The 56,764-nt window shown below is 36.6% G+C and carries 52 protein-coding genes and 1 pseudogene; 39 read left to right on the top strand and 14 right to left on the bottom strand.

The features are described from left to right. The first annotated feature begins 167 nt into the window (after positions 1–167). The 12 genes from HMPREF2846_RS09850 (at position 168) to cobA (ending at position 11,208) form a co-directional block, all read left to right on the top strand. A complete protein-coding gene (locus HMPREF2846_RS09850; protein WP_002479744.1) occupies positions 168–1,286 on the top strand; it encodes an NAD(P)/FAD-dependent oxidoreductase in 1,119 nt (372 codons plus the stop codon). Further along, complete coding sequence (locus HMPREF2846_RS09845; RefSeq protein ID WP_070626545.1) at positions 1,280–2,611, top strand: nucleoside recognition domain-containing protein; 1,332 nt, start codon at positions 1,280–1,282, stop codon at positions 2,609–2,611. The genes HMPREF2846_RS09850 and HMPREF2846_RS09845 overlap by 7 nt, the downstream gene beginning before the upstream one ends. 31 nt (positions 2,612–2,642) lie before the next feature. After that, positions 2,643–3,545, top strand: coding sequence for a CobW family GTP-binding protein (locus tag HMPREF2846_RS09840; RefSeq protein ID WP_070626544.1), 903 nt, complete (start codon positions 2,643–2,645; stop codon positions 3,543–3,545). 170 nt (positions 3,546–3,715) lie between these two features. After that, positions 3,716–4,231, top strand: a complete 516-nt coding sequence (locus tag HMPREF2846_RS09835; RefSeq protein WP_002479741.1) for a YceI family protein — start codon at positions 3,716–3,718, stop codon at positions 4,229–4,231. 144 nt (positions 4,232–4,375) lie between these two features. Then, on the top strand, positions 4,376–4,846 hold the full coding sequence (locus HMPREF2846_RS09830) for an SRPBCC family protein (protein WP_060803604.1): 471 nt from the start codon (positions 4,376–4,378) through the stop codon (positions 4,844–4,846). Between the two features lie 90 nt (positions 4,847–4,936). After that, a complete protein-coding gene (locus tag HMPREF2846_RS09825; RefSeq protein ID WP_023015069.1) occupies positions 4,937–5,128 on the top strand; it encodes a hypothetical protein in 192 nt (63 codons plus the stop codon). 216 nt (positions 5,129–5,344) lie between these two features. Next, entirely contained in the window at positions 5,345–6,175 is an 831-nt protein-coding gene (locus HMPREF2846_RS09820; protein WP_002479738.1) for a formate/nitrite transporter family protein, read from the top strand. A gap of 190 nt (positions 6,176–6,365) precedes the next feature. Continuing rightward, complete coding sequence (locus HMPREF2846_RS09815) at positions 6,366–7,082, top strand: sirohydrochlorin chelatase (protein ID WP_023015068.1); 717 nt, start codon at positions 6,366–6,368, stop codon at positions 7,080–7,082. Position 7,083: 1 nt separating this feature from the next. Continuing rightward, complete coding sequence (locus HMPREF2846_RS09810; protein ID WP_070626543.1) at positions 7,084–7,539, top strand: precorrin-2 dehydrogenase/sirohydrochlorin ferrochelatase family protein; 456 nt, start codon at positions 7,084–7,086, stop codon at positions 7,537–7,539. Between the two features lie 2 nt (positions 7,540–7,541). Beyond that, entirely contained in the window at positions 7,542–9,947 is a 2,406-nt protein-coding gene (gene nirB / locus HMPREF2846_RS09805; RefSeq protein WP_002479735.1) for a nitrite reductase large subunit NirB, read from the top strand. 2 nt (positions 9,948–9,949) lie between these two features. Beyond that, positions 9,950–10,264 carry a nitrite reductase small subunit NirD gene (gene nirD / locus HMPREF2846_RS09800; protein ID WP_002479734.1) on the top strand — a complete coding sequence of 105 codons (315 nt, stop codon included), beginning with the start codon at positions 9,950–9,952 and terminating at the stop codon, positions 10,262–10,264. Next, positions 10,255–11,208 carry a uroporphyrinogen-III C-methyltransferase gene (cobA, locus tag HMPREF2846_RS09795; protein ID WP_070626542.1) on the top strand — a complete coding sequence of 318 codons (954 nt, stop codon included), beginning with the start codon at positions 10,255–10,257 and terminating at the stop codon, positions 11,206–11,208. The genes nirD and cobA overlap by 10 nt, the downstream gene beginning before the upstream one ends. A gap of 63 nt (positions 11,209–11,271) precedes the next feature. Here cobA and HMPREF2846_RS09790 read toward each other — a convergent pair whose 3' ends face one another. After that, positions 11,272–11,637, bottom strand: a complete 366-nt coding sequence (locus HMPREF2846_RS09790) for a winged helix-turn-helix transcriptional regulator (RefSeq protein ID WP_060803606.1) — start codon at positions 11,635–11,637, stop codon at positions 11,272–11,274. A gap of 144 nt (positions 11,638–11,781) precedes the next feature. Here HMPREF2846_RS09790 and HMPREF2846_RS09785 point away from each other — a divergent pair, with 144 nt between their 5' ends. The 10 genes from HMPREF2846_RS09785 to HMPREF2846_RS09740 all read left to right on the top strand — a co-directional run bounded on the left by HMPREF2846_RS09785 (position 11,782) and on the right by HMPREF2846_RS09740 (position 24,183). Then, positions 11,782–12,963, top strand: a complete 1,182-nt coding sequence (locus HMPREF2846_RS09785) for an MFS transporter (RefSeq protein ID WP_070626541.1) — start codon at positions 11,782–11,784, stop codon at positions 12,961–12,963. A 17-nt stretch (positions 12,964–12,980) separates the two neighbouring features. Continuing rightward, positions 12,981–13,820 carry an aldo/keto reductase gene (locus HMPREF2846_RS09780; protein ID WP_070626540.1) on the top strand — a complete coding sequence of 280 codons (840 nt, stop codon included), beginning with the start codon at positions 12,981–12,983 and terminating at the stop codon, positions 13,818–13,820. 217 nt (positions 13,821–14,037) lie between these two features. Next, positions 14,038–17,712 carry a nitrate reductase subunit alpha gene (locus tag HMPREF2846_RS09775; protein ID WP_002479732.1) on the top strand — a complete coding sequence of 1,225 codons (3,675 nt, stop codon included), beginning with the start codon at positions 14,038–14,040 and terminating at the stop codon, positions 17,710–17,712. Next, positions 17,702–19,270 (top strand): nitrate reductase subunit beta, encoded by a 1,569-nt coding sequence (narH, locus tag HMPREF2846_RS09770; RefSeq protein WP_002479731.1) that lies wholly within the window; start codon positions 17,702–17,704, stop codon positions 19,268–19,270. The genes HMPREF2846_RS09775 and narH overlap by 11 nt, the downstream gene beginning before the upstream one ends. Next, the gene (locus HMPREF2846_RS09765; RefSeq protein WP_023015066.1) at positions 19,263–19,838 is read left to right on the top strand and encodes a nitrate reductase molybdenum cofactor assembly chaperone; all 576 of its coding nucleotides are present in this window, start codon (positions 19,263–19,265) and stop codon (positions 19,836–19,838) included. The genes narH and HMPREF2846_RS09765 overlap by 8 nt, the downstream gene beginning before the upstream one ends. Continuing rightward, positions 19,831–20,517, top strand: coding sequence for a respiratory nitrate reductase subunit gamma (narI, locus tag HMPREF2846_RS09760; protein ID WP_070626539.1), 687 nt, complete (start codon positions 19,831–19,833; stop codon positions 20,515–20,517). Before HMPREF2846_RS09765 ends, narI begins: the two co-directional genes overlap by 8 nt. 11 nt (positions 20,518–20,528) lie before the next feature. Next, positions 20,529–20,984, top strand: coding sequence for a nitrate respiration regulation accessory nitrate sensor NreA (gene nreA / locus HMPREF2846_RS09755; RefSeq protein WP_002479728.1), 456 nt, complete (start codon positions 20,529–20,531; stop codon positions 20,982–20,984). Continuing rightward, positions 20,971–22,020 carry a nitrate respiration regulation sensor histidine kinase NreB gene (gene nreB / locus HMPREF2846_RS09750; protein ID WP_002479727.1) on the top strand — a complete coding sequence of 350 codons (1,050 nt, stop codon included), beginning with the start codon at positions 20,971–20,973 and terminating at the stop codon, positions 22,018–22,020. Before nreA ends, nreB begins: the two co-directional genes overlap by 14 nt. Before the next feature lie 11 nt (positions 22,021–22,031). Next, positions 22,032–22,685, top strand: coding sequence for a nitrate respiration regulation response regulator NreC (nreC, locus tag HMPREF2846_RS09745; protein WP_070626538.1), 654 nt, complete (start codon positions 22,032–22,034; stop codon positions 22,683–22,685). A 331-nt stretch (positions 22,686–23,016) separates the two neighbouring features. Beyond that, positions 23,017–24,183, top strand: a complete 1,167-nt coding sequence (locus HMPREF2846_RS09740; protein WP_070626537.1) for a nitrate/nitrite transporter — start codon at positions 23,017–23,019, stop codon at positions 24,181–24,183. A gap of 136 nt (positions 24,184–24,319) precedes the next feature. On the opposite strand, the gene HMPREF2846_RS09735 is transcribed toward HMPREF2846_RS09740, so the two are convergent. After that, positions 24,320–25,519: an FtsW/RodA/SpoVE family cell cycle protein gene (locus HMPREF2846_RS09735; RefSeq protein ID WP_060803609.1), complete on the bottom strand. Its 1,200-nt coding sequence runs from the start codon at positions 25,517–25,519 to the stop codon at positions 24,320–24,322. A gap of 225 nt (positions 25,520–25,744) precedes the next feature. After that, a complete protein-coding gene (locus HMPREF2846_RS09730; protein WP_002479723.1) occupies positions 25,745–26,914 on the bottom strand; it encodes a hydroxymethylglutaryl-CoA synthase in 1,170 nt (389 codons plus the stop codon). A 111-nt stretch (positions 26,915–27,025) separates the two neighbouring features. Here HMPREF2846_RS09730 and HMPREF2846_RS09725 point away from each other — a divergent pair, with 111 nt between their 5' ends. Continuing rightward, a complete protein-coding gene (locus tag HMPREF2846_RS09725) occupies positions 27,026–28,177 on the top strand; it encodes a thiolase family protein (protein ID WP_002479722.1) in 1,152 nt (383 codons plus the stop codon). A gap of 5 nt (positions 28,178–28,182) precedes the next feature. Further along, positions 28,183–29,460: a hydroxymethylglutaryl-CoA reductase, degradative gene (locus HMPREF2846_RS09720; RefSeq protein ID WP_070626536.1), complete on the top strand. Its 1,278-nt coding sequence runs from the start codon at positions 28,183–28,185 to the stop codon at positions 29,458–29,460. Between the two features lie 123 nt (positions 29,461–29,583). Here the strand turns inward: HMPREF2846_RS09720 and HMPREF2846_RS09715 are convergent, their stop codons facing one another. After that, complete coding sequence (locus tag HMPREF2846_RS09715) at positions 29,584–29,988, bottom strand: Hsp20/alpha crystallin family protein (protein ID WP_002479720.1); 405 nt, start codon at positions 29,986–29,988, stop codon at positions 29,584–29,586. Positions 29,989–30,138: 150 nt separating this feature from the next. Beyond that, complete coding sequence (locus HMPREF2846_RS09710; protein ID WP_070626535.1) at positions 30,139–30,576, bottom strand: MarR family winged helix-turn-helix transcriptional regulator; 438 nt, start codon at positions 30,574–30,576, stop codon at positions 30,139–30,141. Between the two features lie 168 nt (positions 30,577–30,744). Here HMPREF2846_RS09710 and HMPREF2846_RS09705 point away from each other — a divergent pair, with 168 nt between their 5' ends. From HMPREF2846_RS09705 to HMPREF2846_RS09690, 4 genes are all read left to right on the top strand, one after another. Next, positions 30,745–31,371: a nitroreductase family protein gene (locus HMPREF2846_RS09705; RefSeq protein ID WP_023015062.1), complete on the top strand. Its 627-nt coding sequence runs from the start codon at positions 30,745–30,747 to the stop codon at positions 31,369–31,371. Between the two features lie 125 nt (positions 31,372–31,496). Continuing rightward, the gene (locus HMPREF2846_RS09700; protein ID WP_002479717.1) at positions 31,497–31,853 is read left to right on the top strand and encodes a DUF3139 domain-containing protein; all 357 of its coding nucleotides are present in this window, start codon (positions 31,497–31,499) and stop codon (positions 31,851–31,853) included. Between the two features lie 199 nt (positions 31,854–32,052). Then, a complete protein-coding gene (locus HMPREF2846_RS09695) occupies positions 32,053–32,955 on the top strand; it encodes an EamA family transporter (RefSeq protein ID WP_002479716.1) in 903 nt (300 codons plus the stop codon). 172 nt (positions 32,956–33,127) lie between these two features. Beyond that, positions 33,128–34,405 (top strand): cation:dicarboxylate symporter family transporter, encoded by a 1,278-nt coding sequence (locus HMPREF2846_RS09690; RefSeq protein WP_023015060.1) that lies wholly within the window; start codon positions 33,128–33,130, stop codon positions 34,403–34,405. Between the two features lie 118 nt (positions 34,406–34,523). On the opposite strand, the gene HMPREF2846_RS09685 is transcribed toward HMPREF2846_RS09690, so the two are convergent. Beyond that, positions 34,524–34,862, bottom strand: coding sequence for a DUF4889 domain-containing protein (locus HMPREF2846_RS09685; protein WP_002479714.1), 339 nt, complete (start codon positions 34,860–34,862; stop codon positions 34,524–34,526). Positions 34,863–34,986: 124 nt separating this feature from the next. Between HMPREF2846_RS09685 and HMPREF2846_RS09680 the strand changes: the two genes are divergently transcribed. Then, positions 34,987–35,550, top strand: a complete 564-nt coding sequence (locus tag HMPREF2846_RS09680) for an LOG family protein (RefSeq protein WP_002479713.1) — start codon at positions 34,987–34,989, stop codon at positions 35,548–35,550. Positions 35,551–35,619: 69 nt separating this feature from the next. Here the strand turns inward: HMPREF2846_RS09680 and HMPREF2846_RS09675 are convergent, their stop codons facing one another. Next, complete coding sequence (locus HMPREF2846_RS09675; protein WP_002479712.1) at positions 35,620–36,555, bottom strand: magnesium transporter CorA family protein; 936 nt, start codon at positions 36,553–36,555, stop codon at positions 35,620–35,622. 163 nt (positions 36,556–36,718) lie between these two features. Here HMPREF2846_RS09675 and HMPREF2846_RS09670 point away from each other — a divergent pair, with 163 nt between their 5' ends. The 3 genes and pseudogenes from HMPREF2846_RS09670 (at position 36,719) to HMPREF2846_RS09660 (ending at position 38,886) form a co-directional block, all read left to right on the top strand. After that, positions 36,719–37,165 carry a MarR family winged helix-turn-helix transcriptional regulator gene (locus tag HMPREF2846_RS09670; protein ID WP_002479711.1) on the top strand — a complete coding sequence of 149 codons (447 nt, stop codon included), beginning with the start codon at positions 36,719–36,721 and terminating at the stop codon, positions 37,163–37,165. Between the two features lie 93 nt (positions 37,166–37,258). Continuing rightward, complete coding sequence (locus HMPREF2846_RS09665) at positions 37,259–37,699, top strand: DUF2871 domain-containing protein (protein ID WP_002479710.1); 441 nt, start codon at positions 37,259–37,261, stop codon at positions 37,697–37,699. Between the two features lie 156 nt (positions 37,700–37,855). Then, a pseudogene (locus HMPREF2846_RS09660) lies at positions 37,856–38,886 on the top strand (NAD(P)/FAD-dependent oxidoreductase). A 57-nt stretch (positions 38,887–38,943) separates the two neighbouring features. Here the strand turns inward: HMPREF2846_RS09660 and HMPREF2846_RS09655 are convergent. Together HMPREF2846_RS09655 and HMPREF2846_RS09650 are read right to left on the bottom strand one after the other, a co-directional pair. Then, positions 38,944–40,302 (bottom strand): glucose transporter GlcP, encoded by a 1,359-nt coding sequence (locus HMPREF2846_RS09655; RefSeq protein ID WP_002479708.1) that lies wholly within the window; start codon positions 40,300–40,302, stop codon positions 38,944–38,946. A 173-nt stretch (positions 40,303–40,475) separates the two neighbouring features. Then, positions 40,476–41,468, bottom strand: coding sequence for an acrylyl-CoA reductase family protein (locus HMPREF2846_RS09650; protein ID WP_070626534.1), 993 nt, complete (start codon positions 41,466–41,468; stop codon positions 40,476–40,478). 218 nt (positions 41,469–41,686) lie between these two features. On the opposite strand from HMPREF2846_RS09650, the gene HMPREF2846_RS09645 reads away from it, so the two are divergent. After that, entirely contained in the window at positions 41,687–42,445 is a 759-nt protein-coding gene (locus HMPREF2846_RS09645; RefSeq protein ID WP_070626533.1) for a hypothetical protein, read from the top strand. 93 nt (positions 42,446–42,538) lie between these two features. Here the strand turns inward: HMPREF2846_RS09645 and HMPREF2846_RS09640 are convergent, their stop codons facing one another. Next, entirely contained in the window at positions 42,539–44,257 is a 1,719-nt protein-coding gene (locus HMPREF2846_RS09640; RefSeq protein ID WP_070626532.1) for a CDP-glycerol glycerophosphotransferase family protein, read from the bottom strand. Positions 44,258–44,584: 327 nt separating this feature from the next. On the opposite strand from HMPREF2846_RS09640, the gene HMPREF2846_RS09635 reads away from it, so the two are divergent. Further along, positions 44,585–46,186: an L-lactate permease gene (locus HMPREF2846_RS09635; RefSeq protein WP_070626531.1), complete on the top strand. Its 1,602-nt coding sequence runs from the start codon at positions 44,585–44,587 to the stop codon at positions 46,184–46,186. 75 nt (positions 46,187–46,261) lie between these two features. Here the strand turns inward: HMPREF2846_RS09635 and HMPREF2846_RS09630 are convergent, their stop codons facing one another. Then, a complete protein-coding gene (locus HMPREF2846_RS09630; RefSeq protein ID WP_002479703.1) occupies positions 46,262–47,419 on the bottom strand; it encodes a glycosyltransferase in 1,158 nt (385 codons plus the stop codon). Positions 47,420–47,756: 337 nt separating this feature from the next. Between HMPREF2846_RS09630 and mqo the strand changes: the two genes are divergently transcribed. Further along, on the top strand, positions 47,757–49,244 hold the full coding sequence (mqo, locus tag HMPREF2846_RS09625) for a malate dehydrogenase (quinone) (protein ID WP_002479702.1): 1,488 nt from the start codon (positions 47,757–47,759) through the stop codon (positions 49,242–49,244). A gap of 58 nt (positions 49,245–49,302) precedes the next feature. Here the strand turns inward: mqo and HMPREF2846_RS09620 are convergent, their stop codons facing one another. Both HMPREF2846_RS09620 and HMPREF2846_RS09615 read right to left on the bottom strand, forming a co-directional pair. Continuing rightward, positions 49,303–50,712: a sensor histidine kinase gene (locus HMPREF2846_RS09620; RefSeq protein ID WP_070626530.1), complete on the bottom strand. Its 1,410-nt coding sequence runs from the start codon at positions 50,710–50,712 to the stop codon at positions 49,303–49,305. After that, on the bottom strand, positions 50,705–51,379 hold the full coding sequence (locus HMPREF2846_RS09615) for a response regulator transcription factor (RefSeq protein ID WP_002479700.1): 675 nt from the start codon (positions 51,377–51,379) through the stop codon (positions 50,705–50,707). The genes HMPREF2846_RS09620 and HMPREF2846_RS09615 overlap by 8 nt, the downstream gene beginning before the upstream one ends. Positions 51,380–51,534: 155 nt before the next feature. Between HMPREF2846_RS09615 and HMPREF2846_RS09610 the strand changes: the two genes are divergently transcribed. Both HMPREF2846_RS09610 and HMPREF2846_RS09605 read left to right on the top strand, forming a co-directional pair. Then, positions 51,535–52,593, top strand: coding sequence for an ABC transporter permease (locus HMPREF2846_RS09610; RefSeq protein ID WP_023015052.1), 1,059 nt, complete (start codon positions 51,535–51,537; stop codon positions 52,591–52,593). After that, positions 52,593–53,282: an ABC transporter ATP-binding protein gene (locus HMPREF2846_RS09605; RefSeq protein ID WP_070626529.1), complete on the top strand. Its 690-nt coding sequence runs from the start codon at positions 52,593–52,595 to the stop codon at positions 53,280–53,282. Before HMPREF2846_RS09610 ends, HMPREF2846_RS09605 begins: the two co-directional genes overlap by 1 nt. Before the next feature lie 159 nt (positions 53,283–53,441). Here HMPREF2846_RS09605 and HMPREF2846_RS09600 read toward each other — a convergent pair whose 3' ends face one another. Continuing rightward, the gene (locus HMPREF2846_RS09600; RefSeq protein WP_256274657.1) at positions 53,442–54,188 is read right to left on the bottom strand and encodes a YdcF family protein; all 747 of its coding nucleotides are present in this window, start codon (positions 54,186–54,188) and stop codon (positions 53,442–53,444) included. Positions 54,189–54,598: 410 nt separating this feature from the next. On the opposite strand from HMPREF2846_RS09600, the gene HMPREF2846_RS09595 reads away from it, so the two are divergent. After that, entirely contained in the window at positions 54,599–55,057 is a 459-nt protein-coding gene (locus tag HMPREF2846_RS09595; protein ID WP_002479696.1) for a MarR family transcriptional regulator TcaR, read from the top strand. Positions 55,058–55,373: 316 nt separating this feature from the next. Continuing rightward, a complete protein-coding gene (locus HMPREF2846_RS09590) occupies positions 55,374–56,717 on the top strand; it encodes a TcaA second domain-containing protein (protein ID WP_002479695.1) in 1,344 nt (447 codons plus the stop codon). The last annotated feature ends 47 nt before the right edge of the window (positions 56,718–56,764 follow it).

The following is a 56,764-nucleotide window of genomic DNA, read 5'->3' as shown; positions in this document are numbered from 1 at the left end:
TATCACCAGTCCTAAATAGTATAGAGCCCTTTTTTATATTTAATCTGATTTCCTATTCTTGTCTTTAGTATGTGTAAGTGATAAAATACTTTGATATAAAACGTAACGATTACGATTTAAGTTTATATAGAGATTGATAGAGAGATAAGGAAAGGAAGTAATAAATAATGCAACATTACCGTGTAGCAATTATAGGTGCAGGTGCAGCAGGTGTCGGCATGGCAATTGCGTTCCAACAAATAGGTTTAGATGATAATGATATGATTGTGATTGATAAAGGTAAGGTCGGACAATCTTTCTTAAATTGGCCGAAGTCTACAAGAACAATTACCCCTTCATTCACAACAAATGGTTTTGGTATGCCGGACATTAATGCCGTGTCTACTGAAACTTCTCCAGCATATACATTTAATGAAGAACACGTTTCAGGTGAAACGTACGCAGATTACTTACAAACAGTAGCCCAACACTATGAACTTCCGATACAAGAAGATACTGCCGTTGAAAAAGTTGAGTTTGTCGACGGACATTATGAAATTGAAACAAATCAAGGTTTAATCACAAGTGAATATATCTTTGTAGCGACAGGAGATTTCTCATTTGCGCGTAAACCATTTAAGTATGGTCAGCATTATAGCGAAGTAGAAGACTTTACGAAAATGCCGGGTGATGAATATATCATTATCGGCGGTAATGAAAGTGCCTTTGATGCGGCGATTTGTATGGCTGAACAAGGAAAGCAAGTTTCTATCTATACGCATTCAACAGGTTTAGAAGATGAACATGCTGATCCAAGTATTCGTTTATCACCATATACGCATCAACGCTTACGTAAAGCAGTCCAACAGGGCGCTATGATTGAATTGAATGTGGGTTACACTGCATCTAAAATTTCATTTTCTGATGTAGACCGTAAATATGTGATCCAGTTTAATAATGGTAAGCAAGCAACATCAAAAAATGAACCGATTTTAGCAACTGGTTTTGATGCGACAACGAATCCATTAGTCCAACAACTATTCAGTACACAAGATGGTGACATTGAGTTAACAGATAATGATGAATCAACACGCTATCCAAATGTCTTCTTAATCGGCCCAACTGTACGTCATGCGGATGCGATTTTATGTTATATCTATAAATTCCGTGCACGTTTTGCGGTACTTGCGACAACAGTGTTAGAAAGAGAAGCATTAGAAATTAATGAGGAAGCGGTTGAAGTTTATAAAAACAATAATATGTATTTAGATGACTACAGCTGCTGTGAAGTGGACTGCTCATGCTAGAAGTTAAATTCAACTTAGCAAACGGGCAAACCACTGATATACCAGATGGCACACATCAGTTGAAGTTAATCGGTTTTAAACATTTAACAACTGCGCAGCAATTTTTGCTGCGCCAGTTTATTACGAAGGAACATATTCACGCTTCACCATATCAAGCGGTCGTTTCAGACAATACACAAACACAATACGATATACAGAAATTAAAAGCGTATGTAGAAGCTAGTCGTCAACATCATCCAAAGTTCCATGATACTTTATTAGGTTGGTTAATTATCTTCCTTATGTTTGCTTTACCGATTTATTTGGCGTATCACTTTTCGGATTGGCTTCAAAATCAATATGTTTCCCATTGGATAGAAATGATGACCACGCATGCGCACACATCATTTCAATGGTTGAACCAAGTATTGTACGGTGATTACGGTGTTTTGTCATTAGGTATTTATTCCTTAGTATGGGCATTGCCTGTGGTCGTAATGATTGGAATTTCCACTGCGGTGATTGATCAAACACAATTAAAACAGTTTGTGGTGTGGTCGATTGAACCCACGATGCGTAAAGTAGGGTTGGATGGTCAAGATATAATTCCGGTTTTAGAAGGTTTTGGTTGTAATGCAACAGCTATTACACAAGCAAATAGTCAATGTAGCGCTTGTACTAAAACAAGCTGTATGAGTATTATCAGTTTTGGTTCATCGTGCAGTTATCAAATTGGTGCGACACTATCTATCTTCAGCGCTGCCCAACATTCATGGTTGTTTGCACCTTATTTATTGCTCGTCTTTGCAGGGGGTATTCTGCATAATAAATTATGGTATCGTAAACAAAATAGTTTTCATGTAACACCACCGGTGTATCGCAATCAATTGAAGTGGCCGAGTCTAAAACCCTTGCTGAAACAAATTTGGGGTACGATTGAGATGTTCCTGATGCAGGCATTACCAATCTTTATTGGTATCTGTATTGTTGTGAGCTTATTAGCTTTGACACCAATTTTAACGGTGATTTCTACAATCTTCACGCCATTACTTTACTTACTTCATATTCCAGATAGTATGGCACCAGGGATCTTATTCTCAATGATACGAAAAGACGGTATGTTGTTATTTAATTTCGGTAATGGTGCAGTTTTACAATCATTATCACCAGCCAGTTTATTGGTTTTAGTTTTCTTCAGTTCTACATTTTCATCATGTATGGTGACTGTTTCAATGATGGCGAAACATTTAGGTTTAAAACAAGGCGGAGCGATTATTGGTAAACAAATGATCACATCAATCGTTTTAACATTAGCCATTGCTTTATTAGCAGGTGTTTTAATTTAATTTCTATCTTTAAATGGAAAGAGGCAATTACATGGATATTATTATTATTGGCGGATTTCTAGGCGGCGGTAAGACAACCACTTTAAATCATTTAATTAAAGCTGCACTTCAACAAGAGTTGCAACCTGCTGTGATTATGAATGATTTCGGTCAAGCCAGTGTCGACAGTCAACTGGTTGAAGGTTCAGTACCGATGGACGAAATTATTGAAGGTTGTATCTGTTGTGCGATGAAAGCAGATGTATCAAAACAATTACATCAGATTTATTTAGATTATCAGCCAGATGTAGTTTTTGTGGAATGTAGCGGTATTGCGCATACACAGTCAGTGATAGATGCCTGTTTGACGCCTGTGCTTGCACCTATTTCTACTATCCGCAGTGTGATCGGTGTAGTAGATGCGACATTATATCAACGTGTTGAAAGTTATCCAGGCGATATGCAAAAGCTGTATTATGATCAATTGTCGTATTGCTCACATCTCTTTATCAACAAAATCGATCGATGTGAGCCTGAAGATATTGCCCCTATACTTTCTGATTTAACGATTCTTAATCAAGATGCAGAAATATCTGTCGGCAGTTTTGGTCAATTTGAAACGAGCACAGTCTTTTCTAATGAAGTACAAGTTAAAGCAGAAACTATACCTCAAGCTTGTGACTTAGGTCATGCACATTCTGGTATCGGTCATCGTTATTTTGCGTTTAAACATTCGGTTAAACTTGAAGATTTAGTTAAATGGTTTGAAACTTTACCTCAATCGACATATCGCGCAAAAGGCTTTATACAACTTGCAGAACATCCTCAATTACAATTAGTAGAATATGCTGAAGGTCAATTGGAAATAGAACCGATAGATTTACAAAATCAGACAGAACAATATCTTGTAGTTATCGGCAATCAATTAGATAAAATCAAAGTGCCACAGTTTTAAAACGTCACGCTATTCACATCGAATAGCGTGTTTTTTTATTTTAAAGTTAAGGATATCTTAATAGAAATCGGGTAGGCGAAAAATAGAACGAAAATATTTAGACAAAACTGTTGATATATTAAATATATGTGGTATACTAAGTATACAAATAAAAATTGGAGGTTTGTTTTATGACTAAATTTACTTTTGACGCAGCACATTCATCTGTAGCTTTCCAAGTGAAACACTTAATGGTTTCTAAAGTGAAAGGTGCATTCGATCAATTTAATGTAGAACTATCAGGTGATTTAAACGATTTCAGCACACTTAAAGGTGAAGCAACAATCGATGTAAAATCAATCAACACTAACCAAGAAGACAGAGACAACCACTTACGCACAAATGATTTCTTCGCAGCGGATGAGCACCCAGAAATCAAATTCGTAATCAAAGAAGCTTCTGAAGACAAAGTAACAGGAGACTTAACAATCAAAGGCGAAACACATGAAGAAACTTTCGATGTTGACTTTGAAGGCGTAAGTAAAAACCCATTAAACGATACTAACGTAGCTGGATTCACAGTTTCAGGTAAAGTTGACCGTGAAAAATACGGTATGACATTCAACCAAACATTAGAAACTGGCGGCGTATTAATCGGTAAAGACGTTAAATTCGAAGCTGACGTAGAATTTATCGTAGAAGACTAATCTTTTCCTACTCACTGGAATATGGCGGAATGCTGTATTCCAGTTTTTTTATGCGCATTTTTTGCTTTTGAAATGGTATGATATGCCTGTTATTTGGGAAAAGATTATCAAGACATTCAAATCAACGTTAAAGGAAGTGTAAATGTGACAGTCACAAGAGAAGGTAATGAAATTATCGGCAAGCGTACATTTGATGCGCCGATACAACAGGTATTCAATGCTTATACTACAAAAGAAAAATTTGAACAATGGTTCTTTCCTAAAGGCGGAGAGATACAAGTCTTTGAATTTAATCCAAAAGCAGGTGGAAAGAATTTCTTTAAAATAACGATGCCAGACGCTCAAAGTTATACTGTACAACACTATGAAATGATAGAAGCTCCACACAAAATTATTTATCGTGATTATTTCGCAGATGAAAAAGGTCATGTGGATACAAAGATGCATGGTATGCGTGTGGAAATCTATTTAACATCACAAGGAACTCATCAGACAGAAGTACGTTCTGTGTCAGTGATGCCTTCAGAAGAAGCAGCGAAACAACTGATGGAAATGGGTGTCGAACAAGGTATGGAGAGTACATTGGATCAGTTAGAAGAACTCCTGAAACAGTGATAGGGGATTCCCCGATTTCTGCGCTAAGCGATATTCAATCTCATTTGAAAGTGCTAAACTATAATTGTTAACACAAAAGAGGTGAGATGAATGAACGAGCGTTACGTAAAAGTTGTGATTCTTTACGTTATCAGTACATTACTTCCATCCTTAATTTTTCCATCAAAATGCGTTTCAAATAGCGGATTGAAATGGACATTAAGAACAATCGCAGGCTGTGGTATCTTCTCAGCTGGCTTAAAATGGATGGTTAAACGTAAAACACAAAAACAAGCTGAATAATTGATATGGAAATACTGGAGCGTTTTTGTTCCAGTATTTTTTCTTTTCTAATTTCCCATAATTTCAAAGAAACATTTACATAATTTTAAAATTGATTGGTCTGAACAGATTATTTAAATATTAGATATAGGAAAATTTAAATAAAGGGTAGGCATCGGCTTAAATTAATAATATACTAGATACATCTTGATTAGATTATGGGAGGGAAAGTTTTTTATGGTTATGCAAAATCATAAAACGGTTGAAGATACATATACTTCACGCGAAACGATGGATAGCGTAGTCAGTTCATCACAAATGAAATCAGTAATGTTAAGCAAAACCCCTGCACGTTACTTTTTAAAATCTATGATGTCAGGTTTCTTATTATCAATTGTGGCAGTATTTATGCTTGCGATGAAAACACAACACACTGGTTTAAATGAAGGAACAATCAACTTTATCGGAGCTGTTTCATTCAGTTTAGCCTTAGTATTAATTGTATTAACGAATTCAGAACTTTTGACGAGTAACTTTATGTATATGACTGCTGGTGCGTATTATAAATCAGTACCAATCGGTAAAATCTTATGGCTGTTTTTCGTATGTTTCTTAGGAAACATTGTCGGAGGCTTTGTGTTATTCGGTTTAATGAAATTCACAAGCGTTATGACTCCAGAAATGGTTAAAGCGTTGACAGGTATTGTTGATAAGAAAACAATCCTTGGCACTTGGGATGGTATTTTAGTGAAAGCCATCTTCGCAAACTTCTTTATCAATATTGGTATTTACGTATCTATGCAGTTTAAAGACGGCTTATCAAAAGGCTTCTTTATCGCATGTGGTGTTGTAGTCTTCGTATTCATGGGCTATGAACACGTTGTTTACAACGCTAACTTATTCTCAGGTATGATGTTTTACAATATCGGCGCATTAGCTTGGTTAGATGTCTTAAAAAATATTGTTTTCGCATTTATCGGAAACTATATCGGCGGCGGTATTTTCGTAGGTCTGCTTTATGCATTCTTTAACGGAAAACGTAATCACTACTTAGATCAACAAAAATAATAAAAGAATATGCAGCAGATGATGTAATGTTTTTTAATTTTTTATGTTTTCACATATAAATAGTTGAATACGTCAGGGAATCCCCTCAAGATAGAGCTAAGGGGATTCCCTATTTTTATATTAATTATGTGAATGCATTCACATTAATTCAAAATTTAAGGTACAATGCAATTAAAGGGGGGAAATGCATATGACACAAACCATTGTCGTTATGCATGGAATGAGACGTGGCAAACAAAATCAATTATTGATGGAGGAGCTTGACAGTGTTGCACAACAAATAGAAGGCACATTTGATGTTGCGTTTATCGAGAGTGATGAACTTTCATTACCTCAGGTAATACGTAAACATTTATGGGAGGGTGAAACTTCCTTTGTGATTGTGCCGCTTTTATTATTTTCTGGCAGACATTACTTACAAGATTTGCCTGAAGTGATGCGTCAGATGCAATTGATGTTTCCAAGTATTACGTATGAAATACGTCAGCCCCTTTGCGACCATCCAAGTTTAACTAAATGGATCAATCAACGTATCGAAGCATGGCCAGATGCACATACACCTGGTTCCGCAATTGTTTTGATTGGGCACGGCAGTCCGATTGTGACAGAGCCTGATGCCGAAATCGATGATATTGCGACACGAATCACTACAGATTTACCGGTCTACACCATGATGTTTTATGGGGATAAACAATTTGAGGGGTTACTCCCTGAAATGAAAGAGGATTATGACCAAATCTATGTGATTCCAATTTTCTTTTACGATGGTTTCTTGGTCAATAAGATTAAGAAAAAAATCGAGAAAATAAAAGGAGATTCCAATATTACAATCGCTTCAGCGTTGAATTTTGAACCGGAGTTAGATGAGATGTTAATTGATAGATTGAATCAGAAAGAGGCGGTTTGATATGTATCCTATACAACTGGATTTGTCAAAGAAACATGCAGTATTAGTCGGCGGAGGCAGAATCGGATACCGTAAGTTTAAACAACTGGCAAAAGCCAATTGCGGAGATGTTACAGTTATTTCCAAATCTTTTTTGCCAGAATTTTTTGAAGAGTCTTACCCCAATATGAAATTAATCACAAAAGACTATGCGAAGGAAGATATTGAAAACGCAGATGTCGTGATTATCGCAACAGACTCACCAGAAATCAATGATCAGATCAAGAAAGATACTAAACCGACACAGTTGGTTAACCATACAGGGGATAAAGAACGATCTGACTTTTTTAATATGAAGGAATTTGAGTTTGAAGATTTATCCATCAGTGTCCGTTCAAATGGCGGAGATTATAAAAAAGCGAAACATGTGGCACAAGCGATTCAACAATTTTTAGCTAAAGAATACGGGAGGGAATAAGGATGCCAAAAACTAAGTTAGTCATGATCGGTAACGGTATGGCCGGCGTCAGAACAATTGAAGAGATTTTAGAGAGAGACAAAGATAAATATGAAATCACAATTATAGGGAAAGAACCTTATCCAAACTATAACCGCATTATGTTATCAAACATTTTGCAAAAGAAAATGTCGGTTGATGAAACAATCATGAATCCTTACTCATGGTATGAGGAAAATAACATTTCACTTATTACAGGAGAACGTGCGACACGCGTTAATCGTGAACAAAAATTAGTGGAAACTGAATCAGGACAAGAGATTCCATATGATATTTGTATCTTTGCGACAGGTTCAAATGCGTTTGTCTTACCGATTCCAGGTCATGAATTGCCAAGTGTAATCGGATGGCGTACGATTGAAGACACAGAACGTATGATTGAAATTGCGCAAACGAAAAAAGAAGCAATCGTTATCGGTGGCGGCTTGCTTGGTTTGGAATGTGCAAGAGGTTTACTTGACCAAGGTATGAACGTTACTGTTGTTCACTTAGCTGAATGGTTAATGGAAATGCAGTTAGACCGTCAAGCAGGTGAAATGTTACGTGAAGACTTAGAAAAACAAGGCATGCGCTTTGAATTAGGTGCGAATACAAAAGAAATTCTAGGTGAAAACGACGTTGAAGGTATCCGTTTAGCAGACGGCAGAGAATTACCAGCTGACTTAGTTGTTATGGCTGTTGGTATTCGTCCATTCGTTCAAGAAGCGAAAGACTCTGGTCTAGATGTAGAACGCGGTATTGTTGTGGATGACTTCATGCGTACAAGTGATGAAAATATTTACGCAGTAGGTGAATGTGCGCAACATAACGGCAAAGTTTATGGTTTAGTCGCTCCTTTATATGAACAAGGTAAAGTATTAGCTGACTACTTAACTGACCGTGATACAGACGGCTATAAAGGTTCAACAACATTCACATCATTGAAAGTATCAGGCTGTGACTTATACAGTGCGGGTCAAATTCAAGAAGATGAAGAAGTTGAAGGTGTTGAAATCTACAACAGTCAAGATCATATCTATAAAAAAATCTTCTTAAAAGGTGAACGTGTTGTAGGTGCGGTATTATACGGTGATACAGATGATGGTACGCGTTTCTTCAATATGATGAAAAAACGTGAATCTATCGAAGACTACACATTAGTTTCATTATTAAGCAAAGCTGGCGAAGAAGAAGGTTTATCTGTTGCGGACATGGATAATGAAGAAACAATCTGTGGCTGTAATGGTGTAACTAAAGGTACAATCGTCAATGCGATTGTAGAAGATGGTTTAACATCTGTTGCGGAAGTGACTAAAGCTACAAAAGCAGGTAACTCTTGTGGTAAATGTAAACCGCAAATTGGTGAATTATTAGAACATACATTAGGCGGCGCGTTTGTCGCATCAAGACCTGCTGGTATTTGTGAGTGTACAGATTTAACACGTGATCAAATCGTGACACAAATCCGTGCTAAAGGCCTGAAAACATCTAAAGAAGTACGTAATGTGCTTGGATGGAAAACTGAAGGCGGTTGTCCTAAGTGTCGTCCAGCAGTCAACTACTACTTAAATATGATTTATCCAAATGAACACGAAGATGAAAAAGCATCTCGTTTCGCAAACGAACGTTACCACGCAAACATCCAAAATGACGGTACATTCTCAGTTATCCCACAAATGCGTGGTGGTGTGACTAACCCTGATCAATTAATCCGTTTAGGTGAAGTTGCGAAGAAATATGATGTACCTCTAGTTAAAGTAACAGGTTCACAACGTATTGGCTTATATGGTATTAAGAAAGAAGACTTACCGAAAGTATGGAAAGATTTAGGCATGCGTTCAGCATCAGCATACGCGAAGAAAACACGTTCTGTTAAGAGCTGTGTTGGTAAAGAATTCTGTCGTTTCGGTACACAATATACAACACGTCTTGGTATCCGCTTAGAGAAAACATTCGAATATATCGATACACCGCACAAATTCAAAATGGGTGTATCTGGTTGTCCAAGAAGCTGTGTAGAATCAGGCGTAAAAGACTTCGGTGTTATCGGTGTAGAAAATGGATTCCAAATCTATGTCGGCGGTAACGGCGGTACTGAAGTTGTGAAAGGTCAATTCTTAACTACAGTAGAAACTGAAGATGATGTAATCAAACTATGTGGCGCGTACATGCAGTATTACCGTGAAACAGGTATTTATACTGAACGTACAGCACCTTGGTTAGAAAGAATGGGCTTCGATGTGGTTAAAGAATATGTCTTAAACCCTGAAAACCAAGATGCATTATATGAACGTATCATGGAAGCAAAACGTGCAGTTGAACAAGAGCCATGGTCTGAAATTGTAAATGATCGCGAAGATCAAAAAATCTTTGAAGTAGAGAAGGTGTAAGTATGCATACGTTAGAAAAAATTAAAGTAGCGGCGTTAGATGACTTAACACCCTTAATCGGTAAAAAAGTCATTGTGAAAGATAAACAAATTGGATTGTTCTTAACAGAAGACGGTACAATTCATGCGATTAATAATGTGTGTCCGCATAAACAAGGACCATTATCTGAAGGGACAGTAGCAGGTCATACTGTATTCTGTCCGCTTCATGACTCTCAAATCGACCTAAAAACAGGTCTTGTCCAAGACCCTGATGAAGGTTGCGTTGAGGTCTATACAGTAGAAGTTGAAGATGGAGATGTGTATTTATGGCTGTAAGCACGACCGGGCACGTGTACTTGGTCGGTGCTGGGCCAGGGAATCCTAATTTATTGACACGTAAAGCAGAACATTTAATCCGTACTGCGGATATTGTCCTTTACGATCGATTAGTTAATCCCTTTATCTTGCAACTCGCACCTCCTGGTATTGAAATTGTCGATGTAGGTAAAAAGCCGTACAGCCGACATATTCAACAAGGTGAAATCAATGACATCATTGTAGATTCAGCATACAAACATCAAAGGGTCGTTCGTCTAAAGGGAGGCGACCCTGCGATTTTTGGGCGTGTACAAGAAGAAGTGGAAACTTTAAAAGCACATGATATTCCTTGTGAAATTGTTCCGGGGATAACGACAGCCAGTGCAGCATCAGCTGTTTTAGGTATTGGTTTAACAAGTCGTAACGTCTCTAAGAGTGTGACATTCACAACTGGAAGCTTTAAAGATTCAAAAGAAGAAGATATTGATATTGCTTCATTGATTGATGGCGGAACTTTAGCTATTTACATGGGTATCAAGCGTCTTCATAAGATTATTGAACAAATTTATCGACAAGTCGGCAAAGATTATCCGATTTGTGCCATTTTTAACGTTTCTTACGCGAATCAAGTGATTATTCGCGGACATCTGTCTACGATTGAAGAAGATGTACGAGATGCTGCACCTGAAGATGCACCAGGTATTTTACTAGTCGGAGATGCGATGGGCTTAACAGAAGGTGCCACATATATTGAGTCTGATCACTTGCCTGAGTATTTCGGTAAACAATGTATCGTTACAGGTGAGAGAGAAGCGGCTATTGAAAAAGCATTTGAAATTTATGATGCTGGCGGTTGGGCCATGATTGATCCGAATAGCGGAGACACTTATCATCAAAGTCAATTAGATTTAATCTATCGCTTTATGCAGATGGATGACATTACAGAAATTGTGAAAGCATAGAAAAATAATAGATAATCAAAAGGCAGTGTACTTTGACTTCAAAGTACACTGCCTTCTTTACGTTTAGAGCATTTTTTCTTTAGTTAATGTTTCAGTTGTTTCTGATTCTCTTTCTTGCATTTTATGAATATGGCCTTCTCCCCAGCTGCATAATGAAGTCAAGATATGATTTAAACTTGTACCATATTCAGAGAGTTCGTATTCCACTTTTGGCGGAACCTGTTGATAAACAATACGATTGATAATTTGATCATGTTCAAGTTCTCGTAATTGTTGTGTCAACATCTTTTGTGTGATTTGAGGAATGGCACGTTTAAGTTCAGAAGTGCGCATAGTTCCTTCATCTTTTAAATGACATAAGATAACTGGCTTCCATTTACCGCCGATCACATCAATCGTTGCTTCTACGCCGATATTATAGTCTTTCATATTCTACACGTCCTTTAATTGATAGGTACTTAAAAGTACCTATACTACTTTTAGGTATCTATAGCACATTAAAGTGCGTACTTCCTATTGTGAAACTTTGAAATTATAATAACACATATCATAAAAAAAGAAAGGATATTGAGTATGAAAAAGAATCGTTTTGCGATACTTGCTTTAGCTGTTTCTGCTTTTGCGATTGGTATGACAGAATTTATCAGCGTAGGCTTATTACCCCTGATTCAGCGAGAATATAATATTACGATTGCCATGGCAGGTTTAACTGTCTCGATGTATGCTATAGGTGTAACAATCGGTGCACCTATTTTAACGCCTTTAACGAACAAAATGAAAAGAAAACATTTACTGCTTGGAATTATGTTGATCTTTATTTTAGCGAACGGTACTGCCGCATTTTCTGTAACCTTCAGTATGTTATTGTCCATGCGTATATTATCTGCATTGATGCATGGTGTATTTATGAGTGTAGCCACTGCTATAGCGAGTGATTTAGTAACACCGGACAAACGTGCAAGTGCAATTGCGATGATGTTTACCGGTTTAACCGTTGCGACAATTACAGGTGTTCCATTTGGTACTTGGATTGGTCAGCAATTTGGTTGGCAAATGTCATTTATAGCAATTGCAGTGATTGGATTAATCAGTTTTATAGCAAATATGATTTTTGTACCTAGTGATTTAACAGAATACGATCAAGTACCTATGTCAGAGCAACTTAAAGTATTTAAAAATCCATCTTTATTATTGGTTTATATCATCACTGCATTAGGATATGGTGGAACGTTTGTTGTGTATACCTACCTTACAACATTATTAACAGAAAGCATGGGTTATGGAGAATCAGCAGTCGTTGTAATATTAATCTTTTACGGTGTGATGGTAGCGATTGGTAATACATTAGGCGGTAAGTTAACAAATCGCCAACCCGTACGTATGCTAATCGGTATTTTCATCATGCAAGCATTGATTTTGTTAATCGTCGGTGTGACTGCGCACCTGCATATTTTAGGATTGGTTTCAGTTTTATTAATGGGACTGTTCGCATTTATGAATGTTCCAGGTTTACAACTGATTGTTGTGTTGCTTGCTGAAAAAGATAATCCAGCTACTGTCAATTTCGCTTCTAGCATTAATATTTCAGCCTTTAACATTGGCATTACATTAGGATCTGTTATTGGCGGCTATGTTCTAGAACACTATTCTATTAGTGCAACACCTTATTTCGCATTCGTTATGGTTATATTCGCGAGTGTATTAATGTATGGCTTATATAAACAACCTAAAATTAATACAGCTTTTAATTCATAAATGAGAGGACAAATATTATGAAATATAAACATTTAAATGGAAATAACAACCCTATGCCTCAATTAGGTTTAGGTGTATTCAGAGTAGAAAATAACGATACAGTTAAAGATGCAGTTAAACATGCAATTATAAGTGGTTATAGAAGTATTGATACAGCGTGGATTTATGGAAATGAAGAAATGGTTGGCCGCGGGATTAAAGAAGGCATGGAAGCAGCAGGTATTTCACGAGACGAGTTATTCATCACATCTAAATTATGGTTGGATGACTTTGGACGCACACAAGTTGCAGCAGGCTATCAAAAATCATTAGATAATTTAGGTTTAGATTATCTGGATTTGTTTTTAATTCACTGGCCTGGTACTGATGAGTCATTAATGATAGAAACGTGGAAAGGTATGGAAGATTTATATCGAGCAGGTAAAGTGAACCATATCGGTGTTTCTAACTTTAATATTGAACATCTTGAAGCCTTAAAAGCTCAAACTACTATCAAACCGGAAATGAATCAAGTCGAATTCCATCCATATATGACACAAACATCACTTAGAAATTATTTGAAAGAAGAAGGTATACAGATGGAGTCTTGGTCACCTTTGATGAATGGAGATATATTAAAAGACGAAACAGTGAATGAGATTGCAAAAGCGCATAATAAATCTTCGGCACAAATCGTAATTCGATGGAATATTGAAAATGATGTAGTGGTCATCCCTAAATCTGTTACACCTTCACGTATTGAAGAAAATATTGATGTGTTTGATTTTTCATTAACGCCAGAAGAACTCAAAAGAATTTCGTCATTGAACGAAAATAAAAGAATCGGACCTGATCCTGCAGAATTTAACGGTAAATAACAATAATGGAAATTGAAGCGGCACTTCTTATTAGGAGGTGCTGCTTTTTTGTGTTGTTCAAAAAACATAGGGAATCCCCTCTAGGTTATAGGTGAATCCCTAATACATCTTACATAATAGAAATCGTACAATAAGAGTAAGTTGAAAAAATAGTAAACAGTATTTACGAAGTTAACAGCCTAGTGAGCAAAGTAATTGAGATGAGAGGATGTTAGAGATGGCAAAATTTGGATTAAACTTCTTTAAGCCGACTGAAAGATTTAATGGTAATTGGTCTGTTTTACAAGATAAAAGTAGAGAATGGGAAAAAATGTATCGTGAACGTTGGAGTCACGATAAAGTAGTCAGAACAACTCATGGGGTGAACTGTACAGGTTCATGTTCTTGGAAAGTATTCGTCAAAAACGGTGTCATTACTTGGGAGAACCAACAAATCGACTACCCAAGCTGCGGTCCAGACATGCCGGAATTCGAACCGCGTGGATGTCCTCGTGGTGCTTCATTCTCTTGGTATGAATACAGCCCGCTTCGCGTACGCTACCCATACATCAGAGGGAAATTATGGGAACTTTGGACAACAGCATTAGAAGAAAATGAAGGTAATATGATTAAAGCTTGGGCTTCTATCGTTGAAGACAAAGAAAAAGCAGATATTTATAAAAGTGCACGTGGTAAAGGTGGACACATCCGTGTCGCATGGAAAGATGTTTTACAACTGATTGCAGCACAACTTCTTTACACAATCAAAAAAGACGGTCCTGACCGTATCGCAGGCTTCACACCGATTCCAGCGATGTCAATGATCAGTTATGCATCAGGTGCACGTTTCATCAACCTATTAGGTGGAGAAATGTTAAGTTTCTATGATTGGTATGCCGATTTACCACCAGCGTCACCGCAAATCTGGGGTGAACAAACAGACGTACCTGAATCAAGTGACTGGTACAACTCAAGCTACATCATTATGTGGGGTTCAAACGTACCGTTAACACGTACACCAGATGCTCACTTTATGACAGAAGTTCGTTATAAAGGAACAAAAGTGGTTTCAGTTGCACCTGACTATGCTGAAAACGTGAAATTCGCTGACAACTGGTTAGCACCAAACCCTGGTTCAGACGCAGCGATTGCACAAGGTATGACACACGTTATCTTGCAAAAATATTACGTAGATGAACCTTCTGAAATGTTCGTTAACTACGCTAAACAATATACAGATATGCCATTCTTAATCATGTTCGATAAACATGAAGATGGCTTCAAAGCAGGTCGTTTCCTACGTGCGAGCGACTTAGGTATGGAATCTGAAAACAACGAATGGAAACCTGTTGTATTTGATAAAGAATCAAGTCAAATTATCGTACCTAACGGCACAATGGGTCAACGTTGGGAAGAAGGCAAGCAATGGAACTTGAAGCTTGAAAATGAAGACGGTTCTAAAATCGATCCAGCGTTAACAGTAGCTGACGATGAACATGAAATTAAAATTATGAAATTCCCTTACTTCGATAACGCTGGCAACAGCATTTTCGAACGTCCGATTGCAGCACGTAAAGTAACATTAGCAAACGGCGAAACAACATATGTGGCGACTGTTTTCGATTTAATGACAAGTCAATACGGTGTACGTCGTTTCGGACATGAATTAGAAGCAAAAGGTTATGACGATGCGGATACAGAATACACACCAGCATGGCAAGAAAAAGTAACAGGTGTGAAACAAAAAGTAGTCACTCAAGTTGCTGAAGAGTTTGCCCAAAACGCAATTGATACAGGTGGCCGCTCAATGATTATCATGGGTGCAGGTATCAACCACTGGTTCAACTCAGACACAATTTATCGTGCAGTCTTAAACTTAGTAATGCTGTGCGGTTGTCAAGGTGTAAACGGCGGCGGCTGGGCACACTATGTAGGACAAGAAAAATGTCGTCCGATTGAAGGCTGGAGCACAATTGCCTTCGCGAAAGACTGGCAAGGTCCGCCACGTTTACAAAATGGTACAAGCTGGTTCTACTTCACAACAGACCAATGGAAATATGAAGAGTCTGGTGTCGATAAATTAGCATCACCATTAGCAGAAAATATTAAACACCAACATCCAGCTGACTATAACGTCACAGCTGCACGTTTAGGATGGTTACCGTCTTATCCGCAGTTCGATACAAACAGCTTGAAGTTCGGTGAAGAAGCAAGAGATGCTGGAGAATTCAACAACGAAGCAATTTTAAAACGTGCTGTTGACTCTGTGAAAAATCGCGAAACGAAATTTGCGATTGAAGATCCGGATTTACGTAAGAACCATCCGAAATCATTATTTATCTGGCGTTCAAACTTATTATCAAGTTCAGCAAAAGGACAAGAGTACTTCATGAAACATATGTTAGGAACAAGTTCTGGATTACTTGCTGAAGCAAACGAAACAGATAAACCTGAAGAAATGATTTGGCGTGATGAAGTACAAGGTAAATTAGACTTGATTGTCGCATTAGATTTCCGTATGACTTCAACACCATTAAAAGCAGATATCGTCTTACCAGCTGCAACTTGGTATGAAAAACACGACTTATCATCAACAGATATGCACCCATTCGTTCACCCATTCAATCCAGCGATTGACCCATTATGGGAATCACGTTCAGACTGGGATATCTTCAAATCATTAAGTAAGACATTCTCTGATTTAGCGAAAGTGCATATGCCAGGTACATTCAAAGATGTGGTGACTTCACCATTAGCGCATGACTCTAAACAAGAGATTGCGACACCTTACGGTAAAGTTAAAGACTGGACAAAAGGCGAAGTTGAAGCGATTCCTGGTAAAACAATGCCTGGCTTCTCAGTTGTAGACCGTAACTATACAGAAATCTATGACAAATTCATTTCTGTCGGACCTTTACTAGAAAATGCGAAGTTAGGTGCGCACGGTGTCAGCTTCCCAGTTAAAAAACAATACGAAGAAGCTAAAGATATCGTTGGTACATGGAATGACGATACAGTGAAAAACGGCTTGCCACGTATTGATACAGCAAGACGTGCTGCAGATGTCATCTTAAATATTTCATCAGCAACAAACGGTGAATTATCTCAAGCGTCATATAAAGACTTAGAAGATAAAACAGGTATGCCTTTAACAGATATTTCTAGTGACCGCAGTGCTGAAAAGATTACATTCTTAAACATTACATCACAACCACGTGAAGTGATTCCGACTGCAGTATTCTCTGGTTCAAATAAAGGTAAGAAACGTTATTCACCATTCACAACAAACATTGAACGTTTAGTACCGTTCAGAACATTGACTGGACGTCAAAGTTACTATTTAGATCATGAAATCTTCCAGCAATTCGGTGAAAGCTTACCGGTTTATAAACCGACATTACCACCGATGGTCTTCGGTACAAAAGATAAGAAAGTCATCGGCGGTCAAGATAACTTAGTCTTAAGATATTTAACACCGCATGGTAAATGGAATATTCACTCAACATATCAAGATAACCAACACATGTTGACGTTATTCCGTGGTGGTCCGGTTGTTTGGATTTCTAAAGAAGATGCAGAAGCACACGATATTAACGATAACGATTGGTTAGAAGTATATAACCGTAACGGTGTTGTTACAGCAAGAGCCGTTACATCACACAGAATGCCGAAAGGAACAATGTTTATGTACCATGCACAAGATAAACATATCCAAACACCGGGTTCTGAAATTACAGGAATGCGCGGCGGTTCACATAATGCACCGACTCGTATTCACTTGAAACCTACGCAAGTAGTTGGGGGCTATGCCCAAATCAGCTATAGCTTTAACTATTATGGTCCAATTGGTAACCAAAGAGATGTTTATGTAGCAGTGAGAAAGATGAAGGAGGTAGATTGGCTTGAAGATTAAAGCACAAGTAGCCATGGTATTGAACTTAGACAAATGTATCGGGTGTCACACATGTAGTGTCACTTGTAAGAACACTTGGACAAACCGTCCGGGTGCAGAATATATTTGGTTTAATAACGTAGAAACAAAACCAGGTGTCGGTTATCCGAAACGCTGGGAAGACCAAGAGAAATATAAAGGTGGATGGACACTGAACAAGAAAGGCAAATTAGACCTTAAAGCGGGCAGCCGCTGGTCTAAGATTGCTTTTGGTAAAATCTTCTACAACCCAGATATGCCAGTCATTAAAGATTACTACGAGCCTTGGACTTACAACTACGAACATCTGACAACTGCAAAAGCAGGCAAACATTCTCCAGTTGCGACTGCACACTCAGTCATTTCTGGTGACAAAATGGATTTACATTGGGGTCCTAACTGGGAAGATGACTTAGCAGGCGGACACGTAACTGGGCCAGAAGATCCGAACATCCAACGTATTGAAGAAAAAATCCAATTCGACTTTGACCAAACATTCATGATGTATTTACCACGTTTATGTGAACACTGCTTAAACCCAAGCTGTGTAGCATCATGTCCATCAGGTGCAATGTACAAACGTGACGAAGATGGTATCGTGCTTGTTGACCAAGAAGCTTGTCGTGGATGGCGTTACTGTATGACAGGATGCCCATACAAAAAAGTTTACTTCAACTGGAAAACTAACAAAGCTGAAAAATGTACTTTCTGTTTCCCGCGTGTTGAAGCTGGTTTACCAACAGTATGTTCAGAAACTTGTACTGGCCGTATGCGTTATTTAGGTGTATTACTGTATGACGCTGACCGTGTACATGAAGTTGCATCAACTGAAAATGAACAAGATTTATACGAAAAACAATGTGATTTATTCTTAAATCCATATGATGAAGAAGTTATTGAACAAGCGTTAAAAGACGGCGTATCAATGGAATGGATCGAAGCTGCACAAAACTCACCAGTTTATAAATTGGCAATCGAGTACAAATTAGCTTTCCCATTACACCCTGAATACCGTACATTACCAATGGTTTGGTATTGCCCACCATTAAGCCCAATCATGAACTACTTCGAAGGTAAAGATTCAATCAAGAACCCAGATGCAATCTTCCCTGCAATTGAAGAAATGCGTTTACCGATTGAATACCTTGCAAGCTTATTGACTGCTGGTGATACAAAAGCAGTTAAAGAAGCATTACAACGTATGGCAATGATGAGAAGTTACATGCGTGCACAAGTGACAGGTAAAGACTTCGATTTAGATCGTTTAGACCGTCTTGGTTTAACAGAACGTCAAACTAAAGATATGTATCGTTTATTAGCGATTGCGAAATATGAAGATCGTTTCGTAATCCCAACATCTCACAAAGAACAATATATGGACACTTATGCTGCACAAGGCAGTCAAGGTTATGAATTCAGCGATAACACAATCGGCGGAAGCGGTTGTGACGGCTGTGGCGCACCAGTAGCAATGAAACCGGGACAAACTGGACAAGAAGCTTATAACGAAAGCTTCTATGGAGGGATTTTCCGTGATTAACCTGAATAACTTTTATAAATATCAAGAGTCAATCGGTTATTTTGCGCAACAATTGAACTTTCCAGAAAAGTTAACTTTCCATCCTAAGACATTTGAAGATGTTTTCGATAGTCACCATCCAGCATATGCTGAGATGGTGGAATATCGTGAACGTATTCTAAGTTATCCGTTGACTGAAATTAAACAACTGTATACAGATACATTTGATTTTAATAAAGAAGCACCGCTGTATATGACTTACAATAAATTTGATACGCAGAAAGAACGCGGACAAATGTTAGCGAAACTCAAAGTACTCTATGAAATGTTCGGACTCGATATGGTCGATAATGAACTTTCAGACTTCTTACCGTTAATGCTTGAATTCTTATACGCTGCACAATGGCAAAACGATAATCGTGCAGAAGGCAATATCGAATTCATTATTATGGTGATTGAAGATGGAACATTTGCGATGCTGAATCAATTAAGAGAAATGGATAGTCCGTATGCACCTTTAATTAAAGGCTTAAGAGAAACACTCAAATTATGTTTACAACCAAGTGAAGAGGTGACACCGCATGCTTAATCAATTTTTGTGGGTCATATACCCATATTTATGTATCGCCATTTTTATTCTCGGTCATATTGCTCGCTTTAGATATGACCAATTCTCTTGGACAGCAAAGTCCAGTGAATTTATTGAAAAGAAACGTTTGAAATGGGGCAGTTTATTATTCCACTTAGGGATTATCCCGGTAGCAATCGGACACTTTGTGGGTTTAGTAATCCCGCCATCATGGATCAGCGCAATTGGAGTCAGCCATGAGATGTACCATTTCGGGGCTGTATATATCGGTAGTATTTTTGGTATAATAACATTAATTGGAATGTTTTTATTAACGTCACGCCGTGTATCAGTTAAGAATATCAGACATCTTAGTTCTGCATCAGATATGGTTGTAAACTTTTTCTTGTTGATTCTTGTATTTATGGGGTGCTATGCAACGTTAGTAACAAATGCGGTTATGCCAGATTTTGATTATAGATCATCAATTTCTGTATGGTTCAGACAATTATTCACATTTGGACCAGATGCAAATTTAATGACAGATGTGCCATGGTCATTTAAACTTCATGTATTACTTGGTTTTGGTATCTTTGCGTTATGGCCATTCACAAGATTGGTTCATGTGTGGAGTGTACCATTGACTTATGCGAGCAGAAGTTACATTATTTACCGCAGAAACAAAGTCAAACATAGATAGGAGGAGACAATTTGAATAGTGTAGTTGCGACGGGTTACTTTAACTATCAAGCTGCTTTGGAAGAAATCAGAGAAGAAGAACAGTTTGATTTTGCGGCGATTGCTTTGCCTGAAGATGACTCACATAGTGCAGTCATCAAATGGAGACATGCGTCAGGCAATCTCAATAACCGCTATCAGCTGATTGTCTTGCGCCCTGGCAAGGGGTTGGCTGGTCTTGTTATCCGAACTGGCTCTAGAATGATTATCGATGATGTCAATACTGTGTTGAGTCCAAACGACAAGCTCAGTTATCCGATTGTTTTAAGTGAATCACTGACAGCAATGGTTGCCATTCCTTTATGGCATGATAATCGTGTGTATGGCGCATTGTTGCTAGGTCAACGTAATGGGCGTCCATTGCCTGAAGGCAGTGAAGAGATTCGCATTAATCACAGGTTAGGGAGTTTTAGAGATGAAATCAATTGATAACCGTGAAAAATTACAAGAATTATTGACCAAGTATTATTTAAATACCAATGAAAAAATGGTGTTTTTAAATAAGGAAGGTCAAGTGATCGCGTTGAATGAAGCGGCGGAAGAGGTCTTTTCTGAAGAAAATGACTATAGTCAAATGACGAATGCGATTTGCAGAAGATGCGAAGGCTATTCAAATGAGTTTGATATTATGTCATGTGAAAACTGTTTCTTAGAAGCGTTAGAAATCGGCAAAGGCAGCTTCCAAGTCTTTATGCGCACACGAGACAATAAAATTGAACCATACACTGCTTCATACGAAATCATCGATACAGCCAATGAAATCTATGCATTTACACTACACAATGTTTCTCCTCAGATTGAACGACAAGATAAACGTTATCAGCGTTTGATGATGCAAAAAACAATTTCAGCACAAGAAAATGAACGTAAGCGGATTTCCAGAGAATTACATGATGGTATTGTCCAAGAATTGATTAATGTAGACGTTGAATTACGTTTATTGAAGTATCAACAAGATAAAGATGAAATGGTTGATAATTCTAAGCGTATTGAAGGCATTATGTCACGTTTAATCGATGATGTCCGTAATTTATCTGTAGAGCTGCGCCCATCTTCATTAGATGACTTAGGACTAGACGCTGCTTTCCGCTCTTACTTTAAACAGTTCGAGAAGAACTATGGTGTGCATATTGCGTATCATACTGATTTTTCGGCACAACGTTTTGACAGTGAAATCGAAACGGTAGTTTATCGTGTGGTACAAGAAGCATTATTCAATGCGCTGAAATATGCACAAGTAGACACAGTTTACGTTTCCTTACACTTAGGAGAAGCGTCCATTATCGCTGAAGTGAGCGATCACGGTACAGGATTCAATATAGGTGATAAAGCAAAAGGAACCGGTCTAGGATTATTCGGTATGAATGAACGTGCTGAATTAGTCAACGGTTCGGTTAATATTGATTCACAGGTGGGACGTGGTACAATAGTGACGTTAGAAGTTCCAATAACTGATAAACGATAGGAGACTTGATGTTGAGAATTGTTATTGCAGATGATCACGCAGTGGTGAGAACGGGCTTCTCTATGATCTTGAATTTCCAAGAGGATATGGAAGTCGTAGATACTGCTGCTGAGGGTGTTGAAGCATACCAAAAAGTGATGCAGCATCGCCCTGACGTGTTAATTATGGATTTAAGCATGCCGCCAGGGGAGTCAGGTTTGATTGCGACAAGTAAAATTATGGAAAGTTTTCCTGAAACAAAAATACTTATTTTAACGATGTATGATGATGATGAATATCTGTTCCATGTCTTAAGAAATGGCGCGAAAGGCTATATTTTAAAGAACGCACCAGATGAACAATTAATTTCAGCTGTGCGTACGGTTTATCGCGGCGACACTTATATTGACCCTAAAATGACGACATCATTGGTCAATGAATTTGTGAATAATTCTGACCAAGATGGCAAAAATACGAATGATCCGTTTCGGATTTTATCTAAACGCGAGTTAGAAGTATTGCCTTTAATTGCCAAAGGTTATGGAAATAAAGACATCGCAGAAAAATTATTTATTTCAGTGAAAACTGTAGAAGCACATAAAACACATATTATGCAGAAGTTAGAATTAAAAACTAAACCAGAATTAGTGGAGTATGCCTTAAAGAAAAAATTGCTTGATTTTTAAATAGGAATGACATTGAACTCATCAAAATAGATGAGTTCTTTTTTTAATTTAAAGTCGAACAATTTGAATAGTATGTGACTAATATGTGAAAAAATTGTGATGAAAAAAGCCTTTAACATGCTGATTTTAACTAAAATAGAGGGATTAGGGAAAAGCCGAATGTTTTAAGGGAATGCCCTTATGTTCAATAATTCACCTAAATAATACACTATTAAGTGTAAGCAGTATCTTTAACTGATGAATAAAATAACTTCGACTCAAAAAACACATCAGGGGGATACTGCTGCTCTTATTAAATATGATATGAAAATGTAATGTTAGGGTGAAAAAAATGAACAAATCTAGAGGCGGTTTACAGTTAACCATCCAAACGTTGAGTTTGGTTGCCGGCTTCATGGTATGGAGTATCATTGCACCATTGATGCCGCTGATTTCAGAAGACATTAAAATTACGAGCGGACAAGTTTCAATTGTACTCGCAATACCAGTTATTTTAGGATCTATTCTTCGTATCCCATTCGGTTATTTAACAAACGTTATTGGCGCAAAATGGGTCTTCTTCGCAAGTTTTATTATTCTATTAGTACCTATCTTTTTATTAAGTTCAGCAACATCAGTTAACATGTTAATGATTGCAGGCTTCTTCTTAGGGGTAGCAGGTGCGACTTTCTCAGTTGGGGTAACGTCATTACCTAAATATTTCCCTAAAGAAAAAGTTGGTTTAGCGAATGGTATTTACGGTATGGGTAACTTAGGGACAGCCGTATCTTCATTCTTAGCACCACCATTAGCAGGTGTTATCGGTTGGCAATCAACAGTGAGATTATACTTAATCTTAATGGCAGTATTCGCAATCTTAATGTTCTTCTTAGGAGATGCTAAAGAACCTAAAGTTAAGGTTCCATTTGTAGCACAAGCGAAAGACTTATTAAAAGACTTACGTTTATATTACTTAAGCTTATGGTATTTCATTACGTTCGGTTCTTTCGTAGCATTTGGTATCTTCTTACCTAAATACTTAGTTGATCATTTCAATTTGACTTCAGTAGACGCAGGAATCAGAGCAGGGGTCTTTATCGCGATCGCGACATTACTTAGACCGCTTGGTGGTATCATCGGGGACAAAATTGATGCGGTGATGGCATTAAAAGTCGACTTTATTATTATGATTATCGGTGCTGTCTTATTAGGTATTTCTGATGGTATCTTATTATTTACAATCGGATGCTTAACAATCAGTGCATGTGCAGGTATCGGTAACGGTTTAGTATTCAAATTAGTACCGCATTACTTCCACAAAGAAGCAGGTGTCGCAAACGGTATCGTATCAATGATGGGTGGTCTTGGAGGATTCTTCCCGCCATTAGTGATTACGTATGTGACAAGCTTAACAGGAACAAGCCACTTAGCTTTCATCTTCTTAGCATTATTCGGAGTGATTGCGTTTATCACAATGTGGCATTTAGGCAAGAGAAACCGTTCGCTTGCAGCTAAATAAGAACGGTATGGATGAATGAACATATAAATATTGAAGACGTATGGACCACTAATAGATGAATGTTAGTGGTCCTTAGTCATATTAAAAAGCAGGACAAGAGAAAGGTGATAGACCTACACTTGTCCTGCTTTGAATGTTATTTAATTGCTTGAAGTTTAGTGTGCGCGGTACGTTCACGATTAATTTTACGTGTCGTCATAATCAATGCCGCAAATGCAATACTGACACTTAACATCGATGAACCGCCATAGCTGAGCAACGGTAAGGTTACACCTGTTAAAGGAATGGTACCTGAAACACCGCCGATATTAACAAAGGCTTGGATAAAGATATAACTGCCGATACCGATACATATCAACTTGTAGAAGTGATTTGAAGTACGGTTAGCATAGATTAAACTTTTCACCACAATGAGTCCATAGAGTCCTAATACAATCAGTACCCCGATTAAGCCTAACTCTTCAGACAAGACAGTGAAAATAAAGTCTGTATGCGGTTCTGGCAGGTACCCAAGTTTTGAAACTCCATTGCCGAGTCCTTTACCGAATAAACCGCCATTACCGATTGAAATTAAAGCACTTGTCAGCTGATACCCTTCATTATTTTCATATTTGAAAGGATTTAAGAAAACAGCAATACGTTTGATTCTGTAAATGTTCTTCGTATCAAAGAGTAATGTATAAATCAGATACATTGCTACAGGCAAGAGTGCGATACCAAAGATTTGTACTTTAATTTTATTCTTAATATCAGAATAAAGTAAAATGCATCCTATAATGACGACGGTTAACATGGTTCCACCTAAGTCACCTTGTAAGAGTACAAGGACCAGACCAAAGCCTAATAAGAGTAACGGCGGAATTAAATGATTAATTTGATAGTCACGCTGTCTGCTTAATCGTCGATCAATGATGTATGAGAAATAAAATATAGAAGCGAGTTTTAAAAACTCGGAAGATTGGAGACTGAAAAATCCTAAGTTCAGCCAGTTTTTGGAACCGTTGATTTCTTTACCTATTAATAAGGTTAAAGCTAAAAGTCCAAAGGTAACTAACAACATGACCAATTGAACATTTGGAGATTTAAAGAAATCGATTCTGACAAAAAGAGAGAAAAAGATTATGATAAGTCCAATCACGAAATAAATAGCTTGGCGTTTCATGAAATGGTTGCTTGCGACAGGGTAGCCGCCTGTTAAAGAACCTTTTGAAGCGGGTACCATACTAGCACTATAAACCATGACAATCCCAATAAAACCAAGCAGGATAAAGGTTATGATCAAACTCAGATCCACACCTTTAGTTGCGTTACGCAACGCTCTGAGAAATTTCTTCAATTCTAGTCACCTCTACGATTGTCTGTTTTTCCTTAAACGCGATGTGAAATATAATGCATTAAATATCTATTATATAGATTTTGTTTACAACTATCCACCTTTTATAGGTAAAAGAAAATTGAATGAAACACAAATAAAAAAATAGAGTATGTACAAATAAAAAAGAAGCCTTGAAATGACTTCAAGACTTCCAGATCAAGCATTGCTTCACACAAGCTTTATCTATTATTTTACGGTATCATAGTAACGAATGTTGTCTGAGATTTCTTTAAGGTAGAAGTTGCCTTTTGGTTCAACTGCTAACTCAGTTTCAGCATCAAATTCAAGGTTGTCGAAGCGTTTGAAGAATGATTCGTACTCTTCAACAGATAATGCTTTTCGGTTTTTCAACATTGCTTGATGTGCTTCAACATCAAGTGCGTCTTTGAAGCCGTCTGCAAGTGTAGCTGTGAAGAATTCACCTACTGAACCAGAACCATAGCTGAATAGACCGATACGGTCTCCGCTATTTAAATCATGGTTTTCAAGTAAAGAAATCAAGCTTAAATAAAGTGAACCTGTATAGATATTTCCGACATAGCGGTTATAATCCGTAGCAGATTTGTAACTGTCATTTAATCTTGCTTGTGTATCTTCTGAGGCTGTATCTGTTAAAATAGAATCAAGTGCTTTTTGACCCATCTTTGTGAATGGTACATGGAAGCATAACGCAGCAAAGTCAGACAATGATTTATGATAACGTTTCGCGTACTCGTTCCAACTTTCTTGGAAAGAATGGATATAAGCATCTTTAGATAATTTACCGTCAACAAGCGGATAAATTTCACCAGATGGTCTCCAGAAATCGTAAACGTCTTCTGTAAATGCAACTGAATCATCATGCAACTCAGCAATACGCGGGTTATGACTGATTACCATAGCGACTGCACCAGCACCTTGTGTCGGTTCACCGCCACTGTTAAGTCCGTAACGCGCAGTATCACTTGCGATAACTAATACTTTTTCATTAGGACGTGGTACTAAATAATCTTTTGCCATTTGAATCGCAGGAGTCGCTGCATAGCATGCTTCTTTCATTTCGAAACAGCGTGCAAAAGGTTGAATTCCTAGTAGATGATGAATCTGTACAGCAGACGCTTTCGCTGAATCAATTGCTGATTCAGTTGCGACAATAACCATCGTAATATCTTTCTTGTCTTGTTCTGTCAAGATAGGTTGAGCAGCGTTCGCACCCATTGTTACAATGTCTTGACTGACTGGGCTTACAGCCATTTCAGTCTGACCGATACCAATCAGAAACTTGTTTGGATCTACATTGCGTGCTTCGGCTAAATCAGCCATATCTACGTAAAAGTTCGGAATATAAAAATTAAGTTGGTCGATACCAATTGTCATAAATAACCAACATCCTTTCTTGATATGTTAAATCACTTTAAATCATATCAAAAGAGGGTACAAAAATACAATTTTAAATTAGTAGCTAGTGATAAAAAAGGAGACTAAATTATGAGCAAAATCGCAATTGTTAGTGCAAAACGTACACCAGTAGGAAAATTCAGAGGGAAATTAAGAGATTATTCTGCAGTACAACTTGGCACCATCGCTTTAGAAGCAGCAATTGATGCTATCAATCTGCCGAAAGATAAAATCGAGAATGTAATTTTTGGTAACGTATTGCAAGCAGGCAACGGACAGAATCCAGCACGTCAAATCTTGGTGAATGCCGGATTGCCGACATCAACTCCTGGAATGACTATCAACGAAGTATGCGGATCTGGTTTAAAAGCTGTAATCTTAGGTAAACAACTGATTCAATTAGGGGAAGCAAAAGTTGTCGCAGTTGGCGGTGTTGAAAGTATGACAAATGCACCGAAACTGGTATTACCTGGACAAGAAAAACCTGTACCAAGCTTTATGCATGACGGTTTGACAGATGCGTTTGAAAATGTACCGATGGGGATTACGGCTGAACGTATTGCGGATAAATATGAAGTGACACGTGAACAGCAAGATGCGTTTGCGGTCAATTCACATCAAAAAGCGTACGAAGCATCTCAAGCTGGTAAATACCAAGCAGAAATGATTCCATTAACAGATGCAGATGGCGAAGAAATGACAATGGACGAAGGTATCCGTGGTAACAGTAATGTAGAAAAACTTGCGACTTTAGATACTATCTTCAAAGAAGACGGTACAGTAACAGCAGGAAATGCTTCAAGTATCAATGACGGTGCATCTGCCTTAATCTTAATGGATGCAGACTATGCACGTGAAAACGGCTATGAAATTATGGGGATTTTAGGTGATTACGCAGAAGTCGGTTGTGATCCTGAAATTATGGGTATCGCACCTTACTATGCTGTATCTAAATTATTAGAGAAAACAAATCAAACAATTGATGATATTGATTTAGTAGAAATGACAGAAGCATTTTCAGTTCAAAGTATTGCGGTTAAAGAGAATTTGAACATTCCAGATGAGAAATTGAACATCTATGGCGGCGCAGTCGCAATCGGTCACCCAATCGGTGCTTCAGGGGCACGTTTAGTGACATCATTAGTTCATGAACTGCATCAAGAAAATAAACACAACGGTATTGCAACAGCATGCATCGGCGGCGGTTTAGGTATCGCATTAGAAGTTGAAAAAGGAGAGTAATCAACATGAAAGCATTGGGGAAAGATTTCAGACACTTATCACGTCAAGATAAATTACAGCGTTTAGAAGACAATGGTTGGATTTCACAAGAAAGTCATCAAGAATTGTTAGATATACCGCTGCTTTCTGAAGAAGTGGCTGATAGTCTGATTGAAAATGTGATTACACAAGGTGCATTGCCTGTCGGATTATTACCAGACATTATTGTAGACGGTAAACATTATGCGGTGCCGATGATGGTAGAAGAACCATCAGTCGTAGCTGCCGCAAGTTATGGTTCGAAGTTAGTCAATCAAACTGGCGGATTCAAAGTTGAATCGAGTGAACGTTTGATGATTGGACAAATTGTCTTTATGGAAGTAGAAGACCCAGCACAATTAGCTGAACAATTAATTGAGAAAGAATCACAAATTCATCAAGTCGCAGATGCAAGTTATCCATCGATTTTAAAACGTGGCGGTGGTTATCGTAAAATTGATGTCGATACGTTTGAAAAAGAACAACTAGTTTCTTTAAAAGTTTATGTTGATACGAAAGATGCGATGGGCGCTAATATGATGAATACCATCTTAGAAGGCATTTCTGGCTTCCTGAAAGGCGAATGGCCAGAAATCAATGTCCTAATGAGTATTTTGTCTAATCACGCTACAGCGTCACTTGTGCGCGTCTCAGGAGAAATTGATGTTTCAGCTTTAGCACGTGGTGAGATGAGCGGTGAAACAGTTGCGAAACGTTTGGAAGCTGCTTCAGTTTTAGCTTATGTCGATCCATACCGTGCAGTGACACATAATAAAGGTGTTATGAATGGTATTCATGCAGTAGTATTAGCAACAGGCAATGACACACGCAGTGCTGAAGCCAGCGCACACGCATATGCATGTAAAGAAGGACAGTATCGCAGTATGACAAAATGGGAGTACTTAGAAGATAAAGGTCGTTTAAGAGGAACGATTGAAATTCCGATGACACTCGCAACTGTCGGCGGCGGTACAAAAGTGGTTCCGATTGCACGTTTAGCACAAGAAATCTTGCATGTGGATTCTGCACAAGAATTAGGTGAAGTTGCAGCCGCAGTCGGCTTGGCTCAAAACTTCTCAGCGTGTCGTGCTTTAGTATCTGAAGGTATTCAAGAAGGTCATATGAGTCTGCAGTATAAATCATTGGCGATTGTCGCAGGTGCGAAAGGTGCAGAAATTGAACAGGTAGCCGATGCTTTAAAACAAGCAGACACTGCGAATATGGCTGAAGCGGAAAAATTGTTAGCTGAATTACGTAGTAACTAAAAATAAATGTTATAAATCAATATGAGATGTCATTTTGATGAGAGAAGCGGGTTCTTAAAGAGGACTCGCTTTTTTGACGTAAAAAAACAGCATCCCTTAAAGGAATGCTGCGAAAAATAATTATTAGTCGATTGTGATATTAGAACCTGCTAAGTCTTGTTCATCTTTCTTAGGCAATACAACAGTTAAGACACCATCTTTGTAAGATGCTGAAATCTTGTCGCTGTCGATATTACTGAAAGAGAATTCACGGCTGACACTGTCAGTGCTACGTTCTCTTTGGATTACGCGACCTTCTTCATTTTCAGTACGACTTTCAATTGAGCGTTTTGCGCTGATTTTCAGTGTACCTTCATTATAAGAAAGGTTGATATTCTTTTTATCAAATCCTGGTAAATCTGCTTCAACAATATATTGGTTATCTTTTTCTTTAATATCTGTTTTTACAGCATTTACTGTTGGGATTTGATCTATAAATTGGCGTCCGAATTCTTTGAAAATGTCAGTGGGTTTACTTTCGAAAGGCATATAAAATCGCTCCTTTTCATTGTTTAATTAAAGCTCGCTTTAGTCATTCATACCCGAATTCTTGTAAGGCAATCTTACTGAGTATTCAGCGAGTTCTGACTTTAATTATATCACGTCCAGGAGCTGATAGATAATCAGAGGATTGTAGTGTTAGGCTTCAAAAAAGTTATTAACGATAAATTTCGATAGGATAGATTTAATTGTTTTCGCATCTTCCATTGAAATGTCTAAATCATTGAAAACTTCCATCGCAATATGTGAGATTTCGTGTCGAGTGTTAACACCTTCTTCAGTTAAAGAGACAAGGAGATTTCTTTCGTCTGATGGCTGTCTAAGACGTTTAACAAGCCCTTGTTTTTCTAACTTTTTAATCATAGGTGTTAATGTTCCAGAATCTAAATATAATCTTTCCCCTAAAGATTTGATATTGATAGATTCATCGTCTTCTATAGCGAGTAGAACAATATAGCCAGTATATGTCAGCCCATATTCCTTAAGATGCGGGGTGTAACGTTTAATTATCTCTTTAGACGACACATAGAATAAAAAACATAATTGTTTATCTAAAAAGTTGTTAGGTTCATGCAATTAAATCACTCCTTATTTAAAATAACGATATTATGAACGCAATCACTTGTCAAGAATAAATTTCGTGCCTATAATTTACTATGTTTAAACTTTGTAGTATGAAAATATTCAAATAGATTCCGTTTTGTTCGAAAAATAAACATAATAGATAAAGGAGCAAAAAATATAATGGAAAAACAATGGTTTGATGATGTGCTGAGAGCACGTAAATCAGTAAAGGTTTATGACCCGAATGTGAAGATTTCACATGAAGAAATGGATGAAATGTTAGGGAAAGCAGCACTAGCACCTTCTTCAATTAATATGCAGCCATGGCGAGTTGTTGTTGTAGACAGTGAAGAAGGAAAAGAAAAAGTCCGTCCTGCTATGCAATTCAATACAAGACAAAATGATACATCTGCAGCGATGGTTGTTATTTTTGGTGATTTACGCAACTACGAGTATGGTGAACAAATCTATCAAGGTAACGTTGATAAAGGCTATATGCCTCAAGAAACTAAAGATGACTTATTATCTAAGTTTCTACCATTTTATAAAGGATTAAGCTTGCCGCAAATGACATCTATCGTAAATATCGACTGCAGCTTGTTTGCGATGCAGTTCATGCTTGTCGCTAAAGCGCATGGCTATGATACTAATCCAATCGGCGGTTTCGATAGAGAAAATATTGCTTCTATTTTAGGATTAGATCCTGAACGCTATGTTCCAGTAATGGTGGTTGCTGTAGGTAAGGCAGATCAAGCAGCACATCATACGTATCGTTTAGATGTAGATGCTTTCAGACGTTATTTCTAATGTAATCATCGACAAATTTGTTACAATATAATTAAACGTGTGACAAGTAAGGGAAACTTCATTCATAATTATATAGATAATATATTTTTATATGGATGAAGTTTAAAGGCTAAAGGAGTCTGGCTATGAGTAAAAAAGTTTTTCATTTGATTTTAATTATTATCGGTTCCTTAATTATCGCAACAGTATTCTTCTTTGGTTTGAAAACCTATCAAGGTAAGCAAAATTTAAAATTGGTGGATCAGTATATTGCTGAACATCAATTACAAGATGATATCAAATCAGAAAAGAAAAAATTCAATGCGAAAGACGGCGTTTATTATAAAGAGGTTGTCTTTAAAGATGAACCGCAATTAACGTATGTGATTCAACCGATGGGGACTTCAAAGGGATTATTTGCACAAGCATTTGATACGCAAACAAGAAAGCATATCAAAAAAGCTAAACATAATTTCTTTGATGACAATTATAAGCTTAAATAACCGATTAAGTATGTTAGAATAAATGTGATTAAGACATTAAACACGATGAATAGTGTTTAGTGTCTTATTTGCGTTACAAGGATAGTTGTGTGAGTATGAAAACTCTATCACAACTTATCAAAAATTGATTATTATCATCAAAAATGGATATAACACCTTTAGTATCAGCATAGAGAAAAAACATGATAGGAGGGACGGCATGACACACAGAAATCAAAAACGTTGGCCGGGCTTTGTACTCGTGATTATTGGCTCTATCTTCTGGGGCGTCGGCGGTACAGTATCACAATGGTTGTTTGAAAATAAACAATTACCGGTCACGTGGTTCGTGGGTGTTCGTTTATTAGTATCTGGATTACTTTTAGTTATAATGTCATTCTTTTTAGAAGGTAAGAAGACAATCACCATTTGGGCAGATAAAAAAGATACGCTCAAATTATTTATTTACTCACTCATTGGTATGTTAGGTGTGCAATACTGCTTTATGGCGACCATTCATTATGGTAACGCAGCAGTAGCGACGTTGCTCCAATATTTAGGTCCTGTCATTATTATCTTGTATTTAGTTGCAGCTAAAGTCATCCGTTTCAGATGGAAAGAAGGTATCGCAGTCACATTGGCACTGAGTGGTACATTCTTTCTATTAACGAATGGTTCACTTGCAACATTATCTGTTCCGATGCCAGCAATTATTTGGGGTGTAATGTCAGCTTTTGCGATGGCATTCTATACCATCTTCCCCGTACAATTGCTTGCTAAGTGGGGGACAGTCAATGTTGTAGGTTGGGCGATGTTAATCGCAGGTATATTCTTAAACTTCTTACATCCGATTTGGAAAGTTGATACATCAAATTGGGATGTAAAAGTCATTGTGTATTTATTCATTTCAGTGATTATTGGTACGATGTTTGCATTCTGGCTATTTATTTCAAGCTTGAAATTCTTATTCCCGCAAGAAGCCAGTGTACTTGGTACGATCGAACCGTTAACAGCGATTTTATTATCTGTTGTATGGTTAGGCGTATCATTCGGTGCTTGGCAAGTTATGGGTGTCGCATTAATCGTATTAATGGTAATCTTCTTAGCAGTCGTCAAAGACTAGCGGTATAATTAGGATAGAAAGATAATTGCTTCAAAATATGTTATTTTACACTGTTATTTAATATAATTTTAAACATTTAGTGTAAAATCATCTTGAAGTTTTAAATTTTTCTATCCTAATTATTTATTTTCTGATATAATTAAACAATGTCAGAAAAAGGGGAGATGCATCAATGGCTATATTTAAGAGAAAAATAAGTTTACCAGTGCAGGTTATGATCGCGCTTGTTCTTGGTGTTGTTGTAGGACTATTGCTTTATGGACAAAAAGACATCGCGAATTATATACAACCGCTTGGTGATATATTTTTAAACTTAATTAAAATGATTGTTATTCCAGTCGTTTTCTGTTCGCTTGCCTTATCTATTTCAGGTGTAGGTGAATCTAAAACAGTTGGACGTTATGGACTTAAAACAATTATTTACTTTGAAGTGATTACAACTATCGCAATTGCATTAGGTGTTTTGTTCGCGAATATCTTTAAACCGGGGACGGGACTAGATCCGAACAAATTACCAAAAGGTGATATTACTAAATATGAATCATCAGCACATGCAGCTGAACATTCTACATATGGCAATCATTTTATTGATACCATTGTTAATATCATTCCGACGAACTTTTTCGAAGCATTAGCTAAAGGCGAATTGCTTCCGATTATCTTCTTCGCTGTATTCTTTGGATTAGGAATTGCAGCTATCGGAGAAAAAGGAGAGCCTGTTAAAGCTTTCTTAAGCGGAGTGTTAGAAGCGACATTCTGGATGATCAATAAAATCTTGAAACTCGCGCCTCTAGGCGTATTCGCATTTATTTGTGTAACAATTATGACATTTGGTGCTTCAGCATTGGTTCCACTATTGAAATTAGTGGCTGTTGTTATCGGCGCAATGGTCTTCTTTGTAGTAGTAGTATTGGGCATTGTAGCTAAATTATGCGGCATCAGTGTATTTGATATTATAAAAGTATTGAAAAGTGAAATTTTATTGGCATTCTCAACTTCAAGTTCAGAAGCAGTATTGCCAGTTATGATGAAAAAAATGGAAAACTTCGGTTCTCCGAGAGACGTGACATCATTTGTAATTCCAATCGGCTACACATTCAACTTAGATGGTTCAGCACTGTATCAATCAATCGCCGCATTGTTCGTTGCACAAATGTATGGTATTCACTTAAGTTTAGGTGAACAACTTGTATTAATCTTTACATTGATGATTACATCAAAAGGTATGGCAGCGGTGCCGGGAACTTCAATCGTTGTACTTTTAACAACATTAGGTTCTATGGGCTTACCAGCAGCCGGTCTTGCATTAATCATCGGTGTGGACCGTATTCTGGATATGGTTCGTACATGCGTTAACGTAGTCGGTAACGCATTATCAACAGTCGTTATTGCGAAATGGGAAAATGTCTTCGATAAACAAAAATCTGAAGACTACTTAAAATCTATTTAAGCAATACACACATATAGAGAGGTTGTTAAAACCTGACTCTAAATTTAAATTTTCTGACATAATATTTGTAAAACTATTAAAAAAACACCGGCGTAAAAACGTCGGTGTTTTCGTATGCTTAATGATGCATATCATGAATCTTCATCATTAAACCATGTGGAATATCATCATGTTCTACCACTTTTTTCTTACTGAACTCATCAGTACCTACTTTTTTAACAAGTACCACAAAGTCGCCTTTTTTAGGCTTAAATTGATCGTCAGAATCAACTTTAACATTCTTCTCAATGTGATTATCTTTTTCACTGATCATTTTTTCAACCGTTTGATTATCTTTCATAATCCCGTAATATGTTTCTTTTTCGCCAGAAGCAAAGATCATAATAACTAATACGATACATGCGATTGTTAAAAGCGCAATCAGTGATATACCTAATGTTTTGCCATTCTTTTTCATATGTGTGAAACTCCTTTCTTTATCTGTTAATAGATATACCGAAAAATGATAAAAAAAGCAATGAATAACAACATGGTTATATTTGTTATAATGAAGTGTAACTTAGTCAAAAGGAGAGAGCACGATGCATATTATTGTTTATTGCGGTGCAAGCACAGGACAAAATCCAGTGTATTTAAAAGCAGCAGAAGCGTTAGGTACATGGATGGCACAACACAATTATGGCTTAGTCTATGGTGGCGGCAATGTCGGTTTGATGGGACATCTCGCAGATACGGTTAAACAACATCAAGGCCATGTGGTAGGTGTCATGCCGAAATTCTTAGAGGAAAAAGAAATTGCACATCAAGGTTTAGATGAATTGATAATTGTTGATACCATGGCTGAGCGTAAAGCAGCTATGTTAGATAAAGGGGATGCTTGTTTAGCTTTACCTGGGGGACCAGGAACGTTAGAAGAAATTACGGAAATGGTTTCTTGGGCAAGAATCGGTCAAAATGCTAATCCATGTATCTTTTGGAACGTGAATGGTTATTATGACAAAATCGAAGCGTTTTATGACCAAATGGTTGAGGAAGGTTTTTTAAGTCAGGCAGACAGAGATTTGATTTTATTCACAAATGATTTTGAAACATTAGCAGCCTTTTTGAGAGACTATCAGCCACCGCATATACGTCAATATAAATAAAATAGACATCATGTATCAAAATAATGATTACTTTGATACATGATGTCTATCTTTTAGTTTGAAACTAGGTCAGATTTTGCCTTTGCGCCATAAAAGTAAAAAGACAATCGCAACGATAATCATAGAGATACCGAGTGTCGCAATCCAAGAAGTCGGGCTATGATCGTTAAGCGGAAGCGGTACGTTCATACCGAAGAAACTGAATACTAAAGTCGGTAACGTCAAGAAGACTGTAAAGAGTGTTAAAGTCTTCATGATATTGTTCATATCATTTGAAAGCAGAGATTCATATGAAGTCGTGATACTTTCTAAGATACGTGTATGCAACTCTGTTGTTTCAATGGCTTGGTTTGTTTCGACAAATAAGTCTTCAATCAAGTCTTCATCTTCTTCGAAACGTTTAATCGGCGGCAGTTTGAAAAGTTTATTGAAGACATCTTCATTACCTTTCAATGCAGCTAAGAAATAAACCAAACTCTTTTCAACTTCCATCAAGTTATAAAGTTGTTTGTTCGTTACTTTTTTCTTCAATTCACGTTCGATGCGTAATCTTGATTTATTCAATAAACGCAAATTACGGTTGTAGTGGTTTGAAATGGTTAATAAGATATTCAACGCAAATTGACTGCGATAATGCAGATTTTGACTAGATTTCGCAAAGTGATCTAAGAAATCAACTTCATGATCGCAAATCGTCATAATGCGTCTGTGTCCAATAATAATACCCAGTGGAATTGTCATAAACGAAATAATTTTATTGTTCGTATTATTGACGATTGGAAAGTCGATGATGATTAAAGAATAACCTGTTTCGTCATCAAATTCGACACGTGCGCTTTCATCCGCATCCAAGGGGTCTTTTAAGAAGTCTTCTGGAATATTAAAGCGCTCAATCAAAGATTCTACTTCTTCTCTCGAGGGCTCGGTAATATTAATCCATAAAGCTTCCTCTAAGGAAGTGGTATGAATATCTTGATGAACATTATGTTTATAAGCTGTAATCATTCTGAAGCTTCCTTTCTGTGTGTAAATCAAACATGCAAGGTTTAACATCTATCGTTTAAGTTAAAACTATAGAGAACGCTTTGCTCGATTTATTTGATATGTGCTTAATTATAGTACCATAATTTAATGATTTGTGTAGTCTAAATAAGGAGAGATGCGACACATGGCAACGACAATCCAATACTTATTACGTATGATTACAAATGAAATGAAAGTAAAAGCTGACCAATTGTTAGGTGTATACGATATTACGTTAGAACAAGCGCAAACGTTACGTTATATTTTTGAAAGTGACACAGGCGTCATTCCGCAAAATGATTTAATTCATATTTTTAATCGTAAAGGCCCAACAGTGAGCAGCGCATTGAGAAGTTTAGAAAATAAAAACTTAATAGAACGTATCAGTGATAAAAATGATACACGTAAAAAAGATGTCGTCTTAACTGCAGTCGCAAAAAAAGATGTCAGAGAAATTATTGAAATCTTAGATGAAGTGGAATCTACTTTATTTTTAGACATTCCAAAAGCTGACCAAGCGGCATTAAAAGAGATATTATTTAAAATGAAAGATAATCTAAATACCTTAAATGAAGAAGATAAAGAATTCTAGTTGTGTATAATTCATGAATAATAACGCGATACTTTCTGAAAGCGTTGCTGTCAGTTATAATAATGAGTGATGCAAAAAGGAGGGTTTTTAGGTATGCGTAGAATTCTGTATACATTTTTAACTTATACAATTATAGGCTTATTATCAGGTGTTTATTATCGTGAATTGACAAAAGCCTTTGAGTTTACAGGCAAAACACAACTTGCGATTGTGCATACACACATACTAATGCTTGGTATGTTTATGTTCCTAATCTTATTAGTCTTTGAAAAACTGTTCTCAATTAGTAAATACTACTTATTTAACTGGTTCTATTATGTTTATAATATCGGCTTGATTGTGACAGTCGCACTACAAGGCATTAAAGGGACAATGCAAGTGACTGGCGCAAGTGTTTCACCAGGTATTGCTGGAATTGCAGGACTAGGTCACATGACGTTATCAGCCGGCTTTATTATCTTGTTCTTCCTATTGAAAAAAGCAATTTTAACACATCCGATTGAAGGACAAACCAACCAAAATAAAAAGCTTTAATCTTTATTTTTAAAAGAGATACGACTATTTGTGCTGTGTCTCTTTTTTTATAGCTAAAGTTTTCCTCATACAACTAAATCATGTAAAATATAAGTGAGAACAATTTTCAATTAATGATTATGCAGCACAGAGAAAAACTAGGAGGCAAGCATAACTATGAAAGATTTAACTATTATCGGCGTGCCGGTTTATACGCAAGTTTTTATGCAGGTATGCGCGGCATGAGTGTGCGTTTAATAGATGTACAACAAGAGTTAGGTGGCAAGATGTGTTTATATCCTGAAAAAATCATTTGGGATATCGGTGGTGTCGCACCGAAACCTTGTTTTGAAATTACGAAAGATATTATTGATCAAGGCCTGCATTTCAATCCAGAAGTACGCTTACAAGAGCGTGTGATGGATATTCATAAAGTTGCAGAACGTCATTTTGAAGTGACAACAGATCAAGGCAATGTATATGAATCTAAAGCAGTCATTATTGCTATTGGTGGAGGAATTATCCATCCGAAACCCTTAGATATTAAAGATGCGAGTCGTTATCAAATCTCAAACTTGCATTATGTCGTACAAAAATTATCACGCTTTAGAAATAAACGTGTATTAATTTCCGGCTCTGGCAATTCTGCGATAGATTGGGCGTGTGAAATAGCGCCATATGCAGAAAGTGTGCATTTGATATATCGTAAGGATCAGTTAAAAGGCTTTGAAGCGATGCAAGATAAGCTCGCAACATTTGGTGTGATTCAACATCCAAATAGTCAAATCACTGCGTTGATTGGGGATGAAGTACAAGAGAATATTGCTTCAGTAGTCATTGAAAATAGTGCGACAGGAGAAGCGGAAACTTTAGAAGTCGATGATGTCATTATCAGTCATGGCTTTGATATTGAAAATCCATTGTTAGAAGATGCTTCAACTAAACTAGAAATGATGAATGATTATCAAATTAAAGGACAAGGTAACGCACAAACGAGTGAAGCGGGTATTTTCGCTTGTGGTGATATTATTCATCATGATGCCAAAGCACACTTGATTGCGAGTGCCTTCAGTGATGCAGGAAACGCCGCAAACCTCGCAAAACAATATATTGAACCTGAGGCAGCGAAAGAAGGCTATGTCTCAAGTCATAATGAGGCATTTAAAGAAGAAAACAAAGAAATTATTAAACAATATAATGAATCATAACAGAAGAAAAGGGATGTCTTCTCGAACGTGAGAGGACATCCCTTTAAATGTTTATATCTATTTATTTAAATCTGGTGTTGTAGCTGAAGTACGTTCACGTAATTCTGCTTCAATTTCTTCTAAGCTGCGTCCGCGAGTTTCTGGTAAGTATTTTGCTACGAAGAATAAAGCAAACACACCAATTACTGCGAAGATTAAGAAGACACCATGTGTTGGTAAGACATCAGTTAACATTGGGAAGAATTGTGCGACTGCTAAACTTCCGATTGAAAGTGTTAAAGCAGCGATCCCTGTTGCGGCACCACGTGCACGCATTGGGAATAATTCCGGCAACATGACCCAAAGTACAGGGCCCCAAGAGAAGCCGAAGAAAATAATAAAGATTGTAAGACAAACAATGCTGATCCAAGCTGCTGATTGGATACCCATGATCCAAATCAGTAATGCCATAATGACTAATGATGCGACCATACCGATATTACCGATAATTAATAATTTCTTACGGTCTACTTTATCAATAATCATAATTGCTACAATTGTCACAAGTACGTTGACTGTACCGATACCGACTGAACCTAAGATAGAAGCAGAGTCACCTAAACCTGCTTTAACAAAAATAGTCGGTGCGTAGTAAATAATTGCGTTAATACCAATGATTTGTTGGAACAATGCGAAGACACAACCGATGATAATCGTTGGACGTAACCATGGTGAGTTTAATACTTTCCATGTACTTTCTGAAATCGCATTGATTTCTTTCATTTCTGAGATTTCATGATCAATCTCATTTTTAGGGAACGTTAAAGCCATTACTTTACGTGCCGCATTTTCACCGCGATGTTCAAGCAGCCATCTTGGACTTTCCGGCATAAAGATAACACCGACTAATAAGATGACAGAAGGGACAACCGCAAGCCCTAACATCCATCTCCAGCCTTCGACACCTGCGAAAGCGTAACTTGTTAAGTATGATGCTAAAATACCGATTGTAATCATTAATTGGTTTAATGAACTTAAAGAACCACGTGATTCTGTCGGTGCCATTTCGGATAGATAAACTGGCACAATAGCTGTTGAACCGCCGACTGCTAAACCAATTACTAAACGACCGATGACTAACATAGTTAAGTTAGGCGCAAGTGCTAGAGCTAATGCACCTACTATGTAAATAATTGCGATAATAAAGACGACGCGACGTCGACCTAATTTATCTGATGAAGGTCCACTTAAACCTGAACCGAAGATTGCACCAATCAACATTGATGAAACGACAAGTCCTTGTGTGGTACCGTTTAGCGGGATTTCATCTGGAATATAAAGCAGGGCACCTGAAATAATACCCATATCATAGCCATATAGTAATCCGCCTAGTGCACCAATGAAAAAGATGAGGTTTTTGTTAAACGTTTTACTCATTATGAGTCCTCCTGGTTATTTTTATCGTAAATTCAGTATACGCTTTCATAAAATTAAAGTAAATATCAATATATTTCCATTAGTACAATAAAGCAAAATAGAATTAAATGTAATTACCATTTTAGTAAAAAAAGACAACTCCAAAATAAGAGTTGTCTGATTGAGTATTTAAATTATTTTTCGTTAATCTTCACGAGATAACGACCAGCACTATGATTATTTAATAAATTATCCATTGCTTCTGGCACGTCATTGAAATCAATGACTTGTTTAATAGAGTGCAGTGCTTCTGGTTTTAAGTCAGTAGCTAATCTGCGCCAAATTTGTTTGCGGACTTTCATAGGTGTTTCTGCTGAATCCACACCTAAAATACTGTTACCACGTAAAATGAATGGTAAGACTGTCGTCTCAAATGCCAGACCTGCTGTATTGCCGATTAACGCAATACTGCCTCTATTTTGCAGTCGTTTCACAATGTCACCGACATGTTTGCCGCCGACAGGATCAATCACTGCTTGCCATTCTCTTTTGTCTAATGGTTTGTCTGAGGTATCTTCGACACGTGGGACCACATCTGTTGCGCCGATAGATTTTAAGTAATCTGCATTTTGTTTATTGCCTGTGCTTGCGATGACTTTGTAACCGATATTACTTAGCATCATGACAGCTAAACTGCCGACACCGCCACTGGCGCCACGTACAAGTACAGGTGAACCTTCTACTGTTAAGCCATTGTCTTCTAATTTTTGGATGGCTAATGCTGCAGTATAGCCCGCAGTACCGTAAATCATGGCTTCTTCTAATGTTAAGTCTTTAGGAAGCGGTACAATCCATTCTTCTTTGACACGTGCGTATTCACTAAGTCCTCCATGATGAGATACACCTAGATCATAGCTTGTCACAATAACTTGATCGCCTTCTTTATAAGTAGAAGTCTCAGACTCTACAACTGTACCTGCTAAATCTATACCTGGAATAATCGGATAGTTTTTAACGACTCCCGCACCTTTTTTAGCTGCTAGCGCATCTTTATAGTTGATGCTGGAGTAAGCAACTTTGATTAATACATTTCCTTCATCTATTGTATCCATGGGTAAATCTTTAAGTTCAGTATGGATTTCTTTGCCTTCTTCTTCTGCATAATATGCTTTAAATGTCTCAGGCATCTTTATCAACCCTTTCAAATAAATAAACTAAAGCGATAGTATCACAAAGTAGCCAGAACAACAAACAGGTTGCTGTAGCTAAATGATAAATATCTGTCATAATAATATTTTCTTAAAAGAATTTTTACAATTTTGATGTTTATAGAATATAATGGAAGTGTATAAGTTAAGGGATAATACATTTAAAAGATTGAAAGCCACTCAAGGAGGAGAACAGAATGAAAAAGTTATTTGCCAGCGTTTTAACGCTATCTTTAGTGCTAGCAGCTTGTGGAAATGATGACAGCAAGAAAGAGGAAGACAACAAAGACAAAGATCAAACAACACAAGAAAGCAAATCTAATCAAGACAAAGAAAAGAACAAAGACAACGAAAGCAGCAAAGATAAAGACAGCAATAAAGAAAAAGAAAACAATGAACAAGCAAATGATGAACAAAACAATGACAAAGCGCAACAAGACGAGTCACAATCAACAGATGCGCAAAACAATGACAGCAATCAAAATGCGACTTCTGAACAATCAAATAACAATCAACAAGCTTCTCAAACATCAGGTGCCAATGATGGTCAAAATAGCAACAATAACCAACAAGCAACACAGCAAACATCAAATCAAACAAATGCTAACCAAGCATCAAACCAAGGTACAAATCAAACAGGTTATGTAGCACCTTATCAAGGTCAAAATACAGCACCTGCAGCACGTACAATTGGTAAAGCACCAGTAGATCAATCTACTTTAAAAGTATTGCCGAACTTCCCGCAATCACTACAAACTGCACAAAATGAAATCAACAACTTAAATGGTCAATCTAACCCTTACAATGACTTTGGCGTACAAGATAATGGTGACGGCAGCTATTCTTATGTGTTCAGTTTCGCAAATCAAGCACAACCTGGCACATATGCATTAGTTAGAGTCGACCAACAAGGTAAGGCAGCAATTTTAGATCCAGCATATCAAGCAGGTCAATAATATAGTATTTAGTTTTAAGTTCAAATAATTAGAACATAAGATAATCATGCAAAAGGCTCAGCACGAAATATGCTGAGCCTTTTTAATATTTTTTTAGTTTTTACGTCTTTTTTGACGTTTAGGTAAATGTTGTACAATCAAGCTTGCGATAGTTTCAAATGAATGATTATCTCGATTAATGTATGCACTTGCAATATGAGGAATTTCTTGGTTTATGAGTGCTTTGGTTAATGATTCAGCATCTTGATACGTGACTTTATCAAAGTCTTGCCAAACTTCTAGGTATAAACCGCGTTCTGTTTGATAGTGTTCAAGGTTTGGAGTATAAAGCGCAACGGTTTTATCAATAGTTAATGCATCAAAGACAACTGACGAATAGTCACTGACTAATACATCACAAGCAAGTAATAAATCTTGTGTCTCAATTTGAGCAGCAGGTTGAATGACTGCTTGCGGTAATTGTGTTTCAGCTTCTTTACTTTCGATATGGCCACGATAAATCACATTATAATGGTCAAGCAATGACTCAGAAAGTGGTAACATATCGTTTGGTTGTGGATCTGTTTTCCATGTCGGCAAATAAAGTAACGTCGGTTTGTTAGGGTCTAATTTAAGTTGTTGTTTCATATATTGAACATAAGTTTGTTCTTTATATTTATCTAATAAATATCTGACACGTGGGTAACCGCATGCGACAACTTCTGTATATTGCATAGGGAAGGCTGATTTAAACAAATCAGCTGCATGAGAACTATCGCATATAAAGTAATTTTGATGTAGCCACTTGTTGTATTTTCGTGCACGATAATTATAAATTTCTTTATTTTGATAAGGTTCTGAGCTGTCTAAGAATAACTGTTTTAAAGGCGTGCCATGCCACAATTGAATGATTGTACCGTTCGGTTTGATGTGATCGGGTATATAACTTTCAGCGACGACAACTTCCGCATTTTCAATTAGTTCTTGTGCTTCTTCATGTTCTGGTGATACAAAGTGCGGGCCTGTGGCATCATTTGTGATAAAGAAAGCAGGATATTTAGAGTAATGCTTAGCAAAATAATTAAATAAATAGCGAGAGTTGCCTCTAAAGCCATAATCAAATCCTAAGAAAACGACTGCACCGTTTAATTCCACTGCTTGTTTTTCATAAATATTGCTCATGCTTTGATGCTTTTCAATACTGCGACTGAGTACTGAACGTGTTATAAAGTGCGGCAACATAAAATGTGTCTTCCAAAGTAGTGAATCGACAAATCGTTCAGGCTCAGGTAAAGCTAAATTGCGGAACTTAAACGGTGGTTTTTGATGATGTAAGTAAGCTAATTTATTTAAATTAAATTGTGTAATTGCGTTATATTCATGTTGTTTAATACTTTGATAGAATGTTTGGGAAGTACGGATTGTATGTTTAAAATCAAAGATTACGTGACCATTTGTTTCTACGTTTTGATTTAATAACAGGCCAATTGCTAAATCAAAAGCCGTTTCACAGTGTATTTCATCTATAACGTCTAATACTTGCTGAATACTGAAAATAAGATTAGGAAAGTGATTAATATTATTCATCCAAGTATTAAAGTTGATTGTCTGATTTCCAAAATAGCGACAATCATTTTGATAGTACTGATCGATGGTGTAGTCAACAACGATTGAGTTTTGTGTTTCATGGTGTTTCAATGCTTCTAATTGATCAGGATAAATATCTATATTTAAATCAGAAGGAATAAAATGCGTGTAACCTTTAGCTAAGGCTTCTTGAAGGTTAATGCGCATTTTTTCATTTGATTGATATTCTGTTGTTAATATTTTCATATTATGACCTCAGTTTGATTATATTAAACTATATTTTAACATTTTGACTGCAAACTGTGAATGACAAGACGTATACGTTATTAATTAAACTGTACTATTATAATTTAAATTTTGACTAATACAGATGATTCATAACATTTTATTATGTAAGCGAATACATTGATATGTAAGGGTTTCCAATCAAAAAACAGTTTGAAAAAATTATGAAAAACTAATTGAACAGCTCCATAAATCGTGTTATATTATATGTGAAATAAATCACAAGACTAAATTTGATTTTGCAAATAAATATAAACACAAAATAAACTACAGAAAGAAGCGACAGAAATGTTAGTATCTTCATTTGATCCATTCCACAATTTACTTATTTCAAGTCTCGTAGCAGGTGTGCCAATTATCTTATTCTTGCTATGTTTGACAATCTTCAAAATGAAAGGAATTTATGCTGCATTAACAACATTAATCATCACAATGGTTGTTGCAGTATTTATCTTTAAACTTCCTGGAGCGATGGCCACTGGGGCGGTTATCGAGGGATTCTTCCAAGGTTGGTTCCCAATTGGTTATATCGTTATTATGGCAGTTTGGCTTTATAAACTCTCAACAAAAACTGGTCAGTTCAGTATGATTCAAGATAGTATCGCTACAATCTCTCAAGACCAACGTGTGCAATTATTGTTAATCGGTTTTTGTTTTAACGCGTTCTTAGAAGGGGTTGCAGGTTTCGGTGTACCGATTGCAATCTGTGCGATTTTATTAATTTATCTTGGTTTTAAACCATTACAAGCAGCGATGTTATGTTTGGTCGCTAACTCAGCAGCAGGTGCATTCGGGGCTATTGGTTTACCTGTTGCCGTTATTGATACTTTGAATTTACATGGCGGTATTACTGCACATGAAGTTTCAACTTATTCAACATTAACTTTAGTATTCATCAACTTCTTTGTTCCGTTTTTAATTGTCTTTATCATTGATGGTTTCAAAGGTATTAAAGAAACACTACCATTTATCTTAACGGTTTCAGTGGTTTATGCTGGTTTCCAAGGTGTTTTAACATTCTTCCAAGGTCCAGAGTTAGCAGATGTGTTACCGCCTTTAGCAGCAATGGGTGCTTTAGCTATTATGAGTCGTAAAATGCAACCGAAACATATCTTCCGTATTGATGAAAATGTGAAACCACCGGTTACACAAAAATTAAACTTTAAACAAATTATGTATGCATGGAGTCCATTCTACATTTTGACAATCTTAATTATGTTTTGGAGTATGCCATTCTTTAAAGGCTTATTCTTACCAGGCAAACCATTAAGTTTTTTAGCAGCTAAATTTACAGTGCCAGGTACTTATAGTGAAGTGACTAAAAAAGCTATTGTGTTGAACTTGAATATCTTAGGTTATACAGGTACAGCAATTTTATTAACAATTATTATTACTGTATTGTTATCTAAAACAACTGGCTTTAAAGATGCATTTAGTTTATTAGGTGAAACATTTAAAGAATTATGGATTTCAGTTGTCACAATCTGTTTCATCTTAGCTGTTTCAAAATTAACAACTTATGGCGGTTTAAGTGCTGCAATGGGACAAGGTATTTCTAAAGCAGGCGGTATCTTCCCATTATTCTCACCAGTATTAGGTTGGATCGGTGTATTCATGACAGGTTCAGTAGTTAATAACAACTCATTGTTCACACCAATTCAAGCTTCAGTTGCTAGTCAAATTGGCGTTAGCGGCGGCTTATTAGTTGCAGCAAATACAGTAGGTGGGGTAGCAGCAAAAATTATTTCTCCACAATCTATTGCGATTGCGACAGCAGCCGTTAAACAAGTAGGTAAAGAGTCTGAACTCTTAAAAATGTCATTACGTTACAGTGTAGGCATGTTAATCTTCATCTGTGTCTGGACATTATTCTTATCTTTAATTTTGTAATAGGTAACAAGGAAAATAAAAGAAGCGGAGTCGAAATTATTTCGGCTCCGCTTCTATATTTATCACAATAACTAATTATTCAGATGTTTCTAATGCTTTCGCAAAATCTTGATAGACACTATCTGCTGAATAAGTTTCAACAGTCGCAAAAGCATTTTCGATAATCTTTCCTTGTTCAGAAGGTGGTGCAGACATTACATTTAAAATGTGTTCCGAAAGGGAAGATATATTTTGATACTCAGCCAGGAATCCATTTTGGTTAGATTGAATTAAAGTTTCAGGTCCTGTATTACCTTTAAAGCTGATTACGATGCTGCCTTGATTCATGGCTTCTAAAATGACTAAACCAAACCCTTCATTACGAGATGGTACTACTGTAATCATACTTTCAGCCAAACGTAATGGCAGATGCAATGTAGCAGGATGCAACTGCACAATATCTTTTAATTGATGTTGTGAAATGAATTCTTCGAGGTCATGTTTTTGTTGACCATCACCGTAGATATGTACAGTGAAATTCATTTCACGTAAACTGTCTTGAATCATTTCTACACTGCGTAATAAAAGATCGAAACCTTTTTCATATTCTAATCTTCCGGCCGCAATAATTTGCGGTTTCTTTGGAATTTCAATACGAGGTTCATTCATCATATTTGGAACGACATAGACAGGGGTGTCAATGATTGATTTGAATGCTTTGCGATCAGCATCCGTTAAGACTGTAATACGATTTAAGCGTTCATAAGCAGATTTAATTTCTTGTTGATAACTCTTAGTGTAAGCTTCCCAGTTCATATGTTCCATGCCGACAGTTAGGACGTGGTCAGGTGCATAATCTGCAAGCAGCAAATTATAGCTGGCACGTGTACCCACTAACACATCTGTTTCTACATGTTGAATCGCATGAACGATTTTCTTTTCAACATGACTTGAAAATTGCGATAAGCCAGGTTCATTTTGAGTGATCAGTTGCGGCTTGAGGAATGGTGTCCATTTACGTAGACGATTCATCAAGATATCTACTAAGTTATGAGGTTTTAAATTATAATCGACCAATGCTTTGACTTCTATATCTTGATGCAGTTTGAAATAAGGTGCTTTACTTCCTTTGAAAACTGATATAATTTCCACTTTATGACCTTTCACTGCCAACACATTTGCGAGTTGTGTTACGGCCTTGACAGTACCGCCCATTGAATAAATGTTGTGCATTAAAAAAGTGATAGATTTCACGTGGTGTCACCCCTCCTGTATATTTCTGTTTAATTATAGCATAATTCAAACTATGCAATACAAAGGTACATGCTTTGCAATATATTTTTAACCTGCACTTAAAACAAAATGAATCGTATTTTCGTGTTTAAGCACCTTCCCCCTTTTGTCTTAATCTGTTTATGTATATAATAAAGGAATAGAACGAAATCATTTAGCAACAATATCCAGGCATGACTTAGGTGTGTTATTTTTTTAAGTGTTTAATTAAGCGCTTTCTCAAGAGAGGGTTGAGAGAAGAGAACGACATACTTAAGAAGGTGTCATCTTCATTATGAAAAAGGGGGCTGTATTTGTTATGAGTTCACAACATAGCAAAACAGATGTCATCTTAATTGGTGGCGGAATCATGAGTGCGACATTGGGTACATTACTAAAGAAAGTTGCACCAGAAAAAGAAATTAAAGTATTTGAGAAGTTGGACGCATCTGCACAAGAAAGTTCAAATGCATGGAATAATGCGGGAACAGGGCATTCTGCACTATGCGAAATGAACTATACGAAAGAAATGCCTGACGGTTCTTTGGATATTTCTAAAGCCTTAAAAATTAATGAACAGTTCCAAGTTTCTAAAGAATTCTGGTCTTATTTAGTAAAACACGGTAATTTGACACAGCCAGAAGCATTTATTCATACGGTACCGCATATGAGTTTCTGTATCGGTGTGCGTAATGTAGATTTCTTAAGACGTCGTGTCAAAGCATTGAAAGAAAATGCATTATTTAATGAAATGACAATGACAGAAGATAAAAGCCAAATTGAAAAATGGTTGCCTTTAATGATGGAAGGCAGAAATAACAATATTCCAGTTGCAGTCAGCCGTGATGAGACAGGTACAGATGTTAACTTTGGTGCTTTAACACAAAAACTATTTGACTTCTTACAACAAAACCAAGTCGATGTAGAGTATGAGCATCAAGTTACAGACTTAAAACAACGTAAAGATGGTACTTGGAAAGTTAAAGTGAAAGACTTAAAAACAGAAGAAACAACAACTTATATTACTGACTTTGTATTTATCGGAGCTGGAGGCGCTAGCTTGCCATTGCTTCAAAAAACACATCTGCCAGAATCGAAACATATCGGCGGATTCCCAGTCAGCGGTTTATTCTTAGTCTGCCAAGATCCTGAAATTGTAAGTCAACATAATGCGAAAGTGTACGGTAAAGCTAAAGTAGGCGCACCGCCGATGTCAGTACCGCATTTAGATACACGTTATATTGACGGTAAACAATCATTATTATTCGGTCCATTTGCAGGATTCTCACCTAAGTTCTTAAAAACAGGTTCAAACATGGACTTATTCAAGTCAGTTAAACCCAACAACTTATTGACGATGTTATCTGCAGGTGCGAAAGAAATGAAATTAACACAATATCTGATTTCACAATTAATGTTGTCAGATGATGAACGTATTGAAGAGTTACGTGAATTTATCCCGAATGCGAAGAAAGAAGATTGGGATATTGTCGTAGCAGGCCAACGTGTTCAAGTCATCAAAGATACAGACAAAGGTAAAGGTACATTACAATTCGGTACAGAAGTTATTTGTTCTGAAGACGGTTCACTTGCCGCATTACTTGGCGCATCACCAGGTGCTTCTACAGCGGTGGATGTAATGTTAGATATTTTACAACGCAGCTATAAACATGAATTCCCAGAGTGGGAAACAAAAATTAAAGAAATGATTCCATCATTCGGTCAAAAACTTGCGGAAAACCCAGAGTTATATAAAGAAGTTAAAGCGGATGTTGAACATTATTTGAAATTAAATAATCAAAAATAAGCCATAAAAACAGCGCTTCAGTCAGATTTAATTCTGATACTGAAGCGCTTTTTGTTTTTTATTGATTTAATGGTTCCAAAGTAGGTGTGTTATCTGCTTGTGATAACGGCATACTTAAAATAAAGGTACTGCCTTCACCTAGAGTACGTTCCACTTTAATATCTCCACCATGCAAACGCATAATCATTTGTGCGATGGCTAGACCTAAGCCATTGCTTGTCGCAGAAGAATTTCCTTTATAGAAACGTTCGAAAAGATGAGCTTGTACATCCTCTGACATACCTGGACCATCATCAGTAATGCGACAAATCATAGATGTATTATTTTCAGAGAATACATCTATATCAATACTGCCTTCTTGTTTAGTATATTTAATTGCGTTGGTCAATATATTATGAAATGCCTGATAAAGCAGACGATAGTTACCTTTGACTGTAATTGGTTCAAGATCAGTCATAATTAATAAGTCTTTGGCGTCAATCGCATACTGTTCGTGACGCACCATTAAACGCAGCATCTGAGTAATTTCAACGTCATCGTCATAATCTAAGTGGTCGTTGTTATCTAACTCTGCAAGCAATAACAATGCTCGCGTTAAATTACTGAGACGGCTCGTTGTCGCATGAATTTCATCTATATAATACTGTCTCATTTCGTCGTCTTTCGCTTGACTGAGACGATCTAATAGCTGATAGATATGCGTTAAAGGTGTTTTGATTTCATGCGAAACATTTTGAACAAAGTGCTGACGCATGTCATCAAGTTGTTTAAGTGACACACGCATTTGTTCGAAACGATATTGGAGCGTACCTAGCTCATCATGACGTGTCGTTTCTATCGGTGTGCTAAAGTCACCCTCCATTAAACGATTAGTTGCATTTTTAAGTTGTGTAATTGGTTTGATTAACGTGTAAGTTGAACTAATAATCAGTACCATCGCAATAATGAGTAATAACACAATTAATACTGCTAAGAACACACGGAACTCACTGAATGATTTACCGATATCAGGACGCATAAACACCGCTACATTACCTTCTGGTGTCTTAAAGCGTGTGCCGACAGTATTGTTGGTTTCATTATCAAAGAAACCTGTCACAAAGAGTTGGTAGGGATGGTTTTTAATTCCGTGATAATTATGTCCTTTCAATACACTATCAATGGTCTCTTGAGTCAGTGTATCGCGTCTGAAACTTGCGCCATAAAAAGTTTTATGACCTTTTTGATCGACAGTGACAAGCTGGAAGTTCAGTTCGCTTAAATGTTTGAAGTAGGCTTTCATATTAGTTGTATGGGATTCTTTTTGGTACTTTTTAGCTTCTTGTAAGGTGGTCATAATCTTATGGTCATTTGAGGGTTTCAAAGCAACGTGATACAAAACATTGGTCAAAATAAAACTTGCGACAGCGCTGAGTAATAAAATGACAATCGTGTAGACTGCAATCCGTGTATAAAGTGATTTAAACATGAACTTCCACCTTATAACCTAAGCCTCTGACCGTTTCAATCGTGACATTACTGCCGATTTTCTTTAAACGGTTACGTAAGCGTCTGATATGCACATCAACCGTACGGTCATCCCCTTCATAATCAAATCCCCATACACGTTCAATACATTCTTCTCGTGAAAAAACTTGTTTCTCATGACTTGCTAATAAGAAGAGTAAGTTAAATTCCTTATTCGGTAAGGTCATTGTTTTTGTATCACAAGCAATTTCTAAATAAGATTGGTTCAGTTTTAAGTTACCGATGGTTAATTCATTTTCCGCATTAATTTGATAGCGTCTTAAAACAGCTTTGATCCGGAAGATGAGTTCTTGTACTTCAAAAGGTTTGGTTACATAGTCATCAGTACCCGTTAAATAAGCTTCTTCTTTATCACTTAAAGCATCACGTGCGGTCAACATAATGACCGGCATTTCATAAGAAGCTTTTATTTCATTACATAATTCAAAGCCATCCATGCCATCCATCATAATGTCGACAATCGCAATATCAGCTTGATGTGTTTCTAAATAGTTTAAGGCATCACGCGCATTGGAATGCGTGGATGTTTTAAAACCTTCACGTTCTAAATAGGAAGATACATAATGAAGGATTTGATAATCATCATCGACAATGAGACATGTTGTCATCCTTATCACTCCTAGTAATCATTTAGATTAATTATACCTTTCAGTAACTGAGTGACACAAATATATCAAATGAACAAAAGTTTCGGTTTGTTCATATTGAGTTCATAAAGTCTGCTTACAATATAAGTATCATAAAAGAAAAAGGAGTCAATAATATGAAGTTAGCATGGAAAGAGATCGTATTCTATAAGTTCAAATATATTTTAATAATGCTGATTATCTTGTTACTGGCTAGCATGGTATTATTCATTAGCGGACTCGCACAAGGGCTTGGACGCGAAAACATTTCTATGTTAGATAATATGAATGCTGAAAAATACGTCGTACAAGATATGAAAGAGCCGGTAATTGAAAAATCAGCGCTTAAACCAGACGAGAAAAAAGACATCGAGAATGTAGTCAACGCAGAGCCATTCCAAATCGGAATGCAATCAATGAAAAGCGAGAATTCAAATGACCTAGACATCATGTTGATTAATCCTGGTAAAGACTTCAAACCAGCTTTATCAGAAGGTCATTATCCAAAAGCTGATAATGAAGTTGTTATTAATAAAAAATTAACAGCTGATGGTGTGAAAAAAGGTGACACTGTAACATTCAAGAATGGTGACAAAGATTATAAAGTTGTAGGTCTATTAGAAGACACAATGTATTCACACACATCTGCAGTGATGACAACAGGCGATACGTTTGAAAAATTAGTGCCAAAAGCAGCAACATTCTATCCATTAAAAGATGTATCTAAAGCAGATGAGAAAAAAATTAATGACATTAACGGTGCAAAAGTAGTAACTGAAAAAGACTTAACTGACAATATTCCAAGTTACAACGCAGAGCAAGCACCATTAACAATGATGATTGTCAGCTTATACGTGATATCAGCAATTGTCTTAAGTGCATTCTTCTACGTTATGACAATTCAAAAAATCTCTGAAATCGGTATTTTAAAAGCTATCGGTATTAAAACAAGACACTTGTTATCATCATTAGTATTCCAAATCTTACTTGTTACAATGATTAGTGTGGTTGTTTCATTACTGATTATTAGTGGCTTAGGTATGATAATGCCAGTAAGTATGCCGTTCCACTTAACTGCAGGCAACATGTTACTTGTAGTAGGCGTCTTCGTAGTCGTTGCAATTATCGGTGCAGCATTATCATTCATTAAACTCGTTAAAGTAAATCCAATCGAAGCAATCGGAGGTGAAGGATAATGGGTTTAGAAGTTAAAGATATTACAAAATCATTCGGTACTGGCCAAGCTAAAACAGATGTTTTAAAAGGTGTTAACTTTGAAGTTAAAACTGGAGAATTCGTTATCTTGAGCGGTGCTTCAGGTTCAGGTAAATCAACGTTATTAACAATTTTAGGTGGTCTACAAGATCCAGATACAGGTAAAATTATCTACAATGGTGCGCCATTGTTCTCAAAAGAAAAAACAAACTCAGATATGCGTTTAACTGAAATTGGCTTTATCTTCCAAGCTTCGCATTTAGTGCCTTACTTGTCAGTTCGAGACCAATTGACATTAGTAGGACAAGAAGCGGGCATGTCTAAAAAAGATGCGAAAGCACGTGCAGAACAATTATTAGACCAAATCGGTTTGAAACATCGTTTAGATGCTTATCCGTTTATGTTATCTGGCGGTGAAAAACAACGTGTTGCGATTATGCGTGCATTCATGAATAATCCAAAAATCATCTTAGCAGACGAACCAACAGCAAGCTTAGATGCCCACCGTGCAACAGAAGTAACTGAAATGATCAGAGAACGTATCACAAATGAAGATATGGTCGGAATTCTTATCACACATGATACAAGACTCTTTGATTATGCAGACCGTGTCATTGACTTGTTCGGTGGTAAAATTATTAATAAAAAAGATGACAGTGAAGAAGTATAAACACAGTCAAATATAATTAACGCTCATAATAGTAGCCAATGATTAATCGCGTTAATTGGGGAAACATTATTAAGGGAAAATAATGTAAAAAAAGTTGAGGTCAAACCTAAAATAGGTGAGACCTCAACTTTTTTATTTATATACATAGCATTATATGAGTTAGAACATAGATAAAAAGAATTCAAGTAATATAGGGTGCTTAACGAACATACTGCCAATGAACAAAGCACCGAAATAAATGGTTAATAACAGTTTATAACAATACATCAAAGCAAAAAAGTCTCTGATTAATGCTGTATCAAAAAATGGATAAGGTGTGCGACTACCAGCACCGACTGCGTTCATCTTAAGAACTTGTGCAAAACGCAAGCCGCGTAATATGTGAAATTGACTCGTGACAATAGCGATGTGTTCAAAAACTTGATTGCTGATAAGTGCTTTTGTATTATTCAGGTTTTCAAAAGTGCTATGTGATTGATCTTCTAAAATAATACGATCTTCTGGAATGTGTTGTTCAATTAAATACGCTTGCATGGCTTCAGCCTCTGATACTTCATCTCCTTCACCAGTCCCGCCGCTGACTACAATGTAAGGATTGCCATGATGATTTTGATATAAAGCAACTGCACGATCTAAGCGCCAAGCCAGCATTTGTGTCACTTGATTGCGATATAAACCTGCACCTAGTACAATGATTACATCAATCGGTTCTGGCAGTACGACCATACTAAATGCTGAAGACCAACTTAAATAGTGGACTAGGGCAAAGAGTGTACTGATAGTAATCCAACCGATCCATAAGAAAAGTGCATTCAGCACGGGTACTGGAATATGACTTAATAAATTTAAAGCCAATGCTAAGAAAGTAACAGCTAAAGTCAGACCCAAAATTCTTGTGAAGAACATACGTGCACTTTTCCAAACTAAAATAGCCCGATGCTTGAATAATAAAAGTAAGGCACCTATTATTGATACGCTGGCTAAATCATAAGGCAATGTACGCGTGATAAAAGAATAAATAATATGATGAATCCTAAGACCAGAGTAATGAAAAAGGATTGTATATTTAAAAAGCGATAGTGATTAAAGTATAAATAGATATAACTACATAAAATCAATAGGCTTAATATGAGTGAAAGTAATAGCATAATTAACCTCTATATAATAAATTTCCTTCTTCTAATCTTACCCTATTTCGCCTTATGTTACTTTAGATATGATATGATTAGATATACGGATTGTTTAATATGTAGAATAAAAAAGGTTCTCATACTGAGATGCAATAAGAAATTTTTATAGTTATGAAGGAGAAAATCATGGAAAACATTGAGCAACACACGCAGTTTATGGCAATGTTTATCGAAGATATTAATACCCTCATGGCAAGTTTGCTAGAAGGTTTACGTAAGGAATATCATATTTCGATTGAACAATCTCAAGCTTTATTTTTACTAGACAATAATAAATCTTTGACACTTTCAGAAATTACTGAAAAACAAGGTGTCAATAAAGCTGCCATCAGTCGTCGAATTAAAAAGTTAATTAATCTTGAATTAGTTGAACTTGTAAAACAAAATGAAAACGTAGACCAACGTTTGAAGTATGTGAGACTTACTGACAATGGTCGCGAATATATAGAACGTACTAAAGTGATTGTAAATGATGTTTCTACATACTTGCTTCAAGATATATCACAATCACAAATAGAAGAAACAGCTAAAAACTTAAGAATTATCGATCAACGTATTAAAGAATATATTTCTAAAATTCGATAAATCAAATAGCATTGATAAAAATCGGTACCTTATCAAAGTGTACCGATTTTTGTCATAATTACTGTTAAAAAAGGACATAAGGCTAAATACTGATATAATTTTATTGTGTAGTCTATTATAATAGAACTATCCAACAGTTTTACAGAAGAAATGTCGGTTTTAGTTTTACTTTTTTGTGCAATACCTGTAAAATTTGTGCGGGTTACATAAAATTTAAGAAAAACAAACATTCTTTACATAGAAAATCGAGTTATTTTCAACATTTCCTGGGAAATGTGAGTAAAATTTGAAAGTATTGAAACGAGGTGAACTGTCAATGGGGCAATCCGAAAAGCCAGATTCTAATGAAAGCCGCAAAACGCGTGAACAACGTATGCGCACAAATCAGAATCTACGTAAAATGGTGCCGTGGGGTATCGGTATTTTTATCGTTATCTTATTGATTATTCTGTTTTTCTTGTTGAGAAATTTCAATACACCAGAAGCACAAGCAAAAATCTTAGCGAATGCAGTGAAGAATAATGATACACAACGTATTGCGACGATTTTAAGTACACGTGAGAATAAAGTAAGTACGTATGAAGCGGAAACGTACATTAAATATATAAAAAGCGAAATTGGCCAGAATAAGTTTGATAAAGAACTGCAAGAGACGATACGCAACATAGACCGTAACGACAAAGATGCCAGCTTTATTAAAACACCTGATGGCAATAAAATACTGCGCATTACTAAAAATGGCCGCCGTTTTATTTTCTTTGATAATATCAGTTTCACTACGATTACTAAGAAACCGATTATTAAACCTAAAACGAAAACAACGTATATTTTCAGAGCGGATGATCGAAAACGTAAAGTTATCGCAGAAGCTAATGAAGCCACTATGTTAGGTAACTTTATTCCAGGTGATTATAAAATTCCGGCAACAAAAGAAACAGCTAATGGTAAATTCAGTGGTTATTTGACTTTCTCATTTAAAAACAGTAACAGCGAAACAGTCGATGTTCATGAAAAATTCCCTGAGGCGAATTTAAACATCAAGTTAGAAGGTGCCAATAAATTAGAAGGTAAGCATACGAAAGTAAAAATTAATGGTAAGTCTTACAATTACGATCATACACGTTTATATGGACCTTACCCTGTAACTGATGAAGTTGAAGTATCAGCAGAAGGTAAAGTCAAAGGCAGAACATTCGAATCTGACAGCATAAAAATTTATCCGAATGAATTAAAAGAGAATACCCCTGTGACGTTACACTTCGAAAAAGAAAAAATTGAGAAGTATGTTGAAGAGAAAGAAAAAGAGGAAAACAGTTTAAAAAATAAATTGTCTCGGTTCTTTGATAAATATACGTCAGCTTTAAATGAAGCGTCGACGAATAATAACTTCGCAAGTGTGTCTCCATTTTTAAAATCAGGAACAGATAATTATAAACAGACACAACATTTGATTCAAACAGGTCAAGGTGCAGCGTCTTTTTACCAATCGCCCCAAGTCGTTGATGTAACGACTGAAGGGGCGCACGTTTACGCTGAAGTCTTAACTTTAAATAACCAAGGTGTATGGGTTAAATCAACCTATAAACTTTTAGATGATAATCATAAATCGGGTCAGATACCAAGTACTGACGACTTGAAAATTATCAGCTCTCAATCATAAATAAACTCCTTTTTATGGCTCTCTGTCAAATAGGACTGGTGAGCAAA

The organism is Staphylococcus sp. HMSC056G08 (assembly GCF_001812305.1).
GTDB lineage: Bacteria > Bacillota > Bacilli > Staphylococcales > Staphylococcaceae > Staphylococcus > Staphylococcus simulans.
This window is presented reverse-complemented; position numbering and strand designations above follow the sequence as displayed.

What these genes read in the sequence shown, in the direction of transcription:
- nreB (WP_002479727.1), top strand. Translation starts at nt 20,971, where the DNA reads ATGAAATCAATTGATAACCGTGAAAAATTACAAGAATTATTGACCAAG.
- HMPREF2846_RS09810 (WP_070626543.1), top strand. Translation starts at nt 7,084, where the DNA reads ATGTATCCTATACAACTGGATTTGTCAAAGAAACATGCAGTATTAGTC.
- HMPREF2846_RS09775 (WP_002479732.1), top strand. Translation starts at nt 14,038, where the DNA reads ATGGCAAAATTTGGATTAAACTTCTTTAAGCCGACTGAAAGATTTAAT.
- HMPREF2846_RS09730 (WP_002479723.1), bottom strand. Translation starts at nt 26,914, where the DNA reads ATGACAATTGGTATCGACCAACTTAATTTTTATATTCCGAACTTTTAC.
- HMPREF2846_RS09680 (WP_002479713.1), top strand. Translation starts at nt 34,987, where the DNA reads ATGCATATTATTGTTTATTGCGGTGCAAGCACAGGACAAAATCCAGTG.
- HMPREF2846_RS09645 (WP_070626533.1), top strand. Translation starts at nt 41,687, where the DNA reads ATGAAAAAGTTATTTGCCAGCGTTTTAACGCTATCTTTAGTGCTAGCA.
- HMPREF2846_RS09790 (WP_060803606.1), bottom strand. Translation starts at nt 11,637, where the DNA reads ATGAAAGACTATAATATCGGCGTAGAAGCAACGATTGATGTGATCGGC.
- HMPREF2846_RS09780 (WP_070626540.1), top strand. Translation starts at nt 12,981, where the DNA reads ATGAAATATAAACATTTAAATGGAAATAACAACCCTATGCCTCAATTA.
- HMPREF2846_RS09600 (WP_256274657.1), bottom strand. Translation starts at nt 54,188, where the DNA reads ATGTTCTTCACAAGAATTTTGGGTCTGACTTTAGCTGTTACTTTCTTA.
- mqo (WP_002479702.1), top strand. Translation starts at nt 47,757, where the DNA reads ATGAGTTCACAACATAGCAAAACAGATGTCATCTTAATTGGTGGCGGA.
- HMPREF2846_RS09620 (WP_070626530.1), bottom strand. Translation starts at nt 50,712, where the DNA reads ATGTTTAAATCACTTTATACACGGATTGCAGTCTACACGATTGTCATT.
- HMPREF2846_RS09725 (WP_002479722.1), top strand. Translation starts at nt 27,026, where the DNA reads ATGAGCAAAATCGCAATTGTTAGTGCAAAACGTACACCAGTAGGAAAA.
- HMPREF2846_RS09835 (WP_002479741.1), top strand. Translation starts at nt 3,716, where the DNA reads ATGACTAAATTTACTTTTGACGCAGCACATTCATCTGTAGCTTTCCAA.
- cobA (WP_070626542.1), top strand. Translation starts at nt 10,255, where the DNA reads ATGGCTGTAAGCACGACCGGGCACGTGTACTTGGTCGGTGCTGGGCCA.
- HMPREF2846_RS09655 (WP_002479708.1), bottom strand. Translation starts at nt 40,302, where the DNA reads ATGAGTAAAACGTTTAACAAAAACCTCATCTTTTTCATTGGTGCACTA.
- HMPREF2846_RS09670 (WP_002479711.1), top strand. Translation starts at nt 36,719, where the DNA reads ATGGCAACGACAATCCAATACTTATTACGTATGATTACAAATGAAATG.
- HMPREF2846_RS09650 (WP_070626534.1), bottom strand. Translation starts at nt 41,468, where the DNA reads ATGCCTGAGACATTTAAAGCATATTATGCAGAAGAAGAAGGCAAAGAA.
- HMPREF2846_RS09720 (WP_070626536.1), top strand. Translation starts at nt 28,183, where the DNA reads ATGAAAGCATTGGGGAAAGATTTCAGACACTTATCACGTCAAGATAAA.
- HMPREF2846_RS09605 (WP_070626529.1), top strand. Translation starts at nt 52,593, where the DNA reads ATGGGTTTAGAAGTTAAAGATATTACAAAATCATTCGGTACTGGCCAA.
- HMPREF2846_RS09595 (WP_002479696.1), top strand. Translation starts at nt 54,599, where the DNA reads ATGGAAAACATTGAGCAACACACGCAGTTTATGGCAATGTTTATCGAA.
- HMPREF2846_RS09675 (WP_002479712.1), bottom strand. Translation starts at nt 36,555, where the DNA reads ATGATTACAGCTTATAAACATAATGTTCATCAAGATATTCATACCACT.
- HMPREF2846_RS09685 (WP_002479714.1), bottom strand. Translation starts at nt 34,862, where the DNA reads ATGAAAAAGAATGGCAAAACATTAGGTATATCACTGATTGCGCTTTTA.
- HMPREF2846_RS09615 (WP_002479700.1), bottom strand. Translation starts at nt 51,379, where the DNA reads ATGACAACATGTCTCATTGTCGATGATGATTATCAAATCCTTCATTAT.
- HMPREF2846_RS09815 (WP_023015068.1), top strand. Translation starts at nt 6,366, where the DNA reads ATGACACAAACCATTGTCGTTATGCATGGAATGAGACGTGGCAAACAA.
- HMPREF2846_RS09690 (WP_023015060.1), top strand. Translation starts at nt 33,128, where the DNA reads ATGGCTATATTTAAGAGAAAAATAAGTTTACCAGTGCAGGTTATGATC.
- HMPREF2846_RS09635 (WP_070626531.1), top strand. Translation starts at nt 44,585, where the DNA reads ATGTTAGTATCTTCATTTGATCCATTCCACAATTTACTTATTTCAAGT.
- HMPREF2846_RS09820 (WP_002479738.1), top strand. Translation starts at nt 5,345, where the DNA reads ATGGTTATGCAAAATCATAAAACGGTTGAAGATACATATACTTCACGC.
- HMPREF2846_RS09840 (WP_070626544.1), top strand. Translation starts at nt 2,643, where the DNA reads ATGGATATTATTATTATTGGCGGATTTCTAGGCGGCGGTAAGACAACC.
- HMPREF2846_RS09825 (WP_023015069.1), top strand. Translation starts at nt 4,937, where the DNA reads ATGAACGAGCGTTACGTAAAAGTTGTGATTCTTTACGTTATCAGTACA.
- HMPREF2846_RS09705 (WP_023015062.1), top strand. Translation starts at nt 30,745, where the DNA reads ATGGAAAAACAATGGTTTGATGATGTGCTGAGAGCACGTAAATCAGTA.
- nirB (WP_002479735.1), top strand. Translation starts at nt 7,542, where the DNA reads ATGCCAAAAACTAAGTTAGTCATGATCGGTAACGGTATGGCCGGCGTC.
- HMPREF2846_RS09700 (WP_002479717.1), top strand. Translation starts at nt 31,497, where the DNA reads ATGAGTAAAAAAGTTTTTCATTTGATTTTAATTATTATCGGTTCCTTA.
- HMPREF2846_RS09610 (WP_023015052.1), top strand. Translation starts at nt 51,535, where the DNA reads ATGAAGTTAGCATGGAAAGAGATCGTATTCTATAAGTTCAAATATATT.
- HMPREF2846_RS09845 (WP_070626545.1), top strand. Translation starts at nt 1,280, where the DNA reads ATGCTAGAAGTTAAATTCAACTTAGCAAACGGGCAAACCACTGATATA.
- HMPREF2846_RS09665 (WP_002479710.1), top strand. Translation starts at nt 37,259, where the DNA reads ATGCGTAGAATTCTGTATACATTTTTAACTTATACAATTATAGGCTTA.
- narI (WP_070626539.1), top strand. Translation starts at nt 19,831, where the DNA reads ATGCTTAATCAATTTTTGTGGGTCATATACCCATATTTATGTATCGCC.
- HMPREF2846_RS09785 (WP_070626541.1), top strand. Translation starts at nt 11,782, where the DNA reads ATGAAAAAGAATCGTTTTGCGATACTTGCTTTAGCTGTTTCTGCTTTT.
- HMPREF2846_RS09715 (WP_002479720.1), bottom strand. Translation starts at nt 29,988, where the DNA reads ATGCCTTTCGAAAGTAAACCCACTGACATTTTCAAAGAATTCGGACGC.
- HMPREF2846_RS09695 (WP_002479716.1), top strand. Translation starts at nt 32,053, where the DNA reads ATGACACACAGAAATCAAAAACGTTGGCCGGGCTTTGTACTCGTGATT.
- HMPREF2846_RS09850 (WP_002479744.1), top strand. Translation starts at nt 168, where the DNA reads ATGCAACATTACCGTGTAGCAATTATAGGTGCAGGTGCAGCAGGTGTC.
- HMPREF2846_RS09590 (WP_002479695.1), top strand. Translation starts at nt 55,374, where the DNA reads ATGGGGCAATCCGAAAAGCCAGATTCTAATGAAAGCCGCAAAACGCGT.
- nirD (WP_002479734.1), top strand. Translation starts at nt 9,950, where the DNA reads ATGCATACGTTAGAAAAAATTAAAGTAGCGGCGTTAGATGACTTAACA.
- HMPREF2846_RS09640 (WP_070626532.1), bottom strand. Translation starts at nt 44,257, where the DNA reads ATGAAAATATTAACAACAGAATATCAATCAAATGAAAAAATGCGCATT.
- HMPREF2846_RS09740 (WP_070626537.1), top strand. Translation starts at nt 23,017, where the DNA reads ATGAACAAATCTAGAGGCGGTTTACAGTTAACCATCCAAACGTTGAGT.